At 45.9% G+C, this 56,176-nt stretch carries 62 protein-coding genes, 3 tRNA genes and 1 riboswitch (2 of these 66 cut by a window edge); of the genes, 33 read left to right on the top strand and 32 right to left on the bottom strand.

Features of this window, described 5'->3' with window-relative positions; genetic code table 11:
* Positions 1-468: the 3' portion of a GntR family transcriptional regulator gene (locus tag C2756_RS05695; RefSeq protein WP_215317943.1), read on the top strand. The gene continues 171 nt to the left of window position 1, outside the view; the window shows 468 of its 639 coding nt (coding positions 172-639); the start codon falls outside the window, past its left edge; the stop codon is at positions 466-468.
* Between the two features lie 85 nt (positions 469-553).
* Here C2756_RS05695 and C2756_RS05700 read toward each other — a convergent pair whose 3' ends face one another.
* The gene (locus tag C2756_RS05700; protein WP_215317945.1) at positions 554-907 is read right to left on the bottom strand and encodes a cytochrome c; all 354 of its coding nucleotides are present in this window, start codon (positions 905-907) and stop codon (positions 554-556) included.
* A 13-nt stretch (positions 908-920) separates the two neighbouring features.
* On the bottom strand, positions 921-1,286 hold the full coding sequence (locus C2756_RS05705) for a cytochrome c (RefSeq protein WP_251371992.1): 366 nt from the start codon (positions 1,284-1,286) through the stop codon (positions 921-923).
* Between the two features lie 173 nt (positions 1,287-1,459).
* On the opposite strand from C2756_RS05705, the gene C2756_RS05710 reads away from it, so the two are divergent.
* Genes C2756_RS05710 through C2756_RS05720 form a run of 3 tightly spaced genes read left to right on the top strand, consistent with a single transcriptional unit; the run spans position 1,460 to position 4,044 of the window.
* Positions 1,460-2,341: a MoxR family ATPase gene (locus C2756_RS05710; RefSeq protein WP_215317946.1), complete on the top strand. Its 882-nt coding sequence runs from the start codon at positions 1,460-1,462 to the stop codon at positions 2,339-2,341.
* Between the two features lie 19 nt (positions 2,342-2,360).
* Positions 2,361-3,536 carry a VWA domain-containing protein gene (locus tag C2756_RS05715; RefSeq protein WP_215317948.1) on the top strand — a complete coding sequence of 392 codons (1,176 nt, stop codon included), beginning with the start codon at positions 2,361-2,363 and terminating at the stop codon, positions 3,534-3,536.
* Between the two features lie 52 nt (positions 3,537-3,588).
* A complete protein-coding gene (locus tag C2756_RS05720) occupies positions 3,589-4,044 on the top strand; it encodes a RidA family protein (RefSeq protein WP_215317950.1) in 456 nt (151 codons plus the stop codon).
* 7 nt (positions 4,045-4,051) lie between these two features.
* Here the strand turns inward: C2756_RS05720 and C2756_RS05725 are convergent, their stop codons facing one another.
* Positions 4,052-4,693 carry an NTP transferase domain-containing protein gene (locus tag C2756_RS05725; protein ID WP_215317951.1) on the bottom strand — a complete coding sequence of 214 codons (642 nt, stop codon included), beginning with the start codon at positions 4,691-4,693 and terminating at the stop codon, positions 4,052-4,054.
* A gap of 47 nt (positions 4,694-4,740) precedes the next feature.
* Between C2756_RS05725 and C2756_RS05730 the strand changes: the two genes are divergently transcribed.
* Complete coding sequence (locus C2756_RS05730; RefSeq protein ID WP_215317952.1) at positions 4,741-5,700, top strand: XdhC family protein; 960 nt, start codon at positions 4,741-4,743, stop codon at positions 5,698-5,700.
* A 9-nt stretch (positions 5,701-5,709) separates the two neighbouring features.
* On the opposite strand, the gene parC is transcribed toward C2756_RS05730, so the two are convergent.
* Entirely contained in the window at positions 5,710-8,004 is a 2,295-nt protein-coding gene (gene parC, locus C2756_RS05735) for a DNA topoisomerase IV subunit A (protein ID WP_215320852.1), read from the bottom strand.
* A 164-nt stretch (positions 8,005-8,168) separates the two neighbouring features.
* Positions 8,169-10,157, bottom strand: a complete 1,989-nt coding sequence (locus tag C2756_RS05740; RefSeq protein ID WP_215317953.1) for a DNA topoisomerase IV subunit B — start codon at positions 10,155-10,157, stop codon at positions 8,169-8,171.
* 79 nt (positions 10,158-10,236) lie between these two features.
* Here C2756_RS05740 and C2756_RS05745 point away from each other — a divergent pair, with 79 nt between their 5' ends.
* From C2756_RS05745 to C2756_RS05790, 10 genes are all read left to right on the top strand, one after another.
* Complete coding sequence (locus C2756_RS05745; RefSeq protein WP_215317954.1) at positions 10,237-11,457, top strand: CaiB/BaiF CoA-transferase family protein; 1,221 nt, start codon at positions 10,237-10,239, stop codon at positions 11,455-11,457.
* Positions 11,458-11,465: 8 nt separating this feature from the next.
* Complete coding sequence (locus C2756_RS05750) at positions 11,466-12,686, top strand: MFS transporter (RefSeq protein WP_370624043.1); 1,221 nt, start codon at positions 11,466-11,468, stop codon at positions 12,684-12,686.
* Complete coding sequence (locus C2756_RS05755; protein WP_215317956.1) at positions 12,679-12,825, top strand: hypothetical protein; 147 nt, start codon at positions 12,679-12,681, stop codon at positions 12,823-12,825. Before C2756_RS05750 ends, C2756_RS05755 begins: the two co-directional genes overlap by 8 nt.
* Positions 12,826-12,918: 93 nt before the next feature.
* Positions 12,919-12,993: transfer RNA gene (locus C2756_RS05760), tRNA-Arg, on the top strand.
* Between the two features lie 216 nt (positions 12,994-13,209).
* The gene (locus C2756_RS05765; protein WP_215317957.1) at positions 13,210-14,043 is read left to right on the top strand and encodes an NUDIX hydrolase family protein; all 834 of its coding nucleotides are present in this window, start codon (positions 13,210-13,212) and stop codon (positions 14,041-14,043) included.
* 75 nt (positions 14,044-14,118) lie between these two features.
* A riboswitch (TPP riboswitch) is annotated at positions 14,119-14,226 on the top strand.
* A 37-nt stretch (positions 14,227-14,263) separates the two neighbouring features.
* Positions 14,264-16,204, top strand: coding sequence for a phosphomethylpyrimidine synthase ThiC (gene thiC / locus C2756_RS05770; protein ID WP_251371993.1), 1,941 nt, complete (start codon positions 14,264-14,266; stop codon positions 16,202-16,204).
* A 23-nt stretch (positions 16,205-16,227) separates the two neighbouring features.
* Positions 16,228-17,355, top strand: a complete 1,128-nt coding sequence (locus C2756_RS05775) for an FAD-dependent oxidoreductase (protein ID WP_251371994.1) — start codon at positions 16,228-16,230, stop codon at positions 17,353-17,355.
* Positions 17,346-17,543, top strand: a complete 198-nt coding sequence (gene thiS, locus C2756_RS05780) for a sulfur carrier protein ThiS (protein WP_215294637.1) — start codon at positions 17,346-17,348, stop codon at positions 17,541-17,543. The genes C2756_RS05775 and thiS overlap by 10 nt, the downstream gene beginning before the upstream one ends.
* A 17-nt stretch (positions 17,544-17,560) precedes the next feature.
* Entirely contained in the window at positions 17,561-18,379 is an 819-nt protein-coding gene (locus tag C2756_RS05785) for a thiazole synthase (protein WP_371817079.1), read from the top strand.
* A 10-nt stretch (positions 18,380-18,389) separates the two neighbouring features.
* Positions 18,390-19,316, top strand: a complete 927-nt coding sequence (locus C2756_RS05790) for a thiamine phosphate synthase (RefSeq protein ID WP_215317959.1) — start codon at positions 18,390-18,392, stop codon at positions 19,314-19,316.
* Here the strand turns inward: C2756_RS05790 and C2756_RS05795 are convergent.
* From C2756_RS05795 to thiD, 3 genes are all read right to left on the bottom strand, one after another.
* On the bottom strand, positions 19,313-19,627 hold the full coding sequence (locus C2756_RS05795) for a hypothetical protein (protein ID WP_215317960.1): 315 nt from the start codon (positions 19,625-19,627) through the stop codon (positions 19,313-19,315). The two genes, C2756_RS05790 and C2756_RS05795, sit on opposite strands and share 4 nt — an antisense overlap.
* 11 nt (positions 19,628-19,638) lie before the next feature.
* Positions 19,639-19,980 carry a hypothetical protein gene (locus tag C2756_RS05800; protein ID WP_215317961.1) on the bottom strand — a complete coding sequence of 114 codons (342 nt, stop codon included), beginning with the start codon at positions 19,978-19,980 and terminating at the stop codon, positions 19,639-19,641.
* A gap of 133 nt (positions 19,981-20,113) precedes the next feature.
* The gene (thiD, locus tag C2756_RS05805; RefSeq protein WP_215317962.1) at positions 20,114-20,995 is read right to left on the bottom strand and encodes a bifunctional hydroxymethylpyrimidine kinase/phosphomethylpyrimidine kinase; all 882 of its coding nucleotides are present in this window, start codon (positions 20,993-20,995) and stop codon (positions 20,114-20,116) included.
* 21 nt (positions 20,996-21,016) lie between these two features.
* Between thiD and C2756_RS05810 the strand changes: the two genes are divergently transcribed.
* Both C2756_RS05810 and C2756_RS05815 read left to right on the top strand, forming a co-directional pair.
* Positions 21,017-21,092 (top strand) — tRNA-Asn (locus tag C2756_RS05810).
* A gap of 126 nt (positions 21,093-21,218) precedes the next feature.
* Complete coding sequence (locus C2756_RS05815) at positions 21,219-22,247, top strand: Bug family tripartite tricarboxylate transporter substrate binding protein (protein WP_371817080.1); 1,029 nt, start codon at positions 21,219-21,221, stop codon at positions 22,245-22,247.
* Between the two features lie 5 nt (positions 22,248-22,252).
* Here the strand turns inward: C2756_RS05815 and C2756_RS05820 are convergent, their stop codons facing one another.
* Positions 22,253-23,911 carry a thiamine pyrophosphate-binding protein gene (locus tag C2756_RS05820; protein ID WP_215317963.1) on the bottom strand — a complete coding sequence of 553 codons (1,659 nt, stop codon included), beginning with the start codon at positions 23,909-23,911 and terminating at the stop codon, positions 22,253-22,255.
* A 177-nt stretch (positions 23,912-24,088) separates the two neighbouring features.
* Here C2756_RS05820 and C2756_RS05825 point away from each other — a divergent pair, with 177 nt between their 5' ends.
* The 6 genes from C2756_RS05825 to C2756_RS05850 all read left to right on the top strand — a co-directional run bounded on the left by C2756_RS05825 (position 24,089) and on the right by C2756_RS05850 (position 29,658).
* Complete coding sequence (locus C2756_RS05825) at positions 24,089-24,958, top strand: fumarylacetoacetate hydrolase family protein (protein WP_215317964.1); 870 nt, start codon at positions 24,089-24,091, stop codon at positions 24,956-24,958.
* Between the two features lie 101 nt (positions 24,959-25,059).
* The gene (locus tag C2756_RS05830; RefSeq protein ID WP_215317966.1) at positions 25,060-26,379 is read left to right on the top strand and encodes a U32 family peptidase; all 1,320 of its coding nucleotides are present in this window, start codon (positions 25,060-25,062) and stop codon (positions 26,377-26,379) included.
* 23 nt (positions 26,380-26,402) lie between these two features.
* The gene (locus C2756_RS05835) at positions 26,403-26,942 is read left to right on the top strand and encodes a hypothetical protein (RefSeq protein WP_215294665.1); all 540 of its coding nucleotides are present in this window, start codon (positions 26,403-26,405) and stop codon (positions 26,940-26,942) included.
* A gap of 28 nt (positions 26,943-26,970) precedes the next feature.
* Positions 26,971-27,540 carry a transporter gene (locus tag C2756_RS05840; RefSeq protein WP_251372159.1) on the top strand — a complete coding sequence of 190 codons (570 nt, stop codon included), beginning with the start codon at positions 26,971-26,973 and terminating at the stop codon, positions 27,538-27,540.
* A 47-nt stretch (positions 27,541-27,587) separates the two neighbouring features.
* Complete coding sequence (locus tag C2756_RS05845) at positions 27,588-27,842, top strand: hypothetical protein (protein ID WP_215317969.1); 255 nt, start codon at positions 27,588-27,590, stop codon at positions 27,840-27,842.
* Positions 27,843-27,909: 67 nt separating this feature from the next.
* Positions 27,910-29,658: an IlvD/Edd family dehydratase gene (locus C2756_RS05850; RefSeq protein WP_215317970.1), complete on the top strand. Its 1,749-nt coding sequence runs from the start codon at positions 27,910-27,912 to the stop codon at positions 29,656-29,658.
* Positions 29,659-29,664: 6 nt separating this feature from the next.
* On the opposite strand, the gene C2756_RS05855 is transcribed toward C2756_RS05850, so the two are convergent.
* Complete coding sequence (locus C2756_RS05855) at positions 29,665-31,335, bottom strand: AMP-binding protein (RefSeq protein ID WP_215317971.1); 1,671 nt, start codon at positions 31,333-31,335, stop codon at positions 29,665-29,667.
* Between the two features lie 19 nt (positions 31,336-31,354).
* Positions 31,355-31,921 carry a 5'-methylthioadenosine nucleosidase gene (locus C2756_RS05860; RefSeq protein ID WP_371817081.1) on the bottom strand — a complete coding sequence of 189 codons (567 nt, stop codon included), beginning with the start codon at positions 31,919-31,921 and terminating at the stop codon, positions 31,355-31,357.
* Between the two features lie 2 nt (positions 31,922-31,923).
* On the opposite strand from C2756_RS05860, the gene C2756_RS05865 reads away from it, so the two are divergent.
* Positions 31,924-32,442, top strand: coding sequence for an adenine phosphoribosyltransferase (locus tag C2756_RS05865; protein ID WP_215294672.1), 519 nt, complete (start codon positions 31,924-31,926; stop codon positions 32,440-32,442).
* Positions 32,443-32,450: 8 nt separating this feature from the next.
* Here the strand turns inward: C2756_RS05865 and C2756_RS05870 are convergent, their stop codons facing one another.
* The 4 genes from C2756_RS05870 to C2756_RS05885 are packed head-to-tail and all read right to left on the bottom strand — an operon-like array spanning position 32,451 to position 33,940.
* Positions 32,451-32,732 (bottom strand): YqjK-like family protein, encoded by a 282-nt coding sequence (locus C2756_RS05870; protein WP_215317972.1) that lies wholly within the window; start codon positions 32,730-32,732, stop codon positions 32,451-32,453.
* Between the two features lie 3 nt (positions 32,733-32,735).
* Positions 32,736-33,104, bottom strand: coding sequence for a phage holin family protein (locus tag C2756_RS05875; protein WP_215317973.1), 369 nt, complete (start codon positions 33,102-33,104; stop codon positions 32,736-32,738).
* A 6-nt stretch (positions 33,105-33,110) separates the two neighbouring features.
* The gene (locus C2756_RS05880) at positions 33,111-33,452 is read right to left on the bottom strand and encodes a YqjD family protein (RefSeq protein WP_215317974.1); all 342 of its coding nucleotides are present in this window, start codon (positions 33,450-33,452) and stop codon (positions 33,111-33,113) included.
* Positions 33,453-33,478: 26 nt separating this feature from the next.
* Positions 33,479-33,940: a Smr/MutS family protein gene (locus tag C2756_RS05885; RefSeq protein ID WP_215317976.1), complete on the bottom strand. Its 462-nt coding sequence runs from the start codon at positions 33,938-33,940 to the stop codon at positions 33,479-33,481.
* Positions 33,941-33,984: 44 nt separating this feature from the next.
* Here C2756_RS05885 and C2756_RS05890 point away from each other — a divergent pair, with 44 nt between their 5' ends.
* Complete coding sequence (locus C2756_RS05890; RefSeq protein ID WP_215317977.1) at positions 33,985-35,079, top strand: alpha/beta fold hydrolase; 1,095 nt, start codon at positions 33,985-33,987, stop codon at positions 35,077-35,079.
* Positions 35,080-35,149: 70 nt separating this feature from the next.
* On the opposite strand, the gene C2756_RS05895 is transcribed toward C2756_RS05890, so the two are convergent.
* Positions 35,150-35,446, bottom strand: coding sequence for a hypothetical protein (locus C2756_RS05895; protein WP_215317979.1), 297 nt, complete (start codon positions 35,444-35,446; stop codon positions 35,150-35,152).
* 379 nt (positions 35,447-35,825) lie between these two features.
* On the opposite strand from C2756_RS05895, the gene C2756_RS05900 reads away from it, so the two are divergent.
* Complete coding sequence (locus tag C2756_RS05900; protein ID WP_215317981.1) at positions 35,826-36,362, top strand: hypothetical protein; 537 nt, start codon at positions 35,826-35,828, stop codon at positions 36,360-36,362.
* Positions 36,363-36,461: 99 nt separating this feature from the next.
* Here the strand turns inward: C2756_RS05900 and C2756_RS05905 are convergent, their stop codons facing one another.
* The 7 genes from C2756_RS05905 to cysS all read right to left on the bottom strand — a co-directional run bounded on the left by C2756_RS05905 (position 36,462) and on the right by cysS (position 43,070).
* A complete protein-coding gene (locus C2756_RS05905) occupies positions 36,462-37,034 on the bottom strand; it encodes a phasin family protein (RefSeq protein WP_215294687.1) in 573 nt (190 codons plus the stop codon).
* Positions 37,035-37,235: 201 nt separating this feature from the next.
* Positions 37,236-37,330, bottom strand: a tRNA-Ser gene (locus C2756_RS05910).
* 88 nt (positions 37,331-37,418) lie between these two features.
* Positions 37,419-38,669, bottom strand: a complete 1,251-nt coding sequence (locus C2756_RS05915; RefSeq protein ID WP_215317983.1) for an aspartate kinase — start codon at positions 38,667-38,669, stop codon at positions 37,419-37,421.
* 81 nt (positions 38,670-38,750) lie between these two features.
* Positions 38,751-40,046 carry a tRNA lysidine(34) synthetase TilS gene (gene tilS, locus C2756_RS05920; protein ID WP_215317985.1) on the bottom strand — a complete coding sequence of 432 codons (1,296 nt, stop codon included), beginning with the start codon at positions 40,044-40,046 and terminating at the stop codon, positions 38,751-38,753.
* Positions 40,012-40,983 (bottom strand): acetyl-CoA carboxylase carboxyltransferase subunit alpha, encoded by a 972-nt coding sequence (locus C2756_RS05925; protein ID WP_215294693.1) that lies wholly within the window; start codon positions 40,981-40,983, stop codon positions 40,012-40,014. The genes tilS and C2756_RS05925 overlap by 35 nt, the downstream gene beginning before the upstream one ends.
* 9 nt (positions 40,984-40,992) lie before the next feature.
* Positions 40,993-41,649 carry a DNA-3-methyladenine glycosylase gene (locus C2756_RS05930; protein ID WP_215317986.1) on the bottom strand — a complete coding sequence of 219 codons (657 nt, stop codon included), beginning with the start codon at positions 41,647-41,649 and terminating at the stop codon, positions 40,993-40,995.
* Positions 41,649-43,070, bottom strand: a complete 1,422-nt coding sequence (gene cysS / locus C2756_RS05935; protein WP_215317987.1) for a cysteine--tRNA ligase — start codon at positions 43,068-43,070, stop codon at positions 41,649-41,651. Before cysS ends, C2756_RS05930 begins: the two co-directional genes overlap by 1 nt.
* A gap of 60 nt (positions 43,071-43,130) precedes the next feature.
* Between cysS and C2756_RS05940 the strand changes: the two genes are divergently transcribed.
* From C2756_RS05940 to C2756_RS05950, 3 genes are read left to right on the top strand one after another with little or no spacing between them, the layout of a single operon-like run.
* A complete protein-coding gene (locus tag C2756_RS05940; protein WP_251371995.1) occupies positions 43,131-43,982 on the top strand; it encodes a tetratricopeptide repeat protein in 852 nt (283 codons plus the stop codon).
* A 4-nt stretch (positions 43,983-43,986) separates the two neighbouring features.
* A complete protein-coding gene (locus C2756_RS05945) occupies positions 43,987-44,490 on the top strand; it encodes a peptidylprolyl isomerase (RefSeq protein ID WP_215317988.1) in 504 nt (167 codons plus the stop codon).
* Complete coding sequence (locus C2756_RS05950; protein ID WP_215317989.1) at positions 44,487-45,275, top strand: UDP-2,3-diacylglucosamine diphosphatase; 789 nt, start codon at positions 44,487-44,489, stop codon at positions 45,273-45,275. The genes C2756_RS05945 and C2756_RS05950 overlap by 4 nt, the downstream gene beginning before the upstream one ends.
* On the opposite strand, the gene C2756_RS05955 is transcribed toward C2756_RS05950, so the two are convergent.
* On the bottom strand, positions 45,272-46,060 hold the full coding sequence (locus C2756_RS05955) for an inositol monophosphatase family protein (protein ID WP_215317990.1): 789 nt from the start codon (positions 46,058-46,060) through the stop codon (positions 45,272-45,274). The two genes, C2756_RS05950 and C2756_RS05955, sit on opposite strands and share 4 nt — an antisense overlap.
* Positions 46,061-46,191: 131 nt before the next feature.
* Here C2756_RS05955 and C2756_RS05960 point away from each other — a divergent pair, with 131 nt between their 5' ends.
* Both C2756_RS05960 and cysE read left to right on the top strand, forming a co-directional pair.
* Entirely contained in the window at positions 46,192-46,938 is a 747-nt protein-coding gene (locus tag C2756_RS05960; protein ID WP_215317991.1) for an RNA methyltransferase, read from the top strand.
* Between the two features lie 23 nt (positions 46,939-46,961).
* On the top strand, positions 46,962-47,720 hold the full coding sequence (gene cysE / locus C2756_RS05965) for a serine O-acetyltransferase (protein ID WP_215317992.1): 759 nt from the start codon (positions 46,962-46,964) through the stop codon (positions 47,718-47,720).
* A 16-nt stretch (positions 47,721-47,736) separates the two neighbouring features.
* Here the strand turns inward: cysE and C2756_RS05970 are convergent, their stop codons facing one another.
* Positions 47,737-48,357, bottom strand: a complete 621-nt coding sequence (locus C2756_RS05970; RefSeq protein WP_215297397.1) for a peptidylprolyl isomerase — start codon at positions 48,355-48,357, stop codon at positions 47,737-47,739.
* 54 nt (positions 48,358-48,411) lie between these two features.
* Here C2756_RS05970 and C2756_RS05975 point away from each other — a divergent pair, with 54 nt between their 5' ends.
* Both C2756_RS05975 and C2756_RS05980 read left to right on the top strand, forming a co-directional pair.
* Entirely contained in the window at positions 48,412-49,644 is a 1,233-nt protein-coding gene (locus tag C2756_RS05975; protein ID WP_215317993.1) for a cupin domain-containing protein, read from the top strand.
* Positions 49,645-49,752: 108 nt separating this feature from the next.
* Complete coding sequence (locus tag C2756_RS05980; RefSeq protein WP_215317994.1) at positions 49,753-49,950, top strand: hypothetical protein; 198 nt, start codon at positions 49,753-49,755, stop codon at positions 49,948-49,950.
* An 87-nt stretch (positions 49,951-50,037) separates the two neighbouring features.
* Here the strand turns inward: C2756_RS05980 and bamC are convergent, their stop codons facing one another.
* The 7 genes from bamC to lpdA all read right to left on the bottom strand — a co-directional run.
* Entirely contained in the window at positions 50,038-51,183 is a 1,146-nt protein-coding gene (bamC, locus tag C2756_RS05985) for an outer membrane protein assembly factor BamC (RefSeq protein WP_215317995.1), read from the bottom strand.
* On the bottom strand, positions 51,180-52,052 hold the full coding sequence (gene dapA, locus C2756_RS05990) for a 4-hydroxy-tetrahydrodipicolinate synthase (protein ID WP_215317996.1): 873 nt from the start codon (positions 52,050-52,052) through the stop codon (positions 51,180-51,182). The genes bamC and dapA overlap by 4 nt, the downstream gene beginning before the upstream one ends.
* Positions 52,053-52,162: 110 nt before the next feature.
* A complete protein-coding gene (locus tag C2756_RS05995; RefSeq protein ID WP_251371997.1) occupies positions 52,163-52,693 on the bottom strand; it encodes a bifunctional 2-polyprenyl-6-hydroxyphenol methylase/3-demethylubiquinol 3-O-methyltransferase UbiG in 531 nt (176 codons plus the stop codon).
* An 8-nt stretch (positions 52,694-52,701) separates the two neighbouring features.
* The gene (locus C2756_RS06000; protein ID WP_215317997.1) at positions 52,702-53,904 is read right to left on the bottom strand and encodes a tryptophan--tRNA ligase; all 1,203 of its coding nucleotides are present in this window, start codon (positions 53,902-53,904) and stop codon (positions 52,702-52,704) included.
* A 31-nt stretch (positions 53,905-53,935) separates the two neighbouring features.
* A complete protein-coding gene (locus C2756_RS06005; RefSeq protein ID WP_215317998.1) occupies positions 53,936-54,784 on the bottom strand; it encodes a 3',5'-nucleoside bisphosphate phosphatase in 849 nt (282 codons plus the stop codon).
* Between the two features lie 9 nt (positions 54,785-54,793).
* A complete protein-coding gene (gene zapE, locus C2756_RS06010) occupies positions 54,794-55,897 on the bottom strand; it encodes a cell division protein ZapE (protein ID WP_215317999.1) in 1,104 nt (367 codons plus the stop codon).
* Positions 55,898-56,176, bottom strand: the end of a protein-coding gene (gene lpdA, locus C2756_RS06015) for a dihydrolipoyl dehydrogenase (protein WP_215318000.1). The gene runs 1,158 nt beyond the window's last position; 279 of the gene's 1,437 nt are visible here — the last part of the coding sequence; its start codon lies off the right edge, out of view; the stop codon is at positions 55,898-55,900. It lies immediately after the preceding gene.

Consider the following 56,176-nt stretch of genomic DNA (forward strand, 5'->3'; position numbering starts at 1 on the left):
TCTGAGGGGCTAGTGACTATCAAAATGCGCCGTGGAGCCTATGTCACTGAGGTCGCCAGAAAAGATTTAGAGCAAATTTTTACAATCCTCTCCCTGCTGGAAGGTGAAGCAGCCAGGGAAACCGCTGCTAAAGCAAGCGAAGATGAGTTAAATCAATTGGACTATTGGCATCACCGTCTTGAAAAGGCAGCCGCAGATCGAGATATTGAGCAATTTTTCGAGATTAATGGCAAATTTCATGAATTAATCCAAGAAATCGCCGGAAATCGCTGGATGAATGGGGTCATTGCAGATCTTCGTAAGGTGCTTAAATTACATCGGAAGGATTCTCTAACCAGTACAGGAAGACTACAAAACTCTCTAGTGGAGCATCGTGACATCCTCAACGCGCTATTGAAAAGAGACCAAACTGGGGCTGAAACTGCTATGCGCAAACACTTTGCAAGAGGCTTAGAAGCTTTGAGATAAAAGTTTTTACTATAAATAACAATGGCTTAGAAGATTATTCTAAACCATTGTATTGAATACCCAATGAAGAACTACTGAAACGGATTTACTTCTTAATAACGAAGTTTCCAGGTAAAGAGGCAACATAAGCTGCAATGTCCTGCATGTCAGCATCAGAGAATGCCTGAACTTGCGAGCCCATCACGGCATTATTACGTCCATATTGAGCATTTCCATTGCCTACTTTGTAAGCTTTCAAGGCGTAATAAATGTAATCAGGATATTGACCAGCCAATTTTGGGTAGGCAGGCAGGATCGGTGCATTTAAACCAGCACCATGGCAAGAAGCGCAATTGGCTTTCTCAACTAAAGCTTGACCTTTTTCAACGCTGGCAGCGTTAGCAACATGAACCAAGCCAATACTGGAAAGCAAAACTGCTGTAACTAGTGCAAATTTCATAAACGTGTCTCTATCACTTCAATGGGTTGTTAGGTGAGCTGGCAGTTTGCGCAGCATAGTATTCGCCAATATCAGCCATATCTTGGTCAGACAAGCTAGCGGCGATAGCTCGCATAGATGGATGCTTTCTGTTGCCCTTCTTGTATTCAGCTAAGGAGGAAGCAATGTAAGCGGCATTTTGGCCGCCCAACATAGGCACTCTGTAAACCAACGGATAGTCAGCACGGTAATCAGGGATGGAATGGCAGCCAACACAAAGCCAAACCTTGCCGTTGCCCGCAGCCGCATTGCCTTTAACTTCATCAGCCTGAGCGGCAAATCCAGTTAATGCTATACCAGCACAAACAAGCAATCGAGTAAGAATGGAGAGTTTTTTCATAGAAATCTATATTTATCAGTTTGATTTAAATCAACCACCGAGAGTATAGCGGAGAGATGCTCTCCCAACCACGATTTCCCCATTTCTGATCTCTAAATCAAGAGAAATTCTGAAGATTGGGCGCTATTTCCCTATACTTAATCATCCGATAAAAGACCTCTAGATTACCTCTCATGACCCACCCACTCAACACATCCTCTGCCCAAAATTCAAAGCGCTTTGACGGTAGTCAAAGCTATGTTGCGACCGATGACCTCAAACTGGCAGTGAATGCAGCGATAGCGCTTCAGCGCCCCCTGTTAATCAAAGGTGAGCCAGGTACAGGCAAAACCATGCTGGCTGAAGAAGTCGCAGCCGCTCTCAAAATGCCACTCTTGCAGTGGCACATCAAGTCCACCACCAAAGCACAGCAAGGTTTATATGAATACGACGCTGTCAGTCGTTTGCGCGATTCTCAACTGGGCGATGAAAAGGTTAAAGATATTCGCAACTACATAGTCAAAGGTGTTTTATGGCAAGCCTTTGAAGCAAACGAACCCACTGTTTTGCTCATCGATGAAATTGATAAGGCGGACATTGAATTTCCGAATGACCTTTTGCGTGAAATTGATCGCATGGAATTCTATGTCTATGAAACCCGCGAGCTGATTAAGGCAATGCATCGCCCTCTCGTCATCATTACCTCCAATAATGAAAAAGAATTACCAGATGCCTTTTTGCGCCGCTGCTTCTTTCATTACATCACTTTCCCTGATGCTAAAACTATGCAAAGTATCGTGGATGTGCATCACCCCAGTATCAAACAAGATCTCCTAGAGGCGGCCCTCAAAGCCTTTTACCAAATACGCTCGCTGCCAGGCCTCAAGAAGAAGCCCTCTACCTCTGAACTCATTGACTGGCTCAAGCTTTTATTGGCAGAAGACATTCCTCCAGATGCACTCTATAGTCAAGATGACAAGATCGTTGTTCCTCCACTGCACGGCGCTTTATTAAAGAATGAACAAGATGTTCATTTATTTGAGCGCTTAGTGATGATGAATCGTAACCATCGCTAATTGCTCTTAGGCTCATGCGATGTTGATTCAATTCTTTCTCAATCTGAAAGAGGCTAAGGTACCGGTTTCAGTTAGAGAGTTTTTGACTCTCTTAGAAGCATTAAAGTCAGGGGTCATCAACCCGTCGATCGATGAGTTTTACCAACTCTCGCGAATGACGCTCGTGAAAGACGAGCAACATTTTGATCGCTTTGACCAGGTATTTGGCTCGTACTTTAAAGGTGTTGAGCAAATCATCGCCATGACTCCTGATATTCCAATGGAGTGGCTAGAAAAGAAACTACAACGCGTTTTAACCGATGAAGAAAAAGCGGTACTCCAAAAACTGGGCGGTCCAGAAGCGCTTAAGAAACGTCTTGAAGAATTACTGAAAGAGCAAAAAGATTGGCATGGTGGTGGCAATAAATGGATTGGGGCTGGTGGCTCCTCGCCTTTTGGGCATAGTGGCTATCACCCAGAGGGCATTCGAATTGGCGGGGAAAGCGCAGGCAATCGCACTGCCATCAAAGTATGGGAGGCTCGAGAATTTAAGGATTACGACAGTGATCTTGCCTTGGGCACCCGCAATATCAAAGTTGCATTACGACGTCTTCGTCGCTTTGCTCGAGAGGGTTCAGTGTTAGAGCTCGACTTAGATAAGACCATACATTCGACTGCTGCGAATGCTGGCATGCTCGATATTCAGATGCGACCTGAGCGGCACAATCAAGTCAAAGTATTGCTTCTCATGGATGTCGGTGGCTCGATGGATGACCACATCAAGCAGATAGGAGAATTATTCTCCGCTGCCAAAGCAGAGTTCAAGCATCTGGAGTATTACTATTTTCATAATTGCGTTTATGAAAATCTCTGGCAAAGTAATCGTCGTCGCAGAGATCAAGTCACTTCTACGCAAGACATCATCAATAAATATGGTCCTGACTACAAACTGATTTTTGTAGGTGATGCCACCATGTCACCTTATGAAATCCTGAGCCCAAATGGCTCTGTTGAATATAACAATCAAGAGGCTGGCGCCGTTTGGATTAACCGCCTCTTAGATCACTTCCCTCACTTTGCCTGGCTTAATCCAGAGCCAGAATCCATTTGGGAGTATCGACAATCCATCGATATCATGAAAAACCTTATGAAGGATCATATGTATCCAGTGACCTTAAATGGTCTCGAGAGCGCAATGCGTCAGCTCTCGAAATAATTAAGCAGTAAGATTCTTTCATTAAATATCTTTTAAAGATTGAAATAACACTATGAGCATAATTAGCGATCGCCTGAAAACCCTTGGCATTGATTTGCCTCCACCTGGACCACCAGCAGCGGCTTATGTGATGGCAGCGACAACTGGCAATACGGTATTTTTATCTGGCCATATTGCCAAGCACGATGGCAAACCTTGGGTTGGCAAGTTAGGTCAGGATATGAATACCGAGACTGGCAAAGCGGCCGCTCGCTCAATCGCAATTGATTTGATTTCTACATTACAGAATCACCTTGGCTCGCTCGATAAAGTCAAACGGATTGTCAAAGTGATGGGCTTAGTCAACTCTACAAACGAATACACAGAACAGCACCTTGTTGTTAACGGCTGCTCAGAACTCTTATTGGAAGTCTTTGGCGATGCTGGCAAACATGCTCGTAGCGCTTTTGGAGCAGCACAAATCCCATTAGGTGCTTGCGTTGAGATTGAACTGATCGCAGAGATCTGAATAATCTCTAAGAACGTGTGATCCCTAGTTTCTGGATGTCAGCATCGGTGTCGACATCGAGGATGAAAGCTGCATGATCTGTTTCGTAAATTTTGACTAGGTCTGGGTGTTGATCCATATAAGGTCGACACACCATATTCGGCATTGACAAAATTGCCTCTACTGCCTTTCTAGAGAACAATACTGGGTTACCACGTTGTCCATTGACTTGTGGCATCACTATTTCTTCTGGATCTTTTCGGTCTACAAACTGCTCCAATAAAACCACCAACTCTTTATCAGTAATGTGAGGCTGATCGCTCAGGCATACCGCAAGTACATCAAATTGACTTTGTAGACTCTCTAGTGCCAGTCGCACCGATGAGCCCTGACCCTGAGCAGACTTTGAGTTATGAATGACGGTGATTGCTGCATTGGTCGTTTTACCTACGCGTTTTAGTTCGGCTTCAATAGCTTGTGCATGAAATCCAGTCACGACCAAAAACTCCACTGTATTGAGCATATCAACAGAGGTACAGAAGGTTTCTAATAAGCTTTTTCCATCTTGACGAAGCAAGGCTTTTGGAATCGAGCCCATGCGACTTCCTTCACCAGCAGCCAATAGGACAATGGCCAGCTTCAGATTGGTAGATTTACCCGAGAGAGTCATTAGAGTGATAATAAATAAGAATCTAAAAAAATATAAAAAGACATTACATGAATAGTACTGATTTAAGCGTCCTCAAATCTGCAGTGACCTGGTTAACAGCAGGTCACCCTGTGGCTATTGCTACCGTAGTCCAAACTTGGGGCTCAGCACCCCGCCCTGTGGGCTCATGGCTAGCGATTCGACAAGATGGTCAAGTAGCAGGCTCCGTATCAGGTGGATGCGTCGAAGATGACTTGATTAGCCGCGTCCAAACTGAAATTCTGACGCGCGATACCCCTGAAATGGTGATCTATGGCGTGAGTCAAGAAGAAGCGGCGCGCTTTGGACTTCCCTGTGGCGGCACTTTACGTCTCTTGGTAGAGCCTAGACCCGAATTAGCAGTGCTTGAGAAATTACTTGAGTCCATCACTTCACACCAAGTCACAAGACGCAGTGTCAATATCGCTAGTGGTCAATCGACTTTGCAGGCCGGCAATCGGAATGATGAATTTACTTGCACCGCTACTGAGATGTGCACCACTTATGGACCCCGTTGGCGCATGGTAATCATTGGTGCTGGTCAGTTATCTTTGTACACCGCAGACTTTGCCTTAGCCTCTGACTTTGAAGTGATTGTGATTGATCCACGAGAAGAATATGCCGAAGGTCTTAATCGTGATGACGTGACTTTTATCAAAGGTATGCCAGATGATGTTTTACTCGAGATTGGTGTCGACCCCCATACTGCTGTTGTGGCGCTAACACACGATCCCAAGCTTGATGACATGGCGCTGATGGAAGCCTTAAAGTCCCCCGCTTTTTATGTGGGCGCTTTAGGTAGTCGCAATAACACTCAAAAACGCAAAGAGCGTTTAATCGATTTTGATGTCAGCAAAGAGGAGGTGGAGCGCTTGCATGGGCCAGTGGGCCTCTACATCGGAGCACTCACCCCACCAGAAATCGCAGTATCTATTCTGGCGGAAGTGATCGCCGTTAAATACGGTGTTGCGATTCCGAAGAAAGTTTAATTTTTCGGCTTAGTTAGCCTTCAGCTTGCCCTCTTTGAGGCGTGGCTCCACGAAATGACCTTTGCGTGCGCGGTTGCCAGCAAACGACTTTAGGGTTTTTGCATCCAAACTCAGTTCAGTAGGCTTACCGGCTCGTCCTGCCCCTGAATAGGTAGCGCCATTTGGTCCCACCGCAATGGCAGAAGCCATAAACTCTTTGTCATCCAAGCCCATCAAGATCACGCCTTTGCCACCAGTTGGCAGACGCTTGAGCTCATCTAACGGGAATACAAGCAACTTAGAAGCTTCTGATAAGCAGGCAACTTGCTTCATGCCAACTTGTACCTGAGTGGCCCCTAAAGGCGCATCACCCGGCACTTTAGCATCAACAGTAATAAAAGATTTGCCAGCCTTATTGCGTGTAGTCATATCCGACACATTAGCCAAGAAACCATAACCTGCTTTAGTAGAAAGTAATACCAAATCATCGGGCTGACCAGCGTAATAAGCGACCATTTGCGAGCCTGCCGCTAAGTTTACAAAGCTGGTCAATGGAGAGCCATCACCGCGTGCACCAGGTAGCTCGCTCACGGGCACTGTATAGACACGGCCATCACTACCGAAGCCCTGAATAACATCTACCGTTCGCACCTCGAAGGTTGCATAGAGCGCATCACCAGCCTTAAAACTAAATTGTGTGGCGTCATGCTCATGGCCTTGTCGCACCCTGACCCAGCCTTTTTGAGAAACGATCACAGTGACTGGCTCATCAATCACTTTGGTTTCTGCAACAGCGCGCTTATCTTCCTGAATCAAAGTGCGACGATCGTCACCAAAGTCTTTGATATCAGATTCGATTTCTTTAATGATGCGTTTACGTAAAACAGTATCACTTTGTAACAAGCCTTCTAAATCATCACGCTCGGATTTAAGCTCTTTAAGCTCTTGCTCAATCTTGATGCCCTCTAAGCGCGCCAATTGCCGCAAGCGAATATCAAGAATGTCTTCAGCTTGACGATCCGTAAGTTTGAACTCTTTCATCAGATCAGCTTTGGGCTCATCGCTATTGCGAATGATCTTGATAACCTTATCAATATTGAGAAGAACCGTTAAGCGCCCTTCCAAAATATGCATGCGGTCTTTAACTTTGCCTAAGCGGAACTGAGTACGACGTGTGACTGTTGCCACTCTGAACGCTATCCACTCAGAAATAATCTCTTTTAAGCCTTTTTGACGTGGTCGACCATCATTACCAATCATCACCAAATTCATCGGTGCATTAGATTCCAAGGAGGTATGCGCCAATAGCAGATTTACAAACTCATTGACATCAATATTCTTGCTCTTTGGCTCAAACACCAGGCGCACTGCTGCATCCTTACTAGACTCATCGCGCACTCCATCGAGCACGTTCAAGATCGTAGATTTGAGATTATTTTGTTCAGGAGTTAGGGTCTTCTTGCCAACCTTCACTTTAGGATTGGTGATCTCTTCGATTTCTTGCAAGACACGTTGCGATGAAGCAGATGGTGGTAATTCATTAACAACGACCTGCCATTGACCACGGGCCAACTCTTCTACAGACCAACGGGCACGCACTTTAACGCTGCCACGGCCAGTTTCATAGATCTGCGCAATTTCAGCTGTAGAAGAAATAATCTGACCACCACCTGGATAGTCTGGGCCAGGCATGATCTCTAATAAATCAGCTGTTGAGAGCTTGGGTGACTTCATTAAAGCGATTGCTGCAGAAGCAACCTCTCGCAAGTTATGCGAAGGAATTTCAGTAGCCATACCTACTGCAATCCCAGAGGCACCGTTTAATAAAACAAATGGTAAGCGTGCTGGTAATAGCTTCGGTTCTTGAAATGAGCCGTCATAGTTTGGTGCAAAGTCGACAGTACCCTCATCGATTTCACTGAGTAATAAGCCAGCAATTTTGGTTAAGCGGGCTTCGGTATAACGCATCGCTGCTGCACCGTCGCCATCGCGCGAACCGAAATTACCTTGCCCATCGATTAATGGATAGCGCAATGAAAAGCTCTGGGCTAGGCGAACTAAAGCGTCATAAGCTGATTGGTCGCCATGCGGATGAAATTTACCTAATACATCACCCACAACACGAGCACTCTTCACGGGCTTAGCATCGGCGCGCAAACCCATTTCGCTCATCGAGAACAAGATACGGCGCTGGACAGGCTTTTGACCATCAGAGACATCTGGTAATGCACGACCTTTGACAACGCTAATGGCGTAATCCAAATAGGCACGCTCAGCATAGACGGCTAGCGTCAAACTGTCTTTATTGTCTTCATTGAGATTCATGGTTTTAGGATCGTGTGGATCCTTGGGGCCATTCGGAGTTGAGGATTGTCCTTTTGATGCAGTAGCCTGATCAAGCTCAACAATTTCCATCTCTTCGATAGAGGATGAAAATAGATCTGCCTGCTCAACTGCTGGCTTCTTGCCTGGAGTCTTTTTCGTAGCCATTAAATATCTGCCTCCACTTCATTGCCACGCTCTTCTAGCCAATCACGACGTGCACCAGACTCTGATTTACCCATCAACATATCCATGGTTTTAAAGGTCTCATCTTCAGTCCAGGTGCCTAAAGTAACCGGCAACAAACGCCGCGTATCTGGGTTGAGGGTGGTATCCCACAATTGCTCAGCACTCATCTCACCCAAGCCTTTAAAGCGAGAGATCTGCCAGGCAGACTCTTTGACGCCATCCTTGCGTAACTTATCTTCAATGGCTTGCAACTCGCTCGCATCGAGCGCATAAATTTTTTGTGCTGGTTTTTTACCACGCGCAGGTGCATCTACTCTAAAGAGCGGCGGTCTAGAAATATGGACATGGCCTAACTCAATGAGTTTTGGAAAATGTTTGTAAAACAAGGTGAGCAGCAATACTTGAATATGCGCGCCATCAACGTCCGCATCAGATAAGATACAAACCTTGCCGTAACGCAAGTTAGAGAGATCCGGATTGTCATTCGGACCGTGTGGGTCAACACCAATCGCTACCGCAATATCGTGGACTTCATTATTTGCAAATAGGCGATCACGCTCTGCTTCCCAAGTATTCAAAACCTTACCGCGCAAGGGCAAGATGGCCTGATATTCCTTATTACGACCCATTTTGGCTGAGCCGCCTGCTGAATCACCCTCTACCAAGAAGATCTCGTTTTGGGCAATATCCTCACTCTCGCAATCCGTCAATTTTCCAGGAAGTACCGCAACGCCAGAAGACTTTTTCTTTTCGACTTTTTGACCAGCTCGTGTTCTAGCCTGTGCTTGTTTAATGACCAAGTCTGCGAGCTTGCGACCATAGTCAACATGTTGATTGAGCCAAAGCTCTAGAGCTGATTTTGCGTATCCAGAAACCAAACGCACTGCATCTCGCGAATTTAAGCGCTCTTTAATCTGACCTTGAAATTGCGGATCTAATACTTTGGCAGACAAAATAAAGGAAGCGCGTGCGAACACGTCTTCAGGCATGAGCTTCACACCCTTTGGTTGCAAAGCATGCATCTCAATAAAACCTTTGACAGCATTAAAGAGCCCTTCGCGTAAACCACTTTCATGTGTTCCACCGGCAGGTGTTGGAATCAAGTTCACATAACTTTCACGGACCGGTGCGCCATCTTCGGTCCAGCTCACTACCCATGCTGCGCCCTCGCCTTCGGCAAAGGAATCATCTTCACCAGTGCCAGTAGCGTATTGCTCACCTTCAAAAGCTGGGATCACTTCTGGACCATGCCCAGCTTGGGCAATCGCCTCATTGAGGTAGCCGCGTAAGCCTTGGGCATATTGCCATGTTTGACTGTCGCCAGACTTCTCTTGAATCAATGTGACTTTGACGCCTGGCAAAAGAACTGCTTTGGATCTGAGCAAGCGAATCAGATCTGCCATCGGAATCGCGGAGCTATCAAAATATTTACCGTCGGGCCATGCACGCACGCGCGTGCCATGTGACTTATCGTCTTTAGTAGAGGATTTGGATTTGAGTTTCTCAATCACTTTGCCATCAGCAAAGGTCAAGGTAGAAACTTGACCATCACGCCAAACAGTGACCTCTAATCGTTTAGACAGTGCATTGGTTACAGAGACACCGACACCATGCAAGCCGCCAGAAAAAGCGTAGGCACCACCAGTGCCTTTTTCAAATTTACCGCCAGCATGAAGCTGTGTGAAGACGATTTCGACGACGGGCAACTTTTCTGTAGGATGCATACCAACTGGAATACCGCGACCATCATCTTCCACGCTTACGCTGCCGTCTGTATGCAAAGTAACCATGATTTGCTTACCAAATCCGCCCAGAGCTTCATCGGAAGCGTTATCTAAGACCTCTTGAATGATATGCAAAGGATTGTCAGTTCGGGTGTACATCCCAGGACGCTGACGGACTGGTTCTAGTCCTTTGAGGACCTGAATCGACGATTCGCTGTATTCGGAAGTTTTACGGGTAGCCATGCGCGCAAATTGTAGTCATGTCTGAGCCTAAGTCGGAACTTTTCCCGAATTCCCCTGTCATCCATGCCAAAATTGGGGCATGGGAGCCTTAAGTCATATTCGTGTTTTAGACCTCAGCCGGGTGCTTGCGGGTCCCTGGTGCGCTCAAAATCTCGCAGATTTAGGTGCGGACGTTATTAAAGTTGAGCGCCCAGGCGCTGGAGACGATACCCGCCACTGGGGCCCTCCCTTTGCCAAAGACGCTCATGGTCAAGAAACTGACGAGTCTGCCTACTTTATTTGCATCAATCGCAATAAACGCTCGATTACGGTTGATATCAGCAAATCGGAAGGCCAAGCGATTATTCGTGAGTTGACTGCCGAATCCGATGTGCTAATCGAAAACTACAAAGTGGGCGACCTCGCCAAATATGGCTTGGACTACGAGAGCCTAAAAAAGATTAAGCCAGATTTAATCTATTGCTCTATTACGGGTTTTGGTCAGACCGGCCCTTATGCACATCGACCTGGTTATGACTTCATTATTCAAGGCATTGGTGGATTCATGAGTGTGACTGGTGAAGCAGATGACTTTGAAGGGGCCAGCCCACAAAAATCGGGAGTTGCGATTGCCGACATCTTTACCGGCATGTATGCCTCAACGGCAATCCTGGCTGCAGTAGTACATCGTGATCACACTGGTGAAGGTCAATACATTGACATGTCTTTACTCGATACACAAATCGCTGTGATGGCCAATGTCTCCAGCGCCTATTTAACCTCAGGTGAGGTTCCTCGTCGCTGGGGTAATGCTTCTCCGATCATTGTTCCCTACCAAACCTTCCCCACCTCAGATGGTTGGATGATCGTAGCAGCAGGTAATGATGGCCAGTATCGGCATTTTGTTAACGCAGGGGGCGAAGCTCATCTAGCAGACAATCCACTTTTTTTAACCAACCCCCTACGTGTGCAACATCGCAAACAACTGATTCCATTATTAGAGGCAATGACACGCAAGAAGACTAAGGGCGAATGGATTGCTCTGCTGGAGCAAGCCAATGTGCCTTGCGGTCCGATTAATAATTTCAAAGAAGTATTTGAAAATGAACAAGTAATTGCACGCAATGTGCAAATTAATGTGCCGCATCCAACGGTTGGCAATATGAAATTAGTAGCTAGCCCTATGAAACTATCCAAAACACCTACTGAAGTTCGTATGGCTCCGCCCACTCTCGGGCAACATACTCAAGAAGTACTTCAAGAGCGACTCCATATGGATGACAAATCAATCGCCGCACTTCGCAATAAGGGAATCATTTAATGACCGCTATCTCTAAACCCTCTCTCACCATGAAACAAGTCCTTATTTTTGGTGGGCTCATGGTCACACTCTCCATGGGTATTCGTCATGGTTTTGGCTTATTCAATTTACCCATCACCACGGCCAATGGTTGGGGTCGTGAAACTTTTGCCTTAACGATTGCCCTACAAAATCTCATTTGGGGCGCTGTACAACCAATCACAGGGGCACTAGCAGATCGCTACGGATCATTCAAAATCATGATTGCTGGTGGCGTACTTTATGCGCTCGGTTTAGCAGGCATGGCTGTTTCCACTGATGCACTTAATTTCACCATTGCGGGCGGTTTACTCATTGGTTTAGCACAAACTGCAACCACCTACAGCGTAGTCTATGGCATCTTAGGTCGTAACGTGCCTGCCGATAAACGAGTTTGGGCAATGGGCATTGCAGCAGCAGCAGGTTCGTTTGGTCAATTCCTGATGATCCCCGCAGAACAAGGATTGTTAAGCGCATTCGGTGCGCAAGACGCGCTCTTAATGTTGGGCTTAATGGCCAGCCTGATGATTCCGACGGCGTTTATGTTGCGTGAGAAGAATTTTGTTCACAGCCATAACTTAGGTGATCAAACCATTAAAGAAGCTTTAAAAGAGGCCATCAATAATCCGAGCTTTCAATTATTGACCCTAGGTTATTTTGTTTGTGGATTTCAAGTGGTCTTTATTGCAGTTCATTTAGCACCCTACCTTAAAGATTTATCTTCTATTTATCCTGCCGTAGGCGCACCTGCAGTTGCCACTACTGCACTTGCCTTAATTGGACTATTTAATATCTTTGGTACCTATGGCTCTGGATATTTTGGGCAACGCTTTCCAAAGCGTTATCTGCTCTCAGGAATCTATTTAGGTCGTGCGTTTGCAATCACTGCATTTTTATTGATCCCACCAAGTCCTATGAGCACTTATGTGTTTGCTGCCATCATGGGTTTCTTGTGGCTTTCGACAATTCCATTAACCAACGGCATTGTGGCGCAAATCTTTGGTGTTAAATACCTGACAATGCTTTCAGGTTTAGTATTTTTCTCTCATCAATTGGGTAGTTTTTGTGGTGCTTTCTTAGGGGGATATTTGTTTGATCGCACAGGCTCTTACTTGATTGTTTGGCAGATTGCGATTGCATTAGGAGTATTTGCGTTCTTAGTCAATTTACCAGTGAAAGAGCGTGCCATTGCCAGAGTCGCCAATGCTTAAGCAGCTTAAGCTAGCTTTAAGGAAGTGGATTTTTTATGGCTTCGCATTGCTTGTATTACTCATCATTTTTTCTGCATACTATGCACCCGATATGATGATCGCCATTAGCAATCAAGTGTGGGCTTTATGCGGTTGGTAGTGAAGTTCGCAGTTAAGCAATCATTGGTAAATATGAATGTAGTCAAATTTTCCTTAGCATCATTCTTTAATCATTAAGGAAAAAGTTTTACTACTCGCCGTAGCACAATGGATAGTGCACATGCCTCCTAAGCGTGGGATACAGGTTCGATTCCTGTCGGCGGGACCAACAATGTATTCAGAGTTATCCACAGGCAATGTGGATAAATCGGCAAAAGTTTTCGTAAGTCGCAGATTTATATAGACCGACCTAGCTTGCTTAAATTATCAGCATGTCTTCTTCTGCAAATTTTTGCGATGCGTATTCCTATTGCTTCTCAGTTTTGTGTTAGGAAGTCTTGACAAATTGCGGCGGAGGAAGTCAAGTTCCCTTACACTTCAACGAATGACTGCCTTATCTAATAGCACCATCGCCGCCCTTGAGGAAATGCTCCAGAATACGGCGCGCTCTGCTCCCGCTGATTACTTACCAATTTATTTTGCTCGTGGCGCTAGTGAGGAGCAGGCTATTGGCTACCTTAATCCTGAATTTATTCCTTACCTGCAAGAGCTTCTCAAGAAACAAGCTGTTCCACTGATTTCGATGGGTAATGATCGCTTAAGTATTCACTTAGGCAAGCCTAAAGATGTATCAATGAGCTTAAATCAGCTAGCGAACCACCTGCGCTTGGGTGGCTTTATCCCTGGATGGCGAAACGAAGAGTTTGCTTGGGTCGATCAAAACGGTCATCAATACTTTAGTCTGGAGCGAGCTGCTTTTCGTACTTTTGGATTTCGTAGTATGGCAACCCATATCAATGGTTACACCAAGAGCCAGACAATTTGGTTGGGCAGGCGCAGTGAAAATAAGGCTACCGATCCAGGCAGGTTAGACAACATGGCTGCCGGCGGAATCTCTGCTGATGAAACCCCTTGGGTCTGTGCGCGACGTGAACTCTGGGAAGAAGCCGGAGTGCCCGCGCAAATTGCCGATGCGATTGAGCCCATAACTCGCATTCATATGCGTCGTCCGCTTTCAGGATGCGGTTTTCATGATGAGCAACTCTATGTGTATGACCTGGTGCTAGCCGATAATTTCATTCCTACCAATCATGATGGTGAAGTGAGTGGCTTTATTAACGTTTCTTTTGCGGAAGCCGCTGCCCGTATTCTTGCCGATGAATTCACGAGCGATGCTGCTTTTGTGACTGCCGATTTCCTTTTGCGACGCAATAAATAGCCTTTTAGACCCCTCATTGCCCCTCTTGGACAGCATCCTGCAGCAAAGCGGCTTTTCGTGGTTAAATCTTCCTTAAGGATGAAACAGGGGTGCCCTTAGAGCAGATTTTGCTCACAGGCGCTGAGAAAGACCCTAGAACCCGATCCAGGTAATGCTGGCGTGGGGAGTTACATCAGACCGACACCCGGTTTCGTCCATCTAAAACAGTTAGGAGATGGACATGAGTACAGCTAGCCCCAAAACCACTAAACATGAAATTCCGAGCCTCAAGAGCTTAGAACGCGACTTCGGTCAAAAATTTGCATATCCTGCATCTACCAAAACCTATTTACAAGGTTCACGTGCAGATATCAAAGCACCGATACGCATGATTGAGCAATTACCAACTCGGGTTGGTGAAGAACTGGTTGCTAATCCACCCGTTCCTGTTTACGACACTTCAGGCCCATACAGCGATCCAGAAATCGTTATCAATCTGGAAAAAGGTCTGCCAAGATTGCGTGAGACTTGGATTAAAGAACGCAATGACACTGAACAACTCTCTGGACCCAGCTCTGAGTATGGTGTTGCGCGTTCCCAAGATGAGGCAACTCAAAACTTACGTTTTGCGCATATAAGTGCGCCACGGGTTGCTAAGACAGGCAATAACGTCAGTCAAATGTATTACGCCCGCAAAGGCATTATTACTCCAGAAATGGAATACGTTGCCTTACGTGAATCCATGGGTCTAGAGCAACTTCGTAAAGATCCTGCATATAAGCAATTACTCAAACAACATCCCGGTAAAGGCTATGGCGCCAATCTGCCTGACATCGTCACCGGTGAATTTGTGCGCTCTGAGATTGCTGCTGGTCGCGCCATTATTCCAGCCAACATTAATCACCCAGAATTAGAGCCAATGATTATTGGTCGTAACTTCCGTGTGAAAATCAATGGCAACTTAGGTAACTCTGCTGTGACTTCTTCAATCAATGAAGAAGTAGAGAAAATGGTTTGGTCGATTCGTTGGGGTGCTGACACCATCATGGATCTATCTACTGGTAAACATATTCATGAAACCCGTGAGTGGATTATTCGTAACTCACCAGTTCCAATTGGTACAGTACCGATTTACCAAGCTTTAGATAAAACTGGTGGTATCGCAGAAGATCTCACTTGGGAAATGTTCCGCGATACCTTAATTGAGCAAGCTGAACAAGGTGTGGACTACTTCACAATTCACGCTGGTGTATTACTGCGTTACGTACCGCTGACAGCTGACCGAATCACTGGCATCGTTTCCCGTGGCGGATCCATCATGGCTAAATGGTGCTTGGCTCATCACAAAGAGAACTTCCTCTACACCAAGTTTGATGAGATTTGCGAAATCATGAAGGCCTATGACGTCTCCTTTAGCTTAGGTGATGGCTTACGTCCTGGTTGCATCGCTGACTCAAACGACGCAGCCCAGTTTGGTGAGCTCCATACTCTCGGCGAACTGACTGCCAAGGCTTGGAAACATGATGTGCAGGTGATGATTGAAGGTCCTGGTCACGTTCCGATGCAGCGCATTGAAGAGAATATGACTGAAGAACTCAAGCATTGCTTAGAAGCTCCCTTCTATACCCTCGGACCATTGATTACCGATATCGCCCCTGGTTATGACCATATTACTAGCGGCATCGGTGCAGCACAAATTGGCTGGTATGGCACAGCGATGCTTTGCTATGTCACACCGAAAGAGCATTTAGGTTTGCCAAACAAAGAAGATGTGCGCGAAGGCATCATCACCTATAAGATTGCAGCGCATGGTGCTGACCTTGCAAAAGGTTTGCCTGGTGCTCAAGTACGCGATAACGCCTTGTCGAAAGCCCGTTTTGAGTTCCGCTGGGAAGATCAATTTAATCTCGGCTTAGATCCTGAACGTGCCCGTGAATATCACGATGCTACTTTACCTGCTGAGGGCGCCAAGATTGCGCATTTCTGCTCAATGTGTGGTCCGAAGTTCTGCTCGATGAAAATCACACAAGAAGTGCGTGACTATGCTGCTACATTAGACGCTGATGGCAACCCCAAGCAAGGCTCTAAAGTCATTCCGATTGCAGAAGTGACCGACGCCGCTAAGGGTATGGAAGAAATGTCTGCAGAGTTCCGCAAGCGCGGAAGCGAAATTTATCAGTAACTACGATGAATCAAGCTTTGTCTATGTCCAGCAAATACGCCATCGTCGGCGCCGGCCTCATGGGTCGGCTCCTGGCGGTAGCGCTTGCTCAGCGTGGAGCGCAAGTTGATTTATTTGATCAAGGTGGTTCTGATGCAAGCGGTGCAGCTGCTCGTATTGCTGCTGCCATGCTGGCCCCATTGGCTGAGTCTGCTATTACCGAGGATTCGGTGGTGCGCATGGGTATTCATAGCTTGCCACGCTGGAAACAGCTCATAAGCGAACTCTCTAATCCAGTCTATTTTCAGCAAGATGGCACTTTAATTTTGTGGCATCGACAAGATGCTAATGAAGCCGAGCGCTTTACCAATCATCTTGAAAAGAATTGTCGTCACATTCCTCAATTAACGCTGCCGCAAAAACTCAATAGTGCAGAGTTACGCAAACTTGAACCTGGTGTCGCAGATCGATTTATACAAGGCTTATATCTACCTGGCGAAGGTCAACTCGATAATCGTCAATTACTGAATGCTCTATTACAAGAATTAATTATTCTGAAAGTCAATTGTCTTTGGAATACTGCGGTAGATCCGGAGCAATTGCGTAATGACAGTCAATACCAATGTGTAATTGATTGCCGTGGTAATGGCGCCAAAGATGCTTGGACCTCAACTGGCAAGAGCTTGCGAGGAGTACGCGGTGAAGTGGTGCGACTCTTTGCCCCAGAGGTCAAATTACGCAGACCTACTCGCTTGATTCATCCTCGTTACCCCATTTATATCGCCCCTAAAGAGAATGACGTCTACGTTGTAGGTGCAACGGAGATTGAGTCTGATGATCTTTCGGAGATGAGTGTGCGCTCTGCGATGGAGTTACTCAGTGCGGTGTATACCGTGCATAGCGGCTTTGCTGAAGCCCGCATCTTAGAGATGGCAACCCAATGTCGCCCTACTTTGAAAAATAACTTGCCAGAAATTTGGGTGCAGAAAGATAAAGGCTTATCAGATTTGATCATGATCAATGGTCTCTACCGCCATGGATTTATGATATCTCCAGCTGTGCTAGATTCCACATTAGAGCTCTTAGAAGTTGGTCAAAGCAATACTGCATTCGAATTGGGTTTGAGCATTACCAGTAACACTAGCAATCATGAGGCAAGTGTATGCGTGTAATCGTCAACCAAATCGAATATGAGCTTCCGAGTCAGAGTATGATCTCAGATGCGCTGTCCTTGATTAATGCAAAACCGCCTTATGCAGTTGCGGTGAATTTGAACTTTGTACCCAAAACGAAATACGATCAATTTCCCCTCAATGAAAATGATCAGATTGAAGTCATTGCCCCAGTCACTGGCGGCTAATCCCCTATTTACTATTCATGACTGCACCATTGCCCAATAATCTGAATAGCGCTGATGCCCTCGTTTTATACGGCGAGAGCTTTGCCAGCCGTTTACTATTAGGCACCTCACGCTATCCTTCTCCACAGGTGCTCGAGAATGCAGTAGAGACGGCCAATCCAGCGATGATTACCGTAAGCTTGCGTCGCCAGGGTACTAGCACTACTGAAGCCCATAGCGGCTTTTGGGATCTGCTCAAGAAAATGTCAGTACCCGTTCTACCAAATACAGCAGGCTGCCATAGTCCGCAAGAGGTCATTACTACTGCCCAGATGGCGCGCGAAGTGTTTGAGAGTGATTGGATTAAGTTAGAGCTCATCGGCGATGACTACACTTTGCAACCCGATACGTTGCGCCTTGTGCAAACAGCAGAAACCTTAATTAAAGATGGTTTTAAGGTGTTACCGTACTGCACTGAAGATTTGATTTTGTGCCAACGTTTGGTGGATGTAGGTTGCCAAGCAGTGATGCCTTGGGCTGCGCCTATTGGTACTGGTCAAGGCCCACTGAATCCTTATGCCATGAAATTATTGCGTGACCGTATCAAGGTGCCATTGATTGTGGATGCGGGATTAGGGCTTCCTTCCCATGCTTGCACGGTAATGGAATGGGGTTTTGATGGCGTACTACTGAATACTGCTGTAGCCCTTGCAAATGATCCTGTGGCTATGGCTAAATCCTTTGCGATGGCTGTAGATGCAGGTCGTACCGCTTACCTGTCAGGCGCCATGAAACCGCAAGAGTCTGCCCAGGCAAGCACCCCTTTAGTTGGCACACCTTTTTGGCATCAAGCCTAGAGACTAATCCATGAGTCTAGTACGTGACCTTGCCGATCAGATTATTCAAGCGCATAAAGGCGATGAATTGTGTATTCCATTGCCACAATTTTCCATGAGCTTACCTCCTCCACGCATTGATAATGAGGCTGCAACTGATCATTACGAACTTGCTGGCGCACTTGCTGCTATTGAAATGGGCTTTATTGAATCGGATGCCAAAGTCTTAGGGAAAGCATGGTCACGCATGACCTTGCATGATGGTGGTTTTAATCCGTTTAAGTGGCCCAGCAGACCAGAGCAGTTCGACTTATTGCCTTGGATGCGCAATATGAATCCAAATGCTTTTAAAGAATGTCCGAAGCGCTTGGGACTTTATGGTGTCATGCCCGATGCTGATTGGGTAAAGCGTATGGTTGAAGCTGAACTGCCGACTGTGCAATTGCGCTTTAAATCTGAAGATCGCTACAAAATCAGAAAACAAATTAAAGAATCTGTCAAAGCGGTTGAAGGCAGCAAGACCTTACTCTTTATCAATGACTTCTGGGAAGAGGCTATAGATGCACAGGCTTATGGAGTGCATCTCGGACAAGAGGATTTAGACACTGCTGATTTGGAAAAAATTCGGGCGGCAGGTTTAAGACTGGGCTTAAGCACTCATGGTTATGCTGAGTTAGCTCATGCAGACCGTTTTTGTCCTAGCTATATTGCGATGGGCGCAGTCTTCGCGACTAACCTGAAGAAAATGCCCACGGCACCACAAGGACTAGGCAGACTGTATCAATATGCGAAATTGATGAGTCACTATCCATTAGTTGCCATTGGTGGCATCGATCAAGAAAGCATTCATGTGGTTGCTAAGAGTGGCGTAGGTTCTGTTGCGGTGGTGAGAGCTATCACACAAGCCAAAGATCCTAAGGCTGCCGTCAAACACCTGCAAGCATTAATGCAAACTTAGTTTTTAGAAATTGATAAAGCTTTATTGCCAATCAACAATTTACCCACAGCAGGACAGATTAAAACATCTTTGTAGCGAACCGGAACATACTCATATTGTCCGCCGGACGCCACTTTCCAAGTAGAGTTGTCATAGAGGGTAAATACATCTCCAGGATTGCCGTAGAAAGCAAATGGCTCTTTAATGACATTCTTGTAGCAAGTGACAGCTTCACCTTTAGATGTTTGCGAGAGCGCCATTTGTGATTGAGCTGTAAACCCAAGAGATAAAATCAATGAAGCTACAGACTTTCGAACGAGTAATCTGTACAATTATTTTCCTCTCATCGATTCTGAGAACTAGCTAATAATTCGTCTTTATCTTTGAGCCAGGATAAGCCCTGTTTAGTGGGCAATACATACTTACGTCTTGCATCACGCTTACAAGTCTCGGTCTTTATCATCTTCTTTAAGATCAAAGTCTTCATAATGGAATGAAGGGTAGCTTGTGAAGCAATATCACCAAGCAAGATTAGATCTAAAACCGAAAATTCCACACCATCAGAATAAGCTCCTAACACAGCCTCCAGTACCAGAAGCTCTTTACAATCATTGATCTTGTAGCGCTTATTAATCTTGCGGGTAGACTTCGAAAATTCCAAAAAGGGAGACGAGGAAAATAACATGCTCGCTATCGTATTACCTCTATAGCTAATAGCCTAGAAGTATCGAAAATAACTTTTATATTTAATTTTTATAAAAAGTTTAGGCTAAGCAATGCGGATAAGTCAGCAAAAATCTCAATAGCAGCTATTGGGCTTAACTACTTTCTTCATTTGGCAAAGCAGTTGGATAAAAATCGTGCATATGCCAAAGCGGGCCAGGACCCTTCCCAATACTCAAGAAGCGGCCCGCTTCTAGTCCTGCCTCAACATAAGCAATCGCTTTGGCAACCGCATGACTTAAATCATGACCATCCGCTAAATAAGTCGCAATCGCCGCAGCAAGAGAACAGCCGGTACCGTGAGTATTTGCAGTATTCACGCGATAGTGTTTGAACTCTTTTGACTGAACCACTTCAAGACTATCTTCAATCGTGCGCCACATTAAATAGTCAGTAATTTGAGTGTGGCTTGCATCAAGATGACCGCCCTTAATCAGAACTGCTTGCGGACCCATCTCGAGTAATTTTTGTGCTGCGAATTGAAATTCATTTGGGCCAGTAATATCGTGACCCAATAGTAAAGATGCTTCATCTAAATTTGGAGTGATCAGTGTTGCCATTGGAAATAACTCTTGCATCATTGCCTGAGCAGTATCGTCACCACCCAAACTTGCGCCTGAGGTTGCGCGCAATACAGGGTCTAAGATAATTCTGCTGACACCATGCTTGCGAAGTGTTTTGGCGACAGTGCGAACAATTTCTGGGCTAGCTAACATACCGATCTTGACGATATCAGCGCCAATATCTAATAAAACAGCATCGATTTGAGCCTCCACGACATCTAAGTCGACATCCTGAATACGCGTAACCCCTAAAGTGTTTTGAGCTGTAATAGCTGTGATCACAGACATCCCATAGCCACCGAGGGCAGTGATTACTTTGAGGTCGGCCTGAAGTCCTGCTCCGCCGCCGCTATCCGAGCCAGCAATGGTCAGTACCTTAGGGATACGGATAGAAGTGGGAAGAAGTGATTTCATCTTGCTATAATATCGGCTTATTCCTCGATAGCTCAGTCGGTAGAGCGCCGGACTGTTAATCCGTAGGTCCCTGGTTCGAGCCCAGGTCGAGGAGCCAAATAAGTGAAGGGTCTAGAGAAATCTAGGCCCTTTTTCATTTTGATCCCCTCAGTTTGCTCTGTTATGCTTAAATTAAGCAATTAAAAATCATCATCAGAATGATTTTCATCAACAGGAGATGGCAATGATTCAAAGTAGCCCTTTTAACGCGTTTATCCGTGCAATGCAGTGCTGCATCATCATTGCTACCTTCTTTGCAGGGTCGCAAACGTCTTTTGCGCAATCTGATTACCCCAATAAGCCAATCCGTTTTATTGTTCCGTTCCCGGCTGGTGGCGCAACTGACAATATTGCTCGGCCACTCCAAAATGAACTGTTAAGTACTGCTAAGTGGAATGTCATCATCGACAATAAGCCCGGTGCCGGCGGCAATATCGGTGCTGAGATTGTTTCTAAATCTGCTCCTGATGGTTACACCTGGCTCATGGCATCAGTAGGTACACATGGCATCAACCTGCCGCTCTACACACAAGGTGGCGGTAAATTACCATTTGATCCGATTAAGGATTTCACACCGATTACCTTGGTCGCCGAGTTGCCTAACGTATTAGTGCTCAATCCAGAATTTGCGTCTAAGAACAACATCAATAGCGTAAATGATCTGATTGCTTACGCCAAAGCCAATCCAGGCAAGGTCAATATGGCATCGAGCGGTAACGGTACCTCCATCCATATGGCTGGCGAGCTGTTTAAATCAATGACTAAAACCTATATGGTTCACCTCCCCTACAAAGGAAGCCCGCCAGCGGTGACTGATCTCATGGCCGGCAACGTTGACATCATGTTTGATAACTTACCGTCTTCGATTAACTATATTCGAGCTGGACGTTTAAAAGCATTAGCAGTGACGAGCGCTAAACGGTCTCCTGCATTCCCAGATTTGCCAACCATTGCTGAAGCAGCAAACCTCCCAGGTTATGAAGCTACCTCTTGGTTTGGAGTAGTGGGCCCTGCAAATATGCCTGCCGATATTTTAAATAAAGATAGTTCTGTATTGATGGCTGCTATCAATAGTGCCGCAGTCAAAGAGAAATACATAGCCATGGGTGCACAACCGGTTGGCAATACACCAGCCCAATTTTCAAACTTCATCAAAAATGAAATTGCGAAGTGGACTAAGGTTGTAAAAGATTCTGGAGCGAAGGTAGATTGACCCTGCTACTTTCCTAATTGGGAAAGTAGCTTGCTTGGCGAGATCACTTCTTGGTCGAGCACCAATTCTATTAATGCACCCTTCTTGCTTGCTAACGCTTTTGCAAATGCGGGCGCAAACTCTGCCGTTTTAGTCACTCTAAATCCTGGCATACCAAAGCTATCGGCAAACTTCACAAAATCTGGATTAGTTAAGCCTGTGGCAATCACGCGAGAGGTAAATTCTCGCTCTTGATGCATGCGGATTGTTCCGAGCATATTGTTATTCACCACAAAAACAATTGGAAAGGCGTCATACCGTGCTGCCGTTGCCAGCTCTTGGCAATTCATCATGAAATCACCGTCACCGCAAACTGCAATCGCCACCTTTTCAGGATTGGTTATTTTGGCAGCAATTGCTGCTGGCAGTCCATAACCCATGGATCCATTGGCTGGAGCTAATTGCGTTTTATAAGGGCCATAGGGATAAAAACGATGCACCCAAGTAGCAAAGTTACCGGCGCCATTAGTCATAATTGAGTCACGTGGAATAGAGCTTGGTAATGAAGCCATAATCTGCGCCAACTGCAGATCACCAGGAACAGTTACCGGGCTTGAGAATGTTAAATACTCAGCATGCGCCGTCTTCATGACTGCTGAGTCATGATTCTTAGCCATCTTTACCATCTTGAGTGCTGCACAAAAATTTTCTGGGCTGCAATTAAGGGCAAAGTCTGGGCGATAAACGCGACCCAACTCTTCGGGTCCTGAGAGGACGTGAATTAATGTTGCTTTAGTTTGCGGAACAGACAATAAGCTGTATCCCGCCGTTGTCATTTCTCCTAAGCGCTCACCAATCACCAAAAGAACATCAGCCTCTTGAATCCGCTTCACTAAGGCAGGATTGGCACCGATACCTAAATCACCTGCAAACGCTGGATCTAGATTATCAATGACATCTTGTGAGCGAAAGCTGGTCGCCACCGGTACACCTTCTCTATTGACCCAGCTTCTCAAGTCCTCACAGGCAGCACTATTCCAATTGCCCCCACCGGCAATGACCATAGGCTTGTTGGCTGATGCAAAAGCTTGCATTGCCTGTTGAAAAACATTCCCATCTAAGCCTGGCTGAACGATATGTGCAGGCTTCACAGGGTTTTCTTGGCCAGTCATATACAACACATCTTCTGGCAAAGCTAACACTACAGGTCCTTTGCGACCTGCCTGTGCTACGTGGAATGCATGCGAAACAAATTCGTCAATGCGATCAACGCGATCAATACTACCAATCCACTTTGCACATTCTGAATACATGCGGCGATAGTCGATTTCTTGAAAGGCTTCACGCTCAACCATATCAGTGCCCACTTGACCTACCAATAAAACCATGGGCGTTGAATCTTGATAAGCAGTGTGCATGCCAATCATGGCATTTGATGCACCTGGTCCACGCGTGACCATCAATACACCTGGCTGACCGGATAACTTTGCATAGGCCTCTGCCATATAGGCAGCACCACCTTCTTGTCGGCAAGTAATAAATCGAAACTTGGGATGATCTACCAGCCCATTTAATAAGGGAAGAAAACTCTCACCTGGCACACCAAAGGCAATATCCACCCCTTGCCTTACCAAAGCATTTGCCAGGATCTGGCCACCATTGAGCAGCGTGCTTGGTGTATCCATGATGTTTTTATGCTTTCTTATAATTAATAATATTCATGCGTATGACTGAAAAGTTATCATACTTTAATAGGCTAGGAGGCCTTTAAATGGGTGAATAGTCGGCCTTTTAATGCATGAAGGCTGTCCTATACTGCATGACTTAGATAGAAATCAAACAATGAAATTGGAGATATTGATATGAGGCTATTTGGCTTTAGAGGTCCAAATGGATATGAGAGTGTTGGCGCCCTCTCAAAAGGTAGTCACGATACCTATATTGATCTGTGCGCCACAGATCCACTCATTCGGAATAACTTACAAGAAATCATTCAATCTCCAGAGCAATTGGAGCGAGCAGACTTGGCACTTAAAAACTCCAAAGCAATCGGCGGCAACCTCAAAGAGATTTCTTTTAAGGTTCCCATTGAAAGACCGGGGAAAATTGTCTGCATGGGCTTGAACTATGCTGACCACGCAAAAGAAGGTGGTAACGCGAGACCTGAATACCCGAGCTTTTTTATGCGCGGCCCAAGTTCCATGACAGCGCATTTAAGTCCGATAATTCGACCAAAGGTATCTGACAAACTCGATTACGAGGCTGAGCTGGCTTTTATTGTTGGCAAGAAAGCGCGTCACCTAACACTAGACAATGCCTTAGATTGCGTTGCTGGCTATAGCATCTTCAACGATGGCAGCATTCGTGATTACCAACGTAAAACTACTCAGTGGACGATTGGTAAAAACTTTGATCAAACGGGTGCATTCGGTCCATGGCTAGTGACGCCAGATGAACTTCCCCTAGGATGTGATGGTCTCAATATTCAATCACGCTTAAATGGTCAAGTGATGCAAAACGCCAATACCAAAGATTTTCTTTGGGGTGTTGCAGAGACTATTGTGTTGATTTCTGAATGTATGACTTTAGAGCCAGGAGATGTTGTGATCACGGGCACTCCTGCTGGCGTAGGTTACGCAAGAACACCTCCTGTCTTTATGAAGCCAGGTGATATCTGTGAGATTGAAATTGAGTCTATTGGCGTCTTACGTAACACCATCGCAGACGAATAAACTGCTGAGCATCTGAATTAACCCCTAAATGAGGCCTTTTAAGCACATTTAGGGCACTTTCTCACCAAGCAAATGGGCTAAGCAGGCATTAAAATAGCCCCATGATGAAAACGCCAGAACTACTAGCCCCCGCGGGCAGCCTCCAAATGCTCGAAACTGCTTTTGATTTTGGAGCAGATGCTATTTATGCAGGTCAGCCACGCTATTCCTTACGCGTTCGTAATAATGACTTCGGAAAGATTGAAGTTCTTAAACAAGGTATCGATACTGCCCACGAATTAGGAAAAAAGTTTTATCTCGTTTCTAATTTATTGCCTCATGGTGGAAAGACGCGGACTTATATTCGAGATATGTCTCCAGTTGTAGCGCTAAAACCAGATGCTCTCATCATGTCAGATCCTGGTTTGATCATGATGGCTAGAGAAGCCTGGCCAGACATGCCAATTCATTTGTCTGTGCAAGCGAATACGGTAAATGGTGCCTCTGCAAAATTTTGGCGTTCAGTTGGCATTAGTCGTGTCATTTTGTCTCGCGAACTCTCTTTCGATGAGATTGAAGAGGTTCGTCAAGACTGTCCAGAAATGGAACTAGAAGTTTTTGTACATGGTGCTTTATGCATTGCCTACTCTGGACGGTGCTTACTCTCAGGTTACATGTCACATCGTGATTCGAATCAGGGTGCTTGCACTAATGCTTGCCGTTGGGACTATAAAGTAAAACCAGGACAACAAAATCAAAGTGGTGATGTTGTATTGCTCCAAGAAGCCAGAAGGCCGGATGAATTGATGCCTATGGAAGAGGATGAGCATGGTACTTACATCATGAACTCCAAAGACTTGCGAGCGGTTGAACATATTGAACGGCTCACTAAGATGGGTGTAGATTCTTTTAAGATTGAAGGTCGCACCAAGTCTCCTTATTACGTTTCTCGCACTTGCCAAGCTTATCGCTCAGCGATTGATGACGCTGTTGCAGGCAGACCATTCAACAAAATATTGCTTGGTAATCTTGAAGGCTTAGCCAACCGTGGGTATACCGATGGGTTCTATGAACGCCACCACGATAAAGAGTATCAACTCTATATGCGAGGTTACTCGCTCTCAGGCAGAAGCTTATACGTCGGTGAAACTCTCGATATAGATCAGTCTAATGGTCGCGTGAAGATCGACGTCAAGAATCGTTTTTCTGTTGGCGACAAACTCGAAGTCATCGAACCTCAAGGCAATCAAGATATGGTTTTAGATGCGATGTGGAATATGCAGGGAGAGCCTATTACTGTTGCACCCGGCTCAGGACACTTTGTATGGATCAAGCTGGCCTTAAAAGATAAGAAGGCCTATATTGCTCGCTATACCAATGAACCTGCACCCGTTGAAGTGAGCTCTGCATGCTCAAGTGGCGAATCTTGTTGTAATGCTTAATCGCAGTCCTATAGATTGCCCTCATGACCAATACACCAGCTACAACTGATCCTAAACGTAGCCTGCTGCAAGGATTGATAGGTGAAGCTGAAAAGGCATTAGCCCTTTCTATTTATTTTGGCATTTGGTTTTGCTCTCTCACGTTTTTGGGCGTCACCTCACTACATGAGCGCCCTATTTCGCTGACTATTTTTGGCCTAGCACTGATCAAGGCTGGGCTTTCGGCAAAATTTATGTTGATTGGCCAAGCGATTTTCCCGATCAAAGTGAATAAGACTTATGGCATTCTGAAATCACTTTTTGTTGAATCCTTCATTTATCTAGCGATTGTTTTATCTCTAAACTATCTCGAAGCTGGGATTGATGGCGCCATTCATGGCAAAAATTTTCTAGCTTCCATGGCTGCTTTTGGACAAGCTGACCCCTTACACGTTATTGCAATGGCTTTGGTCTATTGGTTGATAGTGTGGCCCTATCTCATTTTTACTGCTATGCAAATGATGATGGGCAAAGAAAATGTACTGAGCTTATTTTTCGGCAGCCGCATTTCAGAAAGTAAATAATTTGTATTTAAGGCAGTTATCCTTGCGAGTGCTAGCTGCCCGCCTTTGCTTGATCTTTGTTTTATCTTTTTCTATCGCTCATGTTCAAGCCCAAGAAATAGAAGCCCGCGCTTACTCTAATGCGCCTATTGGCATGAACTTTGTCACCGGCGGTATTGCGCAGGCCAAAAGTGGCTCTTACACCCTCCATACTCAAGCAGTTAGTCTGACTCACGTGATTGATGTCGCCGGACAATCTGGCAGACTTACCTTGGCGCTGCCTTATGGGGAGCTATCGGGTACAGGTCATGTTGGTGGCCAAGCGATAAATGCCTCAGCGGAAGGACTCTCAGATCCCATGATCAAAGCCTCTGTCAATCTCTATGGCGCGCCTGCACTATCCAACAGTCAGTTCAGAGACTATCAACAGAACTTAATCATTGGGGCGAGTATCGCTGCCACTATTCCCTGGGGTGAGTACAACAGCAATCAGATGATTAATGTTGGTGCCAATCGCTCCCTGATTCAGCCAGCCATGGGACTTTCCCAAGCACTAGGACCTTGGAGGCTAGAGTTAGCTAGCATGGAACCATTTACACCAGCAATACTAATTATTTAGGTAATAACACCCTTTCACAAAGCCCAATCTACTCTGGTGAAACCCATGTGATTTATTACTTCCCCAATACGGCATGGGTCTCTGCTGATGCCACCTATTTCACTGGCGGTCAAACTTATGTCAATGGGATTCCCGTTAACGGTACACAAGAAAATTGGCGCTTTGGTAGCACCCTCTCCTATCCAATTGATAAGCAAAACTCAATTCGAATCACTGGTAGCAAGGGAGTCTACTCACGCACTGATACGAGCTACAACGCTGTTGGCATCTCCTGGCAATACCGTTGGGGCGGCAACCCCTAGGCCATACTGCGCCCAAATAGCTACAATGAGCAAAACAGCCTTTTAATCATCAACCCTTGAGACAAGCATGAGTTCCAAACCAAAAGACAACAAAACTCCATCGGAAACAGGCCTGCGCAAAGGTCTAACGAGTTATGGCGATAAAGGCTTCTCATTATTTTTACGCAAAGCATTTATTAAAGGGGCTGGTTACACCAATAGCGCTTTAGATCGACCAGTCATTGGCATCATTAATACCGGTAGCGCCTACAACCCCTGCCACGGCAATATGCCGCAATTACTCGAGGCCGTAAAACGTGGTGTGATGTTGGCTGGTGGTTTGCCCATGGAATTTCCGACAATATCCATTCATGAAAGTTTTGCGGCTCCAACCAGTATGTATCTACGTAACTTGATGTCGATGGATACCGAGGAGATGCTGCGAGCACAGCCGATGGATGCCGTTGTGATGATTGGCGGCTGCGATAAAACTGTTCCCGCCCAAATGATGGGCGCAGCTTCAGCAGGTTTACCTGCTATTCAACTGATTACTGGGTCTATGCTCACGGGCTCTCATCGGAGTGAACGGGTTGGCGCTTGCACTGACTGTCGCCGCTACTGGGGTAAATTCCGCGCCGGCGAGATTGATGAAGTTGAAAAAGATGAAGTGAACGATCAACTGGTCGCCAGCGTCGGCACTTGTTCTGTGATGGGTACCGCTAGCACCATGGCGTGTATCTCCGAAGCACTTGGCATGACAGTGCCTGGGGGTGCCACACCTCCTGCTGTGACTGCAGACCGTATTCGGGTTGCTGAAGAAACTGGTGCCTGCGCAGTACAGATGGCCAAAGATGGTTTAACGATTGATCAGATTTTGACAGCAGATGCCTTTGAAAATGCGATGCGGGTATTGCTGGCGATTGGTGGCTCTACGAATGGCATTGTTCATTTAGCAGCTATTGCTGGACGCATGGGTCTAGAAATTGATCTTGATGCGCTCGACAAAATGGGTAATGAGACCCCGGTCTTGGTTGACTTAAAACCATCCGGTGATCATTACATGGAAAATTTCCATGATGCAGGTGGCATGACTACGCTTTTACGTGAACTTAAACCACTCTTAAAACTGGGTACGATGACTGTAACGGGAAGAACCTTGGGCGAGGAAATCGATGCGGGCCCGCCAAGCTTCAAGCAAGATGTCGTTCGAAAAATGAGTAATCCGATTTATCCTCGTGGCAGCATTGCCGTTCTGCATGGCAACCTTGCTCCCGGTGGCGCTATTATTAAGCAATCTGCTGCAGATGAAAAACTCATGGAGCATGAAGGTCGAGCCGTAGTCTTTGAAAACTCAGAAGACCTAGCCAATCGCATCGATAGTCCAGATTTGGATGTCACTGCCGACGATATTATTGTTCTAAAAAATATTGGCCCTAAAGGCGCACCTGGAATGCCCGAAGCTGGCTATATTCCGATTCCGATGAAGTTGGCTCGTGCTGGCGTTAAAGATATTGTGCGTATCTCGGATGGCCGTATGAGTGGCACTGCTTTTGGCACGATTGTGCTGCACGTCACCCCTGAGTCTGCGATTGGCGGCCCCTTAGCCCATGTCCGTAATGGTGATCGCATTCGTCTCAGCGTCAAAAACCGGGAGATTAGCCTCTTGATTTCTGAAGCAGAATTAGAAAAACGCGCCAAAGAAAATCCAGTCATCTCGCCAACCGCAGAGCGTGGCTACAAGAAGCTGTTCCTCGATACTGTTACACAAGCGGATAAAGGCGTGGACTTTGACTTCTTAAGGGCTGCCAAGATGGTGGGCAAAACTCCTAGCAAGTAATTTTCCTCAAATATTTCTGAGTTCGCGCCTGAGAATTTTCCCAACATTAGATTTTGGGAGCTCGTGAATGAATACTACTTTTCTTGGTCTCTTGTAGCTAGTGAGATGCTCTTTGCAATATTGCAAAACGTCTGTTTCAGTAATGTGATGATCTGATTTGACGATATAAGCTTTGACAATCTCACCAAGCTTGCGGTGAGGAACGCCAATCACTGCGCATTCTTTAATGCCAGGCATTTGAGATAAGACATCTTCCACATCATTTGGGAAAACCTTAAAGCCGGCAACCACGATCATGTCTTTTTTTCGGTCAACAATTTGAATATGGCCATCCTCAGTAATCAGGCCAATATCACCAGATTTAAAGTAGCCGTCAACCGTCATGCAGTGCGCAGTTTCTTCTGGTTTATTCCAGTAGCCCGCCATCAGCTGTGGCCCTTTAATGCAAATCTCACCGGGAGTGCCCTGGGGTAGTTCTACTTCATCATCATCCAGAATCACAAGGTCTGTACTGGGCATGGGCACACCAATATGTCCTGTAAAGTGTTTCTCTAAAGGGCTATTGACGCAAACTACGGGTGATGTTTCTGATAAGCCATAGCCTTGGGCAATGGGCGAACCTGTCAGCGCCTGCCAGTGATCGGCAGTTTTCTTATGCACCGCCATACCGCCACCAATAGTGACCAATAAATGGGGTAGCTTGACCTTCTTAAACTCGGGACGATGTATCAATGCATGAAAGAGTGTATTGACGCCTGGAAAAATATTGATCTTGGGATGCTTGATCAGCAACTTAATAAAGCCATCAATATCCCTCGGGTTTGCTACCAGGACTAATAAGGCCCCTTTAGCTATACCCAAAAGAGCACAAGCTGTGAGGGCAAAGATATGGGTCATGGGTAACGCACATAAAAAACTCAGTTGTTGATCTGATTTATGTTTGAGACCCGGATTTAACCAAGACTCAATTTGCATCACATTAGAAAGAATATTGCGGTGGAGTAAAACTGCCCCTTTCGAGGTTCCAGTAGTGCCGCCGGTATATTGCAAGAAGGCAATATCATCCAGGCCAATCTCAGGTCGATGAAATGGATGTCGACTACCTATGGTCAGGGCGTCTTTAAAGTTGGTGTGCGCAACATTCCATGCTGGCACGATCTTTTTGATATTCCGGGCTACCCAATTGACGATATGTCCTTTTAAACCCAAGAGCTCCCCGGGACTACTAACAATGACTTGCTTTAAAGTCAACCGTTCTGCTATTTGCTGATATGTATTGGCAAAATTTTCCATCAGCACCAATACGCTAGCTCCGCTATCTTGCAATTGAGCCTCAAGCTCTCGTGAGGTATAGAGTGGATTAATGTTGACGACTGTATAGCCCGCACGCAGTGTTCCAAGCATCGCAATCACATACTCAATCACGTTGGGGTACATCAAGGCTACCCGTGCTCCCCGATCTAATTCCAGGGTTTGAAGATAGGAAGCGAAGTCTTTCGATAGCCGATTAATTTGGCCATACGTGAAAAACTTGCCCATGGACTCCACTGCCTTGCGATTACCAAAGCGATCAAAGCATTCTTCTAAGAATTCGGTTAAGGATGCATGAGAAGGGTCGCCAATTTCCTGCGGGACTCCTGCAGGATAGTTTTTTAGCCAAGGTTTTGGAGTATTCATACAAATCCTATTGATAGGCTTAACTCATTATTTGCTTGAGTTTGTCAATGAATAGCTCCTGCCCGTGATTTACTTTTTCTTGCCAATCATTACCAGAATTTTCATTAGCATCATCAGTAATATATTTGAATGACCTCCATACAATCTGATGCTGATGCGCTACCGCTGCGAGCGCAAACAACTCCATATCGACAACATCAACCCCTTGGCTATTGAGCCAAGGATCCCGCGCAGTCACAAAGCTATCGCCAGTACCACATAGAAATTTTCCAGATGAGAGATATTCTGATGGCTTATTACAAAACGGGGTTTGGCCTCGAGGAGCAAGCGGCTCTGTATCCATATCACGCTGAATGACCTTGCCGATATCTATTAAGCCATGAATTTGAGGGTTCACCTTTCCAGCGGTCCCAAAATTAATAATCTGATTAGGCGTATATTGATGCATTGCTTTGACACAGGCGATCGTTGCGTTTATTTTGCCAATCCCAGAGTAGATAATCTCAACGCCTGACGGGAGCACCTCGCGCTTGAGCTCACTCTCTAATGCGGTAATAATGAGGTAATTCGTTTTCATGTCTGCCATATATGAATTTATTAGATTATCTACCCGGTGTACCCGATTTTCCGAAACCTGGAATTCTGTTTAGAGATATTTCCCCTTTATTAGCAGACCCAGCAGCCTTCAAAGAAGCGATTGCGAAGCTCAATGAATTAGCCCAATCATTTGACTATACCCATATTTTAGGGATTGAATCGCGAGGCTTTATTTTTGGCTCCGCCCTTGCACATCATGCCCATAAAGGCCTAGCCCTCGCCAGAAAGCCCAATAAACTTCCCTTAGTGACCCATCGAGAGTTTTATGGCTTGGAATACGGCTCAGACTCCTTGGAAATTCAGCAGTCAACTCTGCCAAAAGATGCTCGGGTCTTGATGATTGATGATGTACTGGCAACTGGAGGTACTTTAATAGCTGCTGATAAGCTGATTCGCAATGCTGGCTTTACTGTCTGTGGTGCGATTACGCTGCTTGAAATAGGCGCACTCAATGGCAGTGCTATTCTGAATCAACATGGAATACTGAATAAATCTGTATTGATTAGCTAAATCTTGACCTAGACTAAGCGCTTGACACTCTTGAGCAACTTCATAGCACCCCAACCAACAGCCAAAACCTTGCTAGCCAATTTAGGTCTGTAATGAGCCAGGGCCGCAAAGGCACTCGTCCATAGTGATGGGTTATCTTTGAGAAAGTGAAAGGCATCAACACCCTTATCAGCCCATGAGAGTGGCTTCTCCCAAGGCTTAAAGTGCTGAGAAAATTCAAGGCGCTCATGGCTGGATCTTTTTTGAAGCTCTTGACGACGAGCCTCTAGGGCTTTGAGAGTATTGCTCATACCTTAGCGCGAAAGCTCTTCCCTGTCTTTAGCAAATTCTGCAATCGATGCTTCGAATAACTTAGGCATATTGCGTAGCGCTTGCATAATCACAAGCGCCAAAATTAAGCCGATGGAGATAAATGCCGTAGTGAGCAAGCCTAAAGCTAGCATCCGATCAGATTCCCAACTATAGATGACGATGAGTAAAGCCAACATTACCAAGCCAAAGAATAAAAAGAATAAGGCACTCACAATCATTACCAGCAGGCTGATCAATTTGTTTCTGGCAATTTGCACATCAACCGACAAAAGCTCTAAACGAGTTTGCGCAATAGATGCACCCGTTGAGGCAAGGTTTTTAATGGAGGAGAGTAAATTTTCTTGAGACATGCAAACCTAGCGACGACGGATCAAAAGACCAATTAATAAGCCTAAGCCAGCAGCAACACCAACTGCCTCCCACGGATTACGATGCACGAAATCATCCGCACCTTCAGCAACTACCTTAGCTTTTTCGGTCAAAGTCCCCTCAAGATTTGATAGACTTTCCTTAGCGCCTGAGATAGTTTCAAGCGCCTTATGGCGAATAGCGCTAATTGTCTCACTGGGATGATCTTCAGTAGCCTTAATTAAAGCCTCAGCATCGGCCATCAGAGATTTAAATTCACCGATTAATTGATCTGCGCTAGAAGCTGATGCTTCTTGAGGAATGGCGTGTTGTGATTTCTGAGTAGTCATAAGAGTTTCCTAGATACCTGTCTATTCTAAGTACTTCTAGGGGCAGAACCTAGCAATAAAACTGTCATACCTGCATTGCCAGCCTTGAAGTGTCTTAAATACCGTTTTAAACCTGGGCGCTTTTTCAATAAATCCTGACAAGCTGGGCTTGCATAGGGAACATTCTCCCCATAGAAATACTCCTCAACCCGATCAGCAAACCGATTGTTTTCGAGCGCCGCATGAATCGCCCATTTAATACAACCACCCTCACCAGATGAGCCATAGCCGTGTATTAAAACGATCGCCTTCAGACCAAGCTCATAAGCAGCTCTCAGATATTCAGTTAAATGGTCCAAGGCCTCTTCAACATTTGGAAAGCCCTGCTTAATATTGAATTCGGTGACATCTACAAACACGCTGGGTAACTCTGTGCTCCCACAATGCTGACAGGAGCCCATTAAAAATCTAGGATTACCGCACTCTGCACACTCAAATGCCTGGGTCATCAGAAAATCCTGCTATAAATAAATAATAATAAAAGGAGACAAGTATGTATTTAGCCATTATGAAGGGCGTTGCGCTCGCCCTCACAATTACCTCACTCAATGCACTAGCCCATAAGCCGACTGAACCGGCTCATCAACTCTATTCTGAGGGCAACTTTCAACTAGAGAATGGCTCCATCATTCAAGACTTTAATTTATCCTATACGACACAAGGCACCCTGAATGCCGGTAAGAGTAACGCCATTTTGATGGTGACAGCCATTGGCGGAAATCATCATCGCATTGATTACCTGATTGGTCCCGGTAAAGCATTAGATACTGACAAGTACTTTGTCATCTGCACTGATGCTATTGGTAATGGCTTGAGTACCTCGCCATCCAATAGCAAAGCACAAGCTAATGTTAGCTTTCCAGAATTTAATATACGGGATATGGTCAACACACAACATCAGTTGGTTGTAGATCACTTTGGTATTAAAAAATTAGTTGCGGTAATCGGAGCCTCTATGGGTGGTATGCAAGCCTTACAGTGGGCCGTCTCCTACCCAAATGCCATGCAAGCAATCATCCCGATTATTCCTTTAGCCAAAACCCCAGCATGGACTACCGGCGTACTAGAGATGCTCCGTCAAAGCATCATGACTGACCCTGGCTACCAAGGCGGCAAATACGATAAACCGGTGGAGCAAGGCATGCGTCTATGGTCTGGCTGGTTAAGTGGAGTAATCGTCAGAACACCCGCTTATCAGGAACAATTAAATCCAACGCCTGCAGCAGAAATTGAATACCTTAAAAAGGTGCAAGATGCTGGTTGGAAAAGAATGGATGCTAATGACTGGATCTGGCAATCACGTGCCTATGACCGTCATGACGTAGGACAAACTAAAGGCTTCGACAATAATACGGCAGCGGCACTGAAATCTATTAAAGCTAAAACATTAATATTGGCAGGTACCGGTGACTTGCTTAATCCAGAGTCAGATGCCAAGTCTTCAGCAAAACTCATTCCTGGAGCCAAGTACATGCCAATCAATGATCGTCTGCCAATGGGTCACTTGTCTGGGGCTGGCGCAACTCCAGATGAAAATGCTTTTCAGAATAAAGTAATTAAAGACTTTTTATCCACTCTCAAGAATTAACTAGATAAAAATTGTGTCAACTATTCACACCCCGCCTAGCGCGGGGTTTTTTTAACCGCCCTGTCCAGAATTAGGAACAGTACTTCACTTCAAGAACGCTGGCGTCAGTAGATTTGTCGTCAACCATCAAGCTCAACTTCTTATGAGCGCTCTCTCTATTTTCCTGAGTCTTCAAGTGACGATCAATCAAACTAGCAACATCTTTACGAATTGAAGTATTGCCGTATTGCAGGCCTTTCAATGTAGACACCGCTTCCGCAGAAATCTTGCACTGCTGAGTTACTAATGCAGAGGAATCAGATGCGGCATTTGCATATGCAAAGGCAGCGACTGAAATAGTAACAACAACTAATAGAGTCTTTTTCAACTTAGTTCCTTATTTTGTGACCACACGTTGGGCAACAACCCATATCTTTTGCCTTCGTTTTTCTGAGGGCGGCATACACACTGGACTCTGAAATCTCCATCTTTCGAGCGGCCTGAGCTGCGCTCATGCCCTTCCCTATCCACTCCAAGGCTTGATGTGTTTTCGGTATTTGTCTCTTCATTTCCTCTCCCAGTCATCAGACTATAACACAACTTCATAAGTTGTGAAGTTGTGAAGTTTAGTAAATTGATCATGACAAACCCTAGGTTTTGAACTAAAAGGCTGAACTTGATAAAACGAAGGTCTTCAACCTGATTTGAAGAGAATGGTCAGGGAAGCTGGCAGACGATAGTATGATTTGGGATCTAAGGAGCTAAATATGTACCGTTTTGCATTATTACTAGCAATCAGCTGTGGGCTAATCGCCTGTGCCAATAACGATAAAAAGATTAGCGCTTGGGAGGTCAATGATGTCTATCAATCTACGATAGTCACCCCTAATACCTCTGGTGGAAAGACCTATGTAGGGCCATCGATCAATACGATGGATGAATCCAATACCTATGTAATGTTTAACTTGCGTAGCGAGAAAACCCAGCAAGGAGTGAAATCCTATGAACTCCAGGTTCACTTGACTTATTTCACACAAATGCGCAATTACGATTCTGCAACCCTGCTCAATGGACCAGTTACCACTTTTAAGGCGATCTCCAAAGAGGCTGGTCTGTGTGAGGCCAGAGGATGCATTTTCAAGGAATTAGTGTCAATTAATCTGACCGATGCTTTTTTAAAGGAACGTGTGAAGGACGGTTTTCAACTGACCCTCTCCTCAAAGGCTGGTATCAGTACGGTGATATATGTTCCACCGCAATATTTAAAAGGCTACCTAAAAGCGGTTGACGGTATCAACTATTAGAGCCTGCTATGCATTGCTGCATATAGCTTTGCAGCTTATTGCAGAGAAATAAAAAACCGCCCGAAGGCGGTTTTTTATTGAAGCAAGTAAGTCTAAGAATTAAGCAGCTTTACGTGCTTTTGCAGCTGGCTTAGCTACAGCGTATTGACCTTGAATGTTAGCCAATGCAGCGTCAACACTTTTCTCAAAGCTTGCGAATGCATCAGTTGCAGTTGCGCGAACTTGGTCAAACTGTTGAACTGAAGCTTCAAATGCAGTTTTGAATGCAGCGACAAATGCCTCAGAACCAGCAGGAGCTGTCTTAGTAGCTTCTTTAACAAAGTTAACCATATCATCACGTGCATCATCGATTGAAGCGTCAATCACTTGAGCAACTTCTTTGTTACCGTTACGAACAACTTTGCTAACTTTAGCTTGGTATGCAGTTGCATACTTAACAGCTTCTTGAGCAGTTTCAGGTTGAGCTAATTTAGCCAATTGTTGTGGATCCTTGATTGCCAACAATTGTGAGCTTGTATCTTGTGCAGCAGCTAATGCATCTTTAGCAGCAGCTTGGTTGATTTCTGCTAATTCTTGCGCACTTTCAACAGCAACTTGTGCCAAATGTTTAGCGTTTTCAACAGCTTTAGCTTGAGCTTGAGCGATTTGATCGTTTAATTGATTCTGGAACATGGTTAATCCTTTATTTAGTAGATGGTTGTATAACTTGTTGCGATGCACCATTGTAAGAAATATTTTGTTGTGTTGCAACATTTATTTGGTGCGAAGCAACATAATTTGTAAAAAACTGTTGGATTTGTGATAATTTAAGGAATTTATGAAAACAAAAAACCCAGTAACTCATTGAATTTACTGGGTTTATTTGAAAAGTACTGGCGGAGACGAGAGGATTCGAACCTCCGATCAGAGTTTTAGCCCCGATGCTCCCTTAGCAGGGGAGTGCCTTCGACCAGCTCGGCCACGTCTCCGTACTTTTTACAGCTCTTTTGATACCACAACGCCACACAGTTTAACGGATAACCGCTTCTGAGGGGCTTTAATGCCCTTTTGATTGGTTTACTTCTGGTCGAGCTCAAATGCCTTGTGCAAGGCGCGTACTGCTAGCTCCATGTACTTCTCGTCAATCACTACTGAAATTTTGATTTCACTTGTGGAGATCATCAAGATATTGATGCCCTCTTCTGACAAGGTGCGGAACATTTTGCTAGCGATGCCTACATGGGAACGCATGCCAACGCCCACAACTGAAACTTTGGAAACCTTAGGATCACCTGAGATTTCTTTTGCTTCGATATGTGCTTGAACTGTGTTCTTCAAAATATCCAAAGCCTTCTGATAATCAGCTCTTGGAACTGTGAAGGTGAAGTCAGTCTTACCATCTACAGATTGATTTTGAATGATGATGTCCACATCAATATTTGCATCAGCGATTGGACCCAGAATTTGATAGGCGATACCTGGACGATCAGGAACTCCTAACACGGTAATCTTCGCTTCATCACGCGCAAAGGCGATGCCGGAAATAACTGCGGCTTCCATAGTGCTGTCCTCTTCAAATGTAATCAAGGTGCCCGACTTCATCTCTTGGTCTAAGGGCATCAATGGATCTGTCAACGATGACAGAACACGGGTTTTAACTTTGTACTTACCGGCAAACTCAACTGAACGAATTTGCAATACCTTAGAACCGAGGCTAGCCATTTCTAGCATCTCTTCGAAGGTAATCTTATCTAAGCGACGCGCATCCTCACAGACGCGTGGGTCAGTGGTGTATACGCCATCGACGTCGGTATAGATCAAGCACTCATCGGCTTTGAGTGCAGCAGCCATCGCTACCGCGGAAGTATCAGAACCACCGCGACCTAAAGTAGTGATATTTCCTTCTGAATCCACCCCCTGGAATCCAGTGACGACTACTGCGCGACCTGCATTAAGATCATTCAGAATCTTTTTATCATCAATGCTCTTAATGCGGGCTTTGGTAAAAGCAGAATCCGTATGCACAGTAACTTGCCAACCGGCGTAGCTCACTGCATCAATACCTTCGCGCATCAACGCTAAGGCAAGCAAACCAGAGCTGACTTGCTCACCCGTTGAGGCAATTTGATCTAACTCGCGGGGATTTGCCTCGGGATTAATTTCTTTTGCTAAACCGAGCAAGCGATTGGTTTCACCTGACATAGCCGAAGGTACTACGACCACCTGGTGGCCAGCACGCATCCATTTGGCAACGCGTTTAGCGACATTCGCAATGCGCTCAACCGAGCCCATTGAGGTGCCACCGTATTTATGAACGATAAGAGCCATAAAACCGTCTATTCAATTCTCTTTAAGCGGGAATTAACTACCCGAGGATCTAAAAAAAGCTTATTTTACAGGGTTTTGAACCTACAAAGCCTTCTCTTGCCACTCGGGCAAAACGCGTGTTCCAGAATCTACTAAGTGCGGATGACTAAGGCCTACACCAGCAACCGCAATCAGTTGATTGTCGATATACAGCAGAGGCGCATTGCGTTGCCAAGGCGGTATGTCGCCTTCCTGAAAGAGATTTTTCAAGGTTTTTCGCGGAGCATTGGGTTTAATTTGTAGCTTTTCAGAACCCGACCTGGTTTTAGTATGAATACGCCCTTCTTTTTGAGCACTTTTTACCCAGGCAGCCGGCAAGCCCAGATTTTTACTTCTAGATGCAATGGGTTTAAAAACCCACAGCCCTGAACTAGGGCTAGCAACTTGCAATTGATCGCGCCACAGCCGAATGGTTTTGCCATCATGAGCCCACTCAAGCTGAGCATCACTCTTCACAGAACGCAGATCACGCCACCAAGCATCAAGCCGCTCTTGGGATGGCATGGCTAATTCATTCAGCCTTAGCCAATAGCGCAGAATATTGTTTGCTGCTGCTTGGTCTAACTTAGCCAAACTCAACAGTGGTTTTGTTTTCAGGGAGTCTTTTAAAAGAATATCTTTACCATCTTGAATTGCTAGGCGATCTAACAATATTTGTGCATCACTCAATAGATTTGCACTGCGTGCCAAATTCACAATCGCTTCTGGCTGAATCTTTACCAGCCTTGGAATGATATCTTTGCGAATCGCGTTACGTCTGAATTGACGATTTTGATTACTAGGATCTTCTATCCATTGAAGCTTATGTTCTTTAGCGTAGGTTTCCAATTCCGCTCTACTTTGATTCAGCAGTGGACGCCAGAGGGTGACAGTATTGCTGCCAACCTTGATCTCCCTATTACCGGACATGCCCGATAGACCAGCCACCCCGGCACCCCGTAAGAGTTGTAACAAAACAGTTTCTGCCTGATCGTTCAGATGATGCGCTAGCAGTAAATCTTCAATGCCATATTCCTCACAGAGATCCGCTAAAGCCTCATAACGCCCTGCTCTTGCCCTAGCTTCGATATTGCCTTCTTCTTGACTTAGATGAAGTAAGCGAAAGTCAAAATGAACTTTGTATTTCTGAGCGAGCTTCTCGCAAAAGATGAGCCAGTCATCTGCAGGTTTTTGCAAACCATGATGAATATGGAAAACAAAAATTTCGGTATTTTTATTTTTTGCTTGCGCTTTGCAAACGGTGTCGAGTAATACAACCGAATCGAGGCCACCACTTAAGGCGACCGCAATTCGATTTGTAGACTTAAGACTTGGCTGTGATTTCCTTGAACTTGCCATAACTCATTAGACGCGCATGACGACGTTCAAGTAATGCGTCTGCCTTCATGCCATCAAAAGTTTTGATCGATTCGGCAAGGGCTTTGCTCATGTTACTCATCATGACATCGTAATCCCGATGAGCCCCACCAACTGGCTCAGCCACAATCTTGTCGATTAAGCCCAGGGCTTTCAAGCGTTGCGCAGTTAAGCCCAACTGTTCAGCAGCCTCAGAGGCTTTATCAGCGGTCTTCCAAAGAATAGAGGCGCATCCTTCTGGAGAAATGACAGAATAAGTAGAGTTCTGCAACATCAAGACAACATCACCCATGGCAATTGCCAGAGCGCCGCCCGAACCACCTTCACCAATAATCGTAGCGATGATCGGTACTTCAAGCTCAGCTTGCACATAGAGGTTACGACCAATCGCTTCAGATTGATTGCGCTCCTCTGCATCGATGCCGGGAAATGCACCTGGTGTATCTACGAAAGTAAATACAGGAATACCAAACTTTTCTGCAAGGCGCATAAGGCGCATGGCTTTGCGATACCCCTCAGGGCGACTCATACCGAAATTACGCAAGGCACGCTCTTTAGTATCGCGACCTTTTTGATGACCAATTACCATGCATGGCTGATGATCAAAACGCGCTAGACCGCCAATGATCGATTGGTCGTCTGCAAACGTACGATCACCGTGGAGTTCATGGAAGTCAGTGAATAAGGCGTCAACATAGTCCAAGGTGTACGGACGTTGCGGGTGACGCGCAACTTGCGACACCTGCCAAGGCGTTAAGTTGGCATAAACATCCTTGGTGAGTTGCAGGCTTTTTTCAGAAAGCGTTTTGATCTCATCGGAGATATCTACCGATGATTCATCTTGCACAAAACGCAGCTCTTCAATCTTTGACTCTAATTCGGCGATTTGCTGCTCAAAATCTAGGAAAGTCGTTTTCATAGTCTGATTTTAATATTCAACCGGGATGGGATCGATACTTCTCCACATATACCAGGTAGCAACCGTACGCCATGGGGCCCAATTAGCCGCCACTTCCCTTGCCTCATGGCGGCTAACAGGCTCACCACTGAAGTAATTGAGGGAAATTGCCTTAATGAGGCCAACATCATCTAGCGGCAGAATATTAGGGCGAACCAGATTAAAAATGAGGAACATTTCTGCGGTCCAGCGTCCAATTCCCCGAATTGCGCTCAATTCTTTAATCACGCTCTCATCGTCCATACCTTTCCACTGATTGGCATGGAGACGACCAGAATCAAAGTGATCGGCCAAGTCGCGGATGTACTCGACCTTGCGACCTGATAAGCCAGCTGTCCTTAAATCCTCCACCGTGAGCGCCAAGATATTTTTTGGGTTCACTTTTTTCTTGCTAGCGATAAGCACCCTATCCCACACTGCTTGGGCAGCAGCTACGGAGATTTGTTGTCCAACAATCGCACGAGCAAGCGTTGTAAATGCATCGCCCCGAGTAACTAAAAAACCAGATCCATATTTGGGAATCAATTTCTTCATAATGCGATCATGCTTCATCAGCTCACGACAAGCCTGCTCCCAATAATCAGGCGCAACTTCTTTGAGAATGGATTCTTCTTTAACGGACGCCATTAAGCCCTCCGCCATTCTGTGAGACCGCCAGGCTTATCTTCCAAGACAACGCCCTGCTCTAATAAAGTTTTACGAATAAGGTCGGCTTTAGCAAAATCTTTTGCTTGCTTAGCCGCAATCCGAGCAGCAATTTGTTCTTCGATTTGCTCGGGACTGAAGCCACCCACGTCTTTAGTGCCCGATTGCAAGAATGTGGTTGGATCTCGTTGCAAGAAATTCAAAACGCCACCTAAAGATTTGAGGGTGCTTGCGAGCATCTGTCTCTCATCACCTTGAGCTCGATTAACTTCACTTGCCAAATCAAACAACACCGCAATCGCATCTGATGTATTGAAGTCGTCATTCATGGCATCGGCAAAGCGCTTTGACCAGGAATTATTGGGATCAAGCACGACGTTTACTAGGCTGGGTGCCTGTGCTAAGGCGGTATATAAGCGCACCAAGCCAGCACGCGCCTCTTCTAGTTGCGCATCGCTATAATTGATGGGACTGCGGTAATGGGCTTTCAGCATGAAGAATCGCAAAACTTCGGGATCAAAACTTTTTAAGACATCACGGATTAAGAAGAAGTTACCCAATGACTTAGACATCTTCTCTTGGTTCACTCGAATATGGCCGTTATGCATCCAATAGTTCACAAAAGGAGCATCATCCTCTTTTCGATTTTGCCCGTACAAAGCCCCTTCGCTTTGGGCGATTTCATTTTCATGATGCGGAAACTGCAAATCGGCACCACCACCATGAATATCAAAGTGTTCGCCAAGTAAGTCGCATGACATGGCTGAGCACTCGATATGCCAACCTGGTCGGCCCTCGCCCCAAGGGGATTTCCAACGGGTATCTGCAGGCTCTTCTGGCTTAGCGCTCTTCCACAATACAAAATCCAATGGATCGCGTTTACCTCCTCCTACTGCAACGCGCTCACCTGCATTGAGTTCATCGAGAGATTTGCCAGACAGTTGACCGTAACGGGGCAGTAAACGAACTGCAAAATTGACATCGCCGTCTTCTGCTTGATACGCCAATTCATTTTCAATAAGCTTGCCGATCATCCCTTGCATTTGTTTGATGTAATCCGTAGCACGCGGCTCCTGATCTGGATGCATTAAACCTAACTCATCAGAGTCAGAATGCATGGCAGCAATGAAGCGATTGGTTAAGCTTGTAATCGGCTCGCCATTTTCTAGAGCACGCTTAATGATTTTGTCGTCAATATCGGTGATATTGCGAACATAGAGAACCTCGTAGCCACTGGCTCTGAGCCAGCGAACAACCATATCAAAGACGATCATGACCCTGGCGTGGCCAATATGGCAAAAATCATAGACCGTCATGCCGCAGACATACATCTTCACCTTACCCGGTTCGATGGGCTTAAAAACCTGTTTAAAACGGCTTAGGGTGTTATAGATTTGCAGCATAGGGCTATAAAGGTGAGGCAAGTAGCGCCAATTTGTTAGACTGAGCGCTGAGTATATCGAATGAGCCAGTTTTTCACCCCTTCCCTTATGTTTGCAACCCTCAAAGCACCAATCGTCACCACTTTTCTAGCAATTGCTATTGCCCTGAGCTTTTTATTACTGACTGGGTGCAGTACCCCTGCCCAACAGCAGGCAAATGCTGAAATCGCCGCCGTCAATAGGCAAGAAGCAACTTCTCCACAAGCTAAAACTCAAGCCTACCTGGGCGGCTATGGACCCAGCGATCCTCCCAGACTCTCCACGGATGCTCCATACGATCCATTAAATCCAGAGCTCTCTGAAACCGTTGGTGTGCCTTTTTTATCTTTCTTGATTATTGAGCCAGATCCGGTGACTAAAAATGCAGTGCCATCGGATATAGAAAAATTAGTGAAGGCGAGAAAGTATCAAGATGCGATAGATTTAATTAATACTCGCCTCAAAAAGACTCCTCGTAATGTCCAACTACGCTATATCAAGGCCCGCTTGCAACTTGAGTTACGTGATTTTGATGGGGCAAAGAAAACTTTAATTGAAATTACTCAACAATTTCCAGAGCTGCCAGAGCCTTATAACAATCTTGCAGCGATCGTCGCGAATCAAGATAAATGGATTGAAGCACGTGACTATTTAGAGCTCGCACTGAAGCTGCGTCCTAGTTACAGCACTGCTGCAGCGAACTTAGGTGAAGTCTATGTGCGCTTGGGTGCTAAGGCTTACGAGGATGCTGCCGCTAATACCCAACTCAATCAGCGTCTGTATGCCAATCGCGCTAAATATCTACTCAATTTATTAAAACCACAGACCAGAGGTCCTACAAACCCCAGTTCTTCTTCAAGCAATCCATCCACTAACTCTCCAGAAAGTAAATAAAACAATGGCGAAGGTTCTCCTTAAAACCAATCAGGGCGATATCACCCTCACTCTTGACGCAGCTAAAGCACCAAAAAGCGTTGCAAATTTTTTGCAGTATGTAAAGAGCGGTCACTACGATGGCACAATCTTTCATCGGGTGATTAATAACTTCATGATTCAGGGTGGTGGCATGACCGCTGGCATGAAGCAAAAACCAACTGGTGCAGAAATTGAGAACGAGGCTAACAATGGCCTCAAGAATGAACTTGGCACCGTTGCGATGGCTCGCACGAGCGATCCACATTCTGCTACTGCGCAGTTTTTCATCAACGTGAATGACAATGAATTTCTAAACCATACTGCTCAAAATGCGCAAGGCTGGGGTTATGCTGTCTTTGGCAAAGTCACTGAGGGTATGGATGTAGTTGATACGATTCGCAAAGTGAAGACTGGTAATTCTGGTTTTCATCAAGATGTACCAGCAGAAGATGTTGTGATTGAGAAAGCCTCTGTTCTCGAGGAATGATCCCGCAATACGCGAGCGCACTGCTCATCTCAGACCTACACTTGACGCCGTCAATGCCCTTGACGGCTCAACGCTTTTTTGACTTTTGTGAAAAAGATGCTTCTCAGGTAGAAGCTATTTTTATTCTGGGCGATCTTTTTGAATACTGGATTGGCGATGATGCTTCAGCGCATTCGCCTTTTCAACAAGAAGTAAAACGCGCCCTCGCGAATCTTTCTGCCAAAACCAAAACGTATTACATTCATGGCAACCGTGACTTTCTAGTGGGTCCTGCCTTCTTGAAAAAAACTGGCATGACTCCATTGTCAGATCCTTCGCTGGTGGAACTTGCCGGCCAAAAGTACCTGCTCTCACATGGGGATGCTCTATGTACCGCAGATGTGGGCTATCAGATATTTCGTAGCTTGACTAGAAAACCTTGGTTGCAAAAAGGATTCCTCTGTCTCCCCTTGGCCTGGCGCCGTTCCGTTGCCAATCATTTACGGGGTAATAGTCATGCGCAATATCAACGCAATGCGAGAGCTTCCTATCAGAAGAATGAGATTAAAACGAATGTCACTCAAGAAGCTTGTGCCGCAATACTACGCAGTCATTCAGGCGATAAGCTGATACATGGACATACCCATTTACCCGCTCATCATCAAGAGCAATTAGGCGAACAATCTTGGCAACGCTGGGTTTTGTCTGACTGGGACTTAGATCATCCGGAAGGTGCTCGCCCGAGAGCGAGTGCACTCATGATTAATGCTCAAGGCGTGCGCGCTATCGACTTGATTAAATCTTAAGAAGCAGAATATTTAGAAAGCGTTTGCACCATTTGCGCGTAGATACGTGGATTTGCAGCCATCACTTCGCCGCTCTTTAAAAATCCCTCTTCACCGCGGTAATTACCAATCAAGCCACCGGCTTCAGTAATCAACAGAGCGCCTGCAGCCATATCCCAAGGCTTCAGATCACTCTCAAAGAAACCATCGTAACGACCCGCAGCAACATAAGCTAAATCTAATGAAGCTGCGCCAGGACGACGTAAGCCTGCGCACTGACGAGACATCTCTGCAAATATGTTGAGATATTTTTCGAGGTCTTGATCTTCTCGATAGGGAAAGCCGGTACCAATCAAAGAATTCGCTAAACGATCTTGTGCACCAACCCGTAAACGCCGGCGATCCAAATAAGCGCCCGCTCCTCGAGTTGCAGTAAATAGTTCATCGCGAGTTGGATCGTAGACAACAGACTGTTGAATTACGCCATTGACTGCTAAAGCAATTGACACCGCATACTGCGGAAAGCCGTGAATAAAATTAGTTGTGCCATCCAATGGATCAATGATCCAGACGTTCTCTGCATCGACATTGTGTTCACCCGTCTCTTCAGCCAAAAATCCATGTGTTGGATAGGCCTCGCTCAGGGTTTCGATGATGGCCGCTTCTGCGGCCTTGTCCACCTCAGTTACAAAGTCATTGTGCTGTTTACGATCGACTTGGAGACGCTCTAAATTGAGAGAGGCGCGATTAATCACGGTTCCAGCACGACGGGCAGCCTTTACGGCCACATTTAACATGGGATGCATAGTATTGATGGACAAATTAAATAAGAACGAGCCTGTCACATTGCCAAAACTGCACGACAATACGAAGCTAATACGCTGATTCTAAACGATTTGCAATTTACCCTCCTCCTGACTAAACAGCTAAGAAACTCATGGAAATCGACCAAGCCCACCTGATACGCTGGGTTCTCGTAGAAACAAGCCACCCTGGCAATGTGGGTTCGGCAGCAAGAGCCCTGAAAACCATGGGCTTTCACGATCTCCATCTGATTAAGCCAAAAATTCCAGGTATAGCTAATCAGGCTGAGGCAATTGCCTTGGCTAGCGGCGCTGCTGACCTACTCGAATCTTCACAAGAGTCAGATTCTCTTGATAGCGCTGTGCAGGGTTGCTCACTTGTTCTGGGTCTTACTAGCCGTGAACGTGAGTTTGGCCCTCCCGCCATAGATTGGGAAACCGCACGAGGCCTGATTACCGAAACAGTTCGCAATGAGGGGCAAGTCGCTCTTGTCTTTGGTCCCGAAAGAACGGGTTTAGAAAACCATCATCTTTCCTTATGTACTCATCGCGTCTGGTTGGAAGCCAACCCCGATTACCCATCCTTAAATCTTGCGCAAGCGCTGATGGTCTGCGCCTACACGCTGAGAGAAGCGTTTTTAGCAGGCATCTCGCAGGACTCAAGCAATAGTCGGGATTTGTCGGACTATGCTGATCCAGCTGCGGTGGCTGCTATGTTGGAGCATTGGCGTCAGGGCCTAGAGGCTATTGGCTATCTTGATCCCGCCAATCCTAAGAAGCTGATGCCCCGCTTGGAGGCCTTATTTGCTCGTAGCCGCCTCCATCAGGAAGAAATCGATCTCTTACGCGGAATTGCCAAACAGATGCTCCTGAGAAAATAAGCCAGCCCCGTTAAAATCTAGCCATGTTTAATTCACTCTTCGACCAAGTCGACTCCATCATCCTCCGAGACCCCGCAGCTAGAAACCGTCTCGAGGTGATCACCTGCTATCAAGGCTTACATGCAGTTTGGCTGCACCGTATCTCTCATTTTTTATGGAACCTAGGTCTGAAGTGGATTGCACGGGTTCTATCGATGCTGTCACGTTTTATCACCGGCATTGAAATTCATCCGGGCGCCAAGATTGGTCGTCGCGTCTTTTTAGATCATGGTCTTGGCATTGTGATTGGCGAGACTACAGAAATTGGTGATGACTGCACCATTTACCAAGGCGTGACTTTAGGTGGCACCTCTCTCTATAAAGGAGTGAAACGTCACCCCACCTTGGGCAAAGGTGTAGTGGTGAGTGCTGGTGCAAAAGTACTCGGTGGATTTACTGTGGGCGATGGTGCACGCGTTGGATCAAACGCCGTCGTCTTAAAAGAAATTCCTCCAGGAGCCACTGCAGTGGGCATCCCTGCACGCATCTTGCATCCTGATCTGCCTCAAAGCGCAGATAGCAAAACGAAAGAGTATTTTTCTGCTTATGGTGTCACGCCCAATGTAGACGACCCAGTATCGATGGCGCTCAAGGGTTTAATTGATGCCACGATCGAACAAGAGGACAAAATTGCTCAGCTTGAAAAGGCGCTCGCCAAGTTAAGCAATCTTCCGACAGATTCTCCTGCCAACAGCGATACCAAGCGCGATCTGGATGCCATCAAGGAATGGCTTAAAGAGTAATGTTCTATCTTGCGGATTAATGCAAGGTGCGTGGTGCCTGAGTTTTTAAGCTCAGTGCTTTCTCAAGAAAATCTTCCTCATCTGCGTCCTCATTGGGCATACCAAAAGTGAAGTTCTCACTTCCTTCGGGATAGCGATTTTGAATTTCATCATCAGTCGCTGCGCGCACATCCTCTACCTGCACCCAGAAGCGAAGAGCCATCCCTGCCAGGGGATGATTCCCATCTAGAACAACTTGGTTATCAGCCACATCAGTCACGGTATAGATCAAAGGTTCATCGTCAGTTTCGTCTGCATCATCAGCAGATGCAGAGATATCTTCAGACTCTTCGTCTGCATCAGAATCTGGAACGCCTTCAAATTGCATGCCTACTTCTAATGGCTCTGGGAAGCGCGTACGTGGTTCTATCTTCAGTAGCTCTGGGTCATATTCGCCAAAAGCCTCATTAGGCTCTAATTGAATAGTGGCTTCATAGCCAATGTCTTGACCGTCCAACATCGATTCAATTTTGGGGAAAGTGCCTTCATAGCCACCGTGCAGGTATACCATCGGAGCATCTGGCTCCTCGATGACATTATTTTGAGCATCGGTTAATTTATATCGAAGGGATACGATAGTATTTTTTTCAATCTTCATGCGCAATTTGTCGTACATTCGTTTTTTTAATGATTTAACACTAGCCTTTACTTTATGAATTCATTTTACTTGAGCAAGCCTTATCAGCCGCCCCAAGCACCCCAAAAGCTCCCTTTAAATGAGTCCTGGGCCCTATTTGGCGGAATGAGCCCTCAGCAGTTCATGAAACGGTATTGGCATAAAGAGCCCTTGCTTGTTCGGGGGGCGATTCCAGCATTTGCGCTTTGCTCTCAAAACGAGGAGTCCCTAGAAAGCCCGATTTCTTATGAACAATTAGTTCACTTTGCCGCTCAAGAGGAAGTAGAGTCTCGCCTCATTCAATCTAAGCCTTGGCGCTTTGATCAGGGACCCTTCCAAAAAAAATCCTTACCTAAGCTCGATATGCGGGACTGGACACTTTTGCTCCAAGGTATGGAAGCGCATCATCCCGCAGCCGCAAAAGTGCTTTCCTGGTTTCGCTTTGTACCTGATGCTCGCTTAGATGACCTGATGATCAGTATTGCTGGCATTGGCGGAGGTGTGGGACCCCATTTTGATTCCTATGATGTTTTTCTCATCCAAATGTCGGGAAGAAGACAGTGGCGCATCTCTCAACAGAAAGACTTAAGCCTCGATACTAAGTTGCCGCTGAAGATTCTGCAGAATTTTCAATGCGAACAAGAGTGGGTGCTTGAGTCCGGCGATATGCTGTATCTCCCGCCCCATGTGGCTCATGATGGGATCGCTTTAGATGCTGGCTGTCAAACCTGGTCTGTAGGGTTTCGCTCTCCTAGCTTTAAAGAGTTGCTTCAAGAGGGTTTATGGCGACTCGCCGAATCCTTGGAAGACATTCCCGATTTAGATCGTAAATTTGCTGACCCAAAACAGGGGTCAACCGCCAGCCCTGAGCAACTTCCACAAGAACTCATCAAACAATTACGTGAACAGTTGGCTAGCCTGAACTTGAACCAAATTGATCGATTTTTACCTGGCATCACCGCATACCTATCCGAACCCAAACAGCAGGCATTTTTTGATGGCCCCAAGCAGCCCTTAAGCCAAAGCCAGTTCCTCAAGGAGCTGGCTAATACATCACTCATTCCAAGCCCCCAAAGCCGTATTTTGAGCCTTGGCAAGCAAGTATTTTGCAATGGTGACAATGTCACAAAAGATCAAACCATCGAGATCATATCTGCCTGGAACGACCTATCATCCGCCAAAAGACTGCAAACTAACCGGCTTAAAAATAGCAGCAAAACAAGTCTTTACGAAGCCTACCTCGCTGGTTGGCTGATTTTCGAAGATTAATCAGGTATGGCTATAATAAATACAGGAAACTACCTAGGGATTTGCCCTTGGTATCTCCCACAACAATTATCGATAATTGGTGTTTAATTTTTTTAGAGGAAATTACAAATGAAGAAGTCACTCGTATTTGCTGCAATGTTAGCTATCGCTTTGGCCGCTTGCGGTAAAAAAGAAGAAGCAAAACCTGCTGAAGCTCCTGCTGCTGCAGCTCCTGCTGCTCCTGCTGCTGAAGCTCCTGCTGCCGCTCCTGCCGCTCCTGCAGCCCCTGCTGCTCCAGCCGCTCCTGCTGCTGACGCTAAGAAGTAATCTTCTTCATGAAGAAAAAAAGCCGCTGAAAAGCGGCTTTTTTATTGAGTCAAAAATGAACTGTAGTAATTAAAAAGCGTGCGCTTCCTATTTAGCTAATTGCTCGGTCAGCAGTGTCAATAACTGGAAGCCAGCGGGTGTATTTTCAGGCTTACCATCAGCGTCTTGAACATAGACGTTAGAAGAATTCTCACCAGTACTCTTCACGATCACTTGGTATTTTTTAGCCTGCAGTTTTGAATCATCTTTACTGCTAAAAAGATTCGAGAAGAATCCTTTGGAATCGCCCACATCCTTAGCGTTCACATAGCGAACAAAATACACGCCTTGTGAGCGGTTACGATCTTCAACGGTGAAGTTGGAGCGGTCAAGTGCCAAACCAATATCGCGCCATGAGCGATCAAAACCAGCGCTCAACTCAATATAACCCTTGTTATTACCTTCTTGTACAAACTTCGCCTTAGGCGTCTTAGGGCCTAATGGAGCAGCAACCATGGCCTTAGCCTGCTCCTGAGTCATCCCTAGGCGCTCCATTAGGCGTGCCAAGAAGACAGCTTCAAGCTCTGGATCATTAGGGCGAGATGTCCAAATAGTAGAGATGCAAGCGCCAGTTGTATCAGTGGTACATTTTTCTATCGCACCACGTTGAGTAATATAAATTTCTGTTTCACCAGGCTTGGTGACCTCTAAACGGGTTTTATATTTATCGCGCTCACCAGTGTCATAAATTGAATCTAGCGCACCACCAATGGTCGAACGAATCCAATCCTGCGCAATCTTTGCACGATTTTCAGCCCAATCGGTTTCCATAATGCCGGTTGAAGGCGAATCCACTACTAGTAAGAATCCATTCTCTTGCCAGAAATCTTTTACTTGTGGATACAGTTCAGGCGCAGGTTTTTCTACCACCAGCCACCTGCGCTCGCCATCTTTCGCAATGCGCATGCCTGGAATGCCCGTCATCACATTGGTTCGCATTTGTGCTGATTTTTTAACAGCTGCGTTGTACTCAGACATGGTGGCCGTACCATCTTGAACAATATAACGGCGGTCAGCCTGGGCGGTAATCAAATCTGGTGGGTAGGACAAATTAGGACCACGAACGGCTCCAGAACTCTTATAGTCAACCGTATCGTTACTAGTAACCGACTTACAAGAAATTAATGCGAGAGCAGCCATCGGCAAAGCCAATAAAGACAACCATCGGCGAGAGAGCAAAAGCAAATTCATCATAGTAAGTTAGCCTGTTTTAATGCTGCCTTTAATGGCTCTCTTAGTGAGATACTCAAAGGGGTTAAGGGCAAGCGAATACCCGCGGTAATCTTACCCATTTCGTGAAGCGCCCATTTCACTGGAATTGGGTTGGCCTCGGTAAACATGGCTTTATGCACAGCAATTAATTGATATTGAATCTCACGCGTTCTTTGAACATCATCCGACATCGCAGCAACACACAACTCATGCATGAGACGAGGTGCCACGTTAGCAGTGACGGAGATATTGCCTTTACCACCCATCAACATCAACATCGCAGCCGTTAAGTCATCACCGGAGAATACCGAGAAATCACTGTGACCTGCTCGCTTGAGATCATTGATCAATAAGGTGCCACGCTCTAGACTACCAGTTGCATCTTTAATGCCAATGATGCCTGGCACAGCCGCCAAACGGACCACAGTATCACCAGATAAATCAGCCACTGTGCGTCCAGGTACGTTATATAAAATGACTGGCAAATCTACAGCCTCAGAAATCTTTTTGAAATGGGCATACATACCCTCTTGCGTAGGCTTATTGTAGTAAGGAACTACTTGAAGGCTGGCATCAGCACCAACCTTTTTAGCAAACTCTGTTAATTCAATTGCTTCAGCTGTGGAATTACCACCAGTACCAGCGATCACCGGAATACGTCCTGCGATATGTTCCACCGTTACTCGAATTAATTCGCAATGCTCTTCTACAGAGACGGTCGGCGACTCACCACTAGTGCCAACAATGACGATTCCATCAGTTCCCTCGGTAACATGCCAATCAAGCAAAGATTTGAGGCTAGCAAAGTCCAAACTGCCGTCGTCAAACATCGGCGTAACAATAGCGGGCATGCTGCCTGAAATGGTCTTTTTACTAGTTTTGGAATGAACTGGATTTGTCACCGAATGTATACCGATTGATAACTGTCTTAAGCTTGAAATTGTAACGGAATGCGTCCTTTTCACCCTTCTTTTAGAGCACAAAGGCGCTGAACCATGGCTGGTTTGGGTTCATCTATATAAATATCCTCGTAGGCAATGACTTTTAGGCCATGGCGAGCTGCTAAAGCCAGTAATTCCCCAGTTTTTAAAAGGAAATTTGGATTGGATGGTTTACCAAATTCGGCGTTGCCAAGGGCAAAGGTTTCATAGATCAAAACACCGCCATTAGCTAACATTGGGGGTAGACGATCCCAATGGGGCCTGTAAAGGTAATTAGTCACCACAATACCGCTAAATTCGAGACCCTCTAAAGGCCACTCCTCCACCTCCAAATTGAAAGCTTTACTTGTAATTAGGGGGTGCTTTTTTTGCTTAATCAAAGCGATATCTTGATCAAAAGCGAACACGGAGTAGCCCATGTCAGCTAAGAAAGTAGCGTGGCGACCTGCACCGCATGCCAGATCTAATACCAAACCCTCTTTAGGAATGTGTGAGGCAAAGCGCCTCACCCAAGGGGAGGCATTTAGCTGAGCATCATGCTGCGCTGTCAAGCAAGATCTCAATCGTACGCAAGACCCATTGCTTCGCGGACCTCACGCATAGTTTCTTGGGCGACTTTTCGTGCTTTATCGCAACCATCAGCAATGATCGAACGCAAAAGACTTGGATCGTCCAAATACTTTTGGGCACGCTCAAACATCGGTTGCTGTTCAGCCAAAATTGCATCGATGACCGGTTGCTTACATTCAAGACAGCCAATCCCAGCAGACTTACAACCCTGGTCTACCCATTGCTTAGTTTCTTCATTTGAATAGACGGTGTGCAATTGCCATACAGGACAACGCGCTGGATCTCCAGCATCTGTTCTGCGGACTCGAGCAGGATCTGTAGGCATGGTTCTAATTTTCTTAACCACCTCTTCGGGCAGCTCGCGAATGCCAATGGTGTTGCCATAAGATTTGGACATTTTTTGACCATCTATACCAGGCATACGGGAAGCAGAAGTTAATAAAGCTTGTGGTTCTGGGAGAATGATTTTGCGTGCACCCTCTAAGAATCCAAAGAGTCTTTCGCGGTCAGCCATCGACAAACTTTGCGCCTCTTGCAGTAGTGCCTTGGCCTGCTCTAGGGCTTCATCATCACCGCGCTCTTGATATGCAATGCGTAACTCTAAATACATCTTGGCGCGCTTACTACCCAATTTCTTCACCGCTTCGAGTGCTTTTTCTTCAAAGCCAGGCTCACGACCATAAAGATAATTAAAACGACGTGCAACTTCACGAGTCATTTCTACGTGAGGAACCTGATCTTCCCCCACGGGTACATGCTGAGCCCGATAAATCAGAATATCGGCGGCTTGGAGTAAGGGGTAGCCCAAGAAACCATAGGTTTGCAGGTCTTTTTCTTTGAGCTTTTCGATCTGATCTTTATAAGTCGGCACCCGCTCTAACCAGCCTAAAGGAGTTCCCATCGAGAGCAATAAGAATAATTCAGCATGCTCGGGGACCTTGCTCTGAATGAATAAAGTGGCTTGATTGGGATCTACACCAGCAGCCAACCAATCGATCACCATATCCCAAACAGATTGCTCAATGACATCGGGGGTTTCGTAATGAGTAGTGAGGGCATGCCAATCCGCAACAAAGAAAAAGCAGGGATATTCCGATTGCAGGCGCACCCAATTTTTTAATACGCCGTGGTAATGGCCAAGATGTAAATTGCCCGTAGGCCTCATACCGGATAAAACACGTTCAGCAAACATCGTTTTTCTTTATCTTTATTGTGAAGTTGTATTAGTGAAACACTGACCAAACTGGCGTCAAGTGCTCAGGCAAATGGGGCAAGGTGCCTAAATCAATATGACTTTCGTCAGGATCATGAAAATCTGATCCACGTGAGGCCAGAAATCCATATTGCTGGGCTATCTTGCCATAGGTCAGATATTGATCTGGGCTATGACTGCCGGTAATCACCTCGATACCGAGACCACCAATATCTTTAAAGTGTTTATATAACTCGTCCATTTGCATGGCATTGAAGTTATAGCGACCAGGATGCGCAATCACTGCCACACCACCGGCAGCCTTAATCCATGCTACTGCATCATCTAGCTTGGCCCACATATGCGGCACATAGCCAGGTTTATCTTCAACCAAATAATTTTTAAAGACGTGCTCTGTATCTTTACAAACACCCTGCTCAACTAAAAAGCGAGCAAAGTGGGTTCGGGAGATTAGTTCATGATTACCAGCGTAATGTAATGCACCTTCGTATGCGCCCGGTATACCCACTTTGAGCAATTGCTCGCCCATTAACTTCGCGCGATTGCCACGACCATCACGAGTACGACGCAAACCTTCAATGATGCCCACATGGTCCGCATCAATCCCAAGGCCAACGATATGGATGGTTTGCCCCATCCAGGTCACTGAAATTTCGACGCCAGCTAAATAATCCAGACTGAGAGCACTAGCCGCTGCTTTGGCACGCTGCTGACCACCCAACTCATCATGATCGGTCAGCGCCCATAAGTTCACTCCGTTGGCTTTGGCACGTTCTGCCAATATTTCAGGAGTTAAAGTGCCATCAGAAATTACTGAGTGGCAGTGCAAATCGGCATTTAAGGTAGAAAAGCTACTCATGACCCTATTTTAGGTCAAGCTGGTGTCAATGAGCCGACGAGGCGCATCCAAGTAGTCACGAGACTGAATCTCGATCAAACGGGACACGGTTCTGGAGAATTCAGCGGTAATTTGACCCTCTGTGTATAAATCTGGCGCTGGGACTTCAGCAGACATGATAAGCTTGATTTTATGGTCATATAAGACATCAATCAGCCAAATAAAGCGTCGTGCCTCATTGGTCATTCTGGGTGGCATATAAGGCACCCCAGACAAAATCACCGTATGAAACTGCTTGGCGATCTCAAGATAGTCATTTTGAGAGCGTGGACCACAACAGAGGACTTGAAAATCAAACCATACTACGCCGTTAGCCATATGGAGCGGTCGTAACTCACGAGACTCGATATATAAGACAGGGTTACGCGCCTCTTTTTGATTACCTATCAGGGTTTGAAACATTTGACCCAGGGTAACCTGAGTTTGCGCATTAACAGGTGTTAAGTACGCTTCAACTTGAGCCATTTGCACGCGGCGGTAATCATTACCCGCATCGACATTCAGAACATCCAACTTCTCTTCTAACAGTTTGATTGCGGGCAGCAAGCGATCGCGGTGAAGGCCGTTTGGATACAGTTGATCTGGCCGATAATTCGACGTCATGATAAATTGCACGCGATCCACAAAGAGCGCATTGAGTAAGCGGTACAAAATCATGGCATCAGCAATGTCATTGATATGAAACTCATCAAAGCAAATTAAGCGATAGCGATTGGAAATACGCCTTGCTAGCTCATCAAGCGGATCTGCCAATCCTGAGAGCTCATGCAATTCTCGATGCACCTCTCGCATGAACTCATGAAAGTGAATACGAATCTTTTTCTCTATTGGGGAGGCTGCATAAAAACAGTCCATGAGAAAAGATTTGCCACGTCCAACGCCACCCCAGAGATAAAGCCCTTGCGGCAAGGCAGGCCTAAACAGCGCTTTTTTGAGATTGTTACTGCGGATCTCTTTATAGGCAATCCATTCATCTTCGCACTGCTGTAAACGCTCTACAGCGCGAAGCTGCGCGGGATCACTATGATACCCGCGGGCTTTTAACTCTTGATGGTAATACTCAATGGTTTTCAATTACATATTGAGTGCACGTTGATCTGTCGCTAATGCTGCTTCGCGCATCACCTCTGACAAACTTGGATGCGGATGACAGATGCGAGCAATATCTTCTGCTGCCGCTTTGAATTCCATAGCAACCGCAGCTTCAGCAATTAAGTCGGAAGCGTTTGGTCCAATGATGTGTACTCCAAGAATCTCATCGGTTTTGGCATCAGCCAATATTTTCACGAAACCATCAGCACGACCCATACCCAATGCACGACCGTTCGCTGCAAATGGAAATTGACCCGCTTT

Source organism: Polynucleobacter sp. UB-Siik-W21, from assembly GCF_018687415.1.
Taxonomy (GTDB): Bacteria; Pseudomonadota; Gammaproteobacteria; order Burkholderiales; family Burkholderiaceae; genus Polynucleobacter.

Excerpts from the sequence above, each read along its gene's own strand:
- C2756_RS05855 (WP_215317971.1), bottom strand. The coding sequence starts at position 31,335 with ATGAATACTCCAAAACCTTGGCTAAAAAACTATCCTGCAGGAGTCCCG.
- cysS (WP_215317987.1), bottom strand. The coding sequence starts at position 43,070 with ATGCTGCAAATCTATAACACCCTAAGCCGTTTTAAACAGGTTTTTAAG.
- C2756_RS05755 (WP_215317956.1), top strand. The coding sequence starts at position 12,679 with ATGCTTAAGCAGCTTAAGCTAGCTTTAAGGAAGTGGATTTTTTATGGC.
- C2756_RS05765 (WP_215317957.1), top strand. The coding sequence starts at position 13,210 with ATGACTGCCTTATCTAATAGCACCATCGCCGCCCTTGAGGAAATGCTC.
- C2756_RS05940 (WP_251371995.1), top strand. The coding sequence starts at position 43,131 with ATGAGCCAGTTTTTCACCCCTTCCCTTATGTTTGCAACCCTCAAAGCA.
- C2756_RS05890 (WP_215317977.1), top strand. The coding sequence starts at position 33,985 with ATGTATTTAGCCATTATGAAGGGCGTTGCGCTCGCCCTCACAATTACC.
- C2756_RS05945 (WP_215317988.1), top strand. The coding sequence starts at position 43,987 with ATGGCGAAGGTTCTCCTTAAAACCAATCAGGGCGATATCACCCTCACT.
- C2756_RS06000 (WP_215317997.1), bottom strand. The coding sequence starts at position 53,904 with ATGTTTGCTGAACGTGTTTTATCCGGTATGAGGCCTACGGGCAATTTA.
- parC (WP_215320852.1), bottom strand. The coding sequence starts at position 8,004 with ATGAATCTCAATGAAGACAATAAAGACAGTTTGACGCTAGCCGTCTAT.
- C2756_RS05850 (WP_215317970.1), top strand. The coding sequence starts at position 27,910 with ATGAGTTCCAAACCAAAAGACAACAAAACTCCATCGGAAACAGGCCTG.
- tilS (WP_215317985.1), bottom strand. The coding sequence starts at position 40,046 with ATGGCAAGTTCAAGGAAATCACAGCCAAGTCTTAAGTCTACAAATCGA.
- C2756_RS05870 (WP_215317972.1), bottom strand. The coding sequence starts at position 32,732 with ATGAGCAATACTCTCAAAGCCCTAGAGGCTCGTCGTCAAGAGCTTCAA.
- C2756_RS05835 (WP_215294665.1), top strand. The coding sequence starts at position 26,403 with ATGACCAATACACCAGCTACAACTGATCCTAAACGTAGCCTGCTGCAA.
- C2756_RS05710 (WP_215317946.1), top strand. The coding sequence starts at position 1,460 with ATGACCCACCCACTCAACACATCCTCTGCCCAAAATTCAAAGCGCTTT.
- C2756_RS05875 (WP_215317973.1), bottom strand. The coding sequence starts at position 33,104 with ATGTCTCAAGAAAATTTACTCTCCTCCATTAAAAACCTTGCCTCAACG.
- C2756_RS05790 (WP_215317959.1), top strand. The coding sequence starts at position 18,390 with ATGAGTCTAGTACGTGACCTTGCCGATCAGATTATTCAAGCGCATAAA.
- C2756_RS05745 (WP_215317954.1), top strand. The coding sequence starts at position 10,237 with ATGGGAGCCTTAAGTCATATTCGTGTTTTAGACCTCAGCCGGGTGCTT.
- C2756_RS05720 (WP_215317950.1), top strand. The coding sequence starts at position 3,589 with ATGAGCATAATTAGCGATCGCCTGAAAACCCTTGGCATTGATTTGCCT.
- C2756_RS05830 (WP_215317966.1), top strand. The coding sequence starts at position 25,060 with ATGATGAAAACGCCAGAACTACTAGCCCCCGCGGGCAGCCTCCAAATG.
- C2756_RS05980 (WP_215317994.1), top strand. The coding sequence starts at position 49,753 with ATGAAGAAGTCACTCGTATTTGCTGCAATGTTAGCTATCGCTTTGGCC.
- C2756_RS05725 (WP_215317951.1), bottom strand. The coding sequence starts at position 4,693 with ATGACTCTCTCGGGTAAATCTACCAATCTGAAGCTGGCCATTGTCCTA.
- C2756_RS05930 (WP_215317986.1), bottom strand. The coding sequence starts at position 41,649 with ATGGCGTCCGTTAAAGAAGAATCCATTCTCAAAGAAGTTGCGCCTGAT.
- C2756_RS05820 (WP_215317963.1), bottom strand. The coding sequence starts at position 23,911 with ATGGATACACCAAGCACGCTGCTCAATGGTGGCCAGATCCTGGCAAAT.
- C2756_RS05800 (WP_215317961.1), bottom strand. The coding sequence starts at position 19,980 with ATGTTATTTTCCTCGTCTCCCTTTTTGGAATTTTCGAAGTCTACCCGC.
- C2756_RS05785 (WP_371817079.1), top strand. The coding sequence starts at position 17,561 with ATGACTGCACCATTGCCCAATAATCTGAATAGCGCTGATGCCCTCGTT.
- C2756_RS05705 (WP_251371992.1), bottom strand. The coding sequence starts at position 1,286 with ATGAAAAAACTCTCCATTCTTACTCGATTGCTTGTTTGTGCTGGTATA.
- C2756_RS05775 (WP_251371994.1), top strand. The coding sequence starts at position 16,228 with ATGTCCAGCAAATACGCCATCGTCGGCGCCGGCCTCATGGGTCGGCTC.
- C2756_RS05900 (WP_215317981.1), top strand. The coding sequence starts at position 35,826 with ATGTACCGTTTTGCATTATTACTAGCAATCAGCTGTGGGCTAATCGCC.
- C2756_RS05730 (WP_215317952.1), top strand. The coding sequence starts at position 4,741 with ATGAATAGTACTGATTTAAGCGTCCTCAAATCTGCAGTGACCTGGTTA.
- thiD (WP_215317962.1), bottom strand. The coding sequence starts at position 20,995 with ATGAAATCACTTCTTCCCACTTCTATCCGTATCCCTAAGGTACTGACC.
- C2756_RS06005 (WP_215317998.1), bottom strand. The coding sequence starts at position 54,784 with ATGAGTAGCTTTTCTACCTTAAATGCCGATTTGCACTGCCACTCAGTA.
- C2756_RS05915 (WP_215317983.1), bottom strand. The coding sequence starts at position 38,669 with ATGGCTCTTATCGTTCATAAATACGGTGGCACCTCAATGGGCTCGGTT.
- C2756_RS05885 (WP_215317976.1), bottom strand. The coding sequence starts at position 33,940 with ATGACCCAGGCATTTGAGTGTGCAGAGTGCGGTAATCCTAGATTTTTA.
- C2756_RS05925 (WP_215294693.1), bottom strand. The coding sequence starts at position 40,983 with ATGAAAACGACTTTCCTAGATTTTGAGCAGCAAATCGCCGAATTAGAG.
- C2756_RS05950 (WP_215317989.1), top strand. The coding sequence starts at position 44,487 with ATGATCCCGCAATACGCGAGCGCACTGCTCATCTCAGACCTACACTTG.
- bamC (WP_215317995.1), bottom strand. The coding sequence starts at position 51,183 with ATGATGAATTTGCTTTTGCTCTCTCGCCGATGGTTGTCTTTATTGGCT.
- thiC (WP_251371993.1), top strand. The coding sequence starts at position 14,264 with ATGAGTACAGCTAGCCCCAAAACCACTAAACATGAAATTCCGAGCCTC.
- C2756_RS05955 (WP_215317990.1), bottom strand. The coding sequence starts at position 46,060 with ATGCATCCCATGTTAAATGTGGCCGTAAAGGCTGCCCGTCGTGCTGGA.
- C2756_RS05975 (WP_215317993.1), top strand. The coding sequence starts at position 48,412 with ATGAATTCATTTTACTTGAGCAAGCCTTATCAGCCGCCCCAAGCACCC.
- C2756_RS05960 (WP_215317991.1), top strand. The coding sequence starts at position 46,192 with ATGGAAATCGACCAAGCCCACCTGATACGCTGGGTTCTCGTAGAAACA.
- dapA (WP_215317996.1), bottom strand. The coding sequence starts at position 52,052 with ATGCCCGCTATTGTTACGCCGATGTTTGACGACGGCAGTTTGGACTTT.
- thiS (WP_215294637.1), top strand. The coding sequence starts at position 17,346 with ATGCGTGTAATCGTCAACCAAATCGAATATGAGCTTCCGAGTCAGAGT.
- C2756_RS05970 (WP_215297397.1), bottom strand. The coding sequence starts at position 48,357 with ATGAAGATTGAAAAAAATACTATCGTATCCCTTCGATATAAATTAACC.
- C2756_RS05700 (WP_215317945.1), bottom strand. The coding sequence starts at position 907 with ATGAAATTTGCACTAGTTACAGCAGTTTTGCTTTCCAGTATTGGCTTG.
- cysE (WP_215317992.1), top strand. The coding sequence starts at position 46,962 with ATGTTTAATTCACTCTTCGACCAAGTCGACTCCATCATCCTCCGAGAC.
- C2756_RS05825 (WP_215317964.1), top strand. The coding sequence starts at position 24,089 with ATGAGGCTATTTGGCTTTAGAGGTCCAAATGGATATGAGAGTGTTGGC.
- C2756_RS05865 (WP_215294672.1), top strand. The coding sequence starts at position 31,924 with ATGAATTTATTAGATTATCTACCCGGTGTACCCGATTTTCCGAAACCT.
- C2756_RS05860 (WP_371817081.1), bottom strand. The coding sequence starts at position 31,921 with ATGGCAGACATGAAAACGAATTACCTCATTATTACCGCATTAGAGAGT.
- C2756_RS05715 (WP_215317948.1), top strand. The coding sequence starts at position 2,361 with ATGTTGATTCAATTCTTTCTCAATCTGAAAGAGGCTAAGGTACCGGTT.
- C2756_RS05880 (WP_215317974.1), bottom strand. The coding sequence starts at position 33,452 with ATGACTACTCAGAAATCACAACACGCCATTCCTCAAGAAGCATCAGCT.
- C2756_RS05815 (WP_371817080.1), top strand. The coding sequence starts at position 21,219 with ATGATTCAAAGTAGCCCTTTTAACGCGTTTATCCGTGCAATGCAGTGC.
- C2756_RS05905 (WP_215294687.1), bottom strand. The coding sequence starts at position 37,034 with ATGTTCCAGAATCAATTAAACGATCAAATCGCTCAAGCTCAAGCTAAA.
- C2756_RS05740 (WP_215317953.1), bottom strand. The coding sequence starts at position 10,157 with ATGGCTACCCGTAAAACTTCCGAATACAGCGAATCGTCGATTCAGGTC.